This is a genomic window from Cyclobacterium qasimii M12-11B, from assembly GCF_000427295.1.
GTDB classification, from domain to species: Bacteria; Bacteroidota; Bacteroidia; order Cytophagales; family Cyclobacteriaceae; genus Cyclobacterium; species Cyclobacterium qasimii.
Genome location: NZ_ATNM01000035.1, coordinates 57,672 through 101,519, shown reverse-complemented (window position 1 = coordinate 101,519; position 43,848 = coordinate 57,672). Strand labels below are relative to the sequence as shown.

Annotated in this window: 37 protein-coding genes and 1 pseudogene (1 of these 38 cut by a window edge); 4 read left to right on the top strand and 34 right to left on the bottom strand. The window is 38.0% G+C overall.

What is annotated here, in order from left to right; genetic code table 11:
• Positions 1-493: 493 nt before the first annotated feature.
• The 15 genes and pseudogenes from ADICYQ_RS03815 to ADICYQ_RS03740 all read right to left on the bottom strand — a co-directional run bounded on the left by ADICYQ_RS03815 (position 494) and on the right by ADICYQ_RS03740 (position 18,275).
• A complete protein-coding gene (locus ADICYQ_RS03815) occupies positions 494-1,570 on the bottom strand; it encodes a sialidase family protein (protein ID WP_020891728.1) in 1,077 nt (358 codons plus the stop codon).
• Positions 1,571-1,808: 238 nt separating this feature from the next.
• Positions 1,809-2,093 (bottom strand): hypothetical protein, encoded by a 285-nt coding sequence (locus ADICYQ_RS03810; protein ID WP_020891727.1) that lies wholly within the window; start codon positions 2,091-2,093, stop codon positions 1,809-1,811.
• A 103-nt stretch (positions 2,094-2,196) separates the two neighbouring features.
• A complete protein-coding gene (locus tag ADICYQ_RS03805) occupies positions 2,197-3,012 on the bottom strand; it encodes an alpha/beta hydrolase family protein (RefSeq protein ID WP_040414371.1) in 816 nt (271 codons plus the stop codon).
• 131 nt (positions 3,013-3,143) lie between these two features.
• The gene (locus tag ADICYQ_RS03800; RefSeq protein ID WP_152520454.1) at positions 3,144-4,319 is read right to left on the bottom strand and encodes an exo-alpha-sialidase; all 1,176 of its coding nucleotides are present in this window, start codon (positions 4,317-4,319) and stop codon (positions 3,144-3,146) included.
• 154 nt (positions 4,320-4,473) lie between these two features.
• Entirely contained in the window at positions 4,474-5,256 is a 783-nt protein-coding gene (locus ADICYQ_RS03795; protein WP_020891723.1) for an HpcH/HpaI aldolase family protein, read from the bottom strand.
• A 5-nt stretch (positions 5,257-5,261) separates the two neighbouring features.
• Positions 5,262-5,450 carry a hypothetical protein gene (locus ADICYQ_RS03790; protein ID WP_020891722.1) on the bottom strand — a complete coding sequence of 63 codons (189 nt, stop codon included), beginning with the start codon at positions 5,448-5,450 and terminating at the stop codon, positions 5,262-5,264.
• Between the two features lie 115 nt (positions 5,451-5,565).
• Complete coding sequence (locus ADICYQ_RS03785; RefSeq protein WP_040414370.1) at positions 5,566-7,641, bottom strand: sodium:solute symporter family transporter; 2,076 nt, start codon at positions 7,639-7,641, stop codon at positions 5,566-5,568.
• A gap of 228 nt (positions 7,642-7,869) precedes the next feature.
• Positions 7,870-8,352: a RagB/SusD family nutrient uptake outer membrane protein gene (locus ADICYQ_RS03780; protein WP_020891720.1), complete on the bottom strand. Its 483-nt coding sequence runs from the start codon at positions 8,350-8,352 to the stop codon at positions 7,870-7,872.
• 98 nt (positions 8,353-8,450) lie between these two features.
• Complete coding sequence (locus tag ADICYQ_RS03775; RefSeq protein ID WP_051160111.1) at positions 8,451-9,350, bottom strand: RagB/SusD family nutrient uptake outer membrane protein; 900 nt, start codon at positions 9,348-9,350, stop codon at positions 8,451-8,453.
• A gap of 12 nt (positions 9,351-9,362) precedes the next feature.
• A complete protein-coding gene (locus tag ADICYQ_RS03770; RefSeq protein WP_051160110.1) occupies positions 9,363-12,752 on the bottom strand; it encodes a SusC/RagA family TonB-linked outer membrane protein in 3,390 nt (1,129 codons plus the stop codon).
• A 146-nt stretch (positions 12,753-12,898) separates the two neighbouring features.
• The gene (locus ADICYQ_RS03765; RefSeq protein WP_020891716.1) at positions 12,899-13,900 is read right to left on the bottom strand and encodes a FecR family protein; all 1,002 of its coding nucleotides are present in this window, start codon (positions 13,898-13,900) and stop codon (positions 12,899-12,901) included.
• Positions 13,901-14,026: 126 nt separating this feature from the next.
• A complete protein-coding gene (locus ADICYQ_RS03760; RefSeq protein ID WP_020891715.1) occupies positions 14,027-14,635 on the bottom strand; it encodes an RNA polymerase sigma factor in 609 nt (202 codons plus the stop codon).
• Positions 14,636-14,866: 231 nt separating this feature from the next.
• A pseudogene (locus tag ADICYQ_RS30055) lies at positions 14,867-15,153 on the bottom strand (alpha-L-rhamnosidase C-terminal domain-containing protein).
• 141 nt (positions 15,154-15,294) lie between these two features.
• Entirely contained in the window at positions 15,295-15,753 is a 459-nt protein-coding gene (locus ADICYQ_RS03750; RefSeq protein ID WP_040414368.1) for a hypothetical protein, read from the bottom strand.
• 590 nt (positions 15,754-16,343) lie between these two features.
• On the bottom strand, positions 16,344-18,275 hold the full coding sequence (locus ADICYQ_RS03740; protein WP_020891711.1) for a methyltransferase domain-containing protein: 1,932 nt from the start codon (positions 18,273-18,275) through the stop codon (positions 16,344-16,346).
• 967 nt (positions 18,276-19,242) lie between these two features.
• Here ADICYQ_RS03740 and ADICYQ_RS03725 point away from each other — a divergent pair.
• From ADICYQ_RS03725 to ADICYQ_RS03710, 4 genes are all read left to right on the top strand, one after another.
• Positions 19,243-19,821, top strand: a complete 579-nt coding sequence (locus ADICYQ_RS03725) for a FecR family protein (protein WP_040414360.1) — start codon at positions 19,243-19,245, stop codon at positions 19,819-19,821.
• Between the two features lie 141 nt (positions 19,822-19,962).
• Positions 19,963-23,487 carry a SusC/RagA family TonB-linked outer membrane protein gene (locus ADICYQ_RS03720; RefSeq protein ID WP_051160109.1) on the top strand — a complete coding sequence of 1,175 codons (3,525 nt, stop codon included), beginning with the start codon at positions 19,963-19,965 and terminating at the stop codon, positions 23,485-23,487.
• A gap of 19 nt (positions 23,488-23,506) precedes the next feature.
• A complete protein-coding gene (locus ADICYQ_RS03715) occupies positions 23,507-25,117 on the top strand; it encodes a RagB/SusD family nutrient uptake outer membrane protein (protein ID WP_161625572.1) in 1,611 nt (536 codons plus the stop codon).
• Between the two features lie 36 nt (positions 25,118-25,153).
• Positions 25,154-25,597 (top strand): hypothetical protein, encoded by a 444-nt coding sequence (locus ADICYQ_RS03710; RefSeq protein ID WP_146948619.1) that lies wholly within the window; start codon positions 25,154-25,156, stop codon positions 25,595-25,597.
• A 631-nt stretch (positions 25,598-26,228) separates the two neighbouring features.
• Here ADICYQ_RS03710 and ADICYQ_RS27575 read toward each other — a convergent pair.
• The 19 genes from ADICYQ_RS27575 to ADICYQ_RS03615 all read right to left on the bottom strand — a co-directional run.
• Complete coding sequence (locus tag ADICYQ_RS27575; protein ID WP_020891704.1) at positions 26,229-26,381, bottom strand: hypothetical protein; 153 nt, start codon at positions 26,379-26,381, stop codon at positions 26,229-26,231.
• Positions 26,382-26,610: 229 nt separating this feature from the next.
• Positions 26,611-26,937, bottom strand: coding sequence for a helix-turn-helix domain-containing protein (locus ADICYQ_RS26565; protein WP_020891702.1), 327 nt, complete (start codon positions 26,935-26,937; stop codon positions 26,611-26,613).
• Positions 26,938-27,118: 181 nt separating this feature from the next.
• Positions 27,119-28,189 carry a PKD domain-containing protein gene (locus ADICYQ_RS03700; RefSeq protein ID WP_020891701.1) on the bottom strand — a complete coding sequence of 357 codons (1,071 nt, stop codon included), beginning with the start codon at positions 28,187-28,189 and terminating at the stop codon, positions 27,119-27,121.
• Between the two features lie 261 nt (positions 28,190-28,450).
• Complete coding sequence (locus tag ADICYQ_RS03695; RefSeq protein ID WP_020891700.1) at positions 28,451-30,235, bottom strand: DUF8769 domain-containing protein; 1,785 nt, start codon at positions 30,233-30,235, stop codon at positions 28,451-28,453.
• 184 nt (positions 30,236-30,419) lie between these two features.
• Entirely contained in the window at positions 30,420-31,802 is a 1,383-nt protein-coding gene (locus ADICYQ_RS03690; protein WP_081652283.1) for a RagB/SusD family nutrient uptake outer membrane protein, read from the bottom strand.
• A gap of 12 nt (positions 31,803-31,814) precedes the next feature.
• Positions 31,815-33,698 (bottom strand): SusC/RagA family TonB-linked outer membrane protein, encoded by a 1,884-nt coding sequence (locus ADICYQ_RS29245; RefSeq protein ID WP_051160108.1) that lies wholly within the window; start codon positions 33,696-33,698, stop codon positions 31,815-31,817.
• Positions 33,647-35,257, bottom strand: coding sequence for a SusC/RagA family TonB-linked outer membrane protein (locus ADICYQ_RS29240; RefSeq protein ID WP_051160107.1), 1,611 nt, complete (start codon positions 35,255-35,257; stop codon positions 33,647-33,649). Before ADICYQ_RS29240 ends, ADICYQ_RS29245 begins: the two co-directional genes overlap by 52 nt.
• 388 nt (positions 35,258-35,645) lie before the next feature.
• Positions 35,646-36,209 (bottom strand): sigma-70 family RNA polymerase sigma factor, encoded by a 564-nt coding sequence (locus ADICYQ_RS25740; RefSeq protein WP_020891696.1) that lies wholly within the window; start codon positions 36,207-36,209, stop codon positions 35,646-35,648.
• Between the two features lie 619 nt (positions 36,210-36,828).
• On the bottom strand, positions 36,829-37,125 hold the full coding sequence (locus ADICYQ_RS03670) for a type II toxin-antitoxin system RelE/ParE family toxin (RefSeq protein ID WP_020891695.1): 297 nt from the start codon (positions 37,123-37,125) through the stop codon (positions 36,829-36,831).
• The gene (locus ADICYQ_RS03665) at positions 37,110-37,343 is read right to left on the bottom strand and encodes a hypothetical protein (protein WP_020891694.1); all 234 of its coding nucleotides are present in this window, start codon (positions 37,341-37,343) and stop codon (positions 37,110-37,112) included. Before ADICYQ_RS03665 ends, ADICYQ_RS03670 begins: the two co-directional genes overlap by 16 nt.
• Positions 37,344-37,677: 334 nt before the next feature.
• Positions 37,678-38,052, bottom strand: a complete 375-nt coding sequence (locus ADICYQ_RS29510; RefSeq protein WP_316929258.1) for a Fic family protein — start codon at positions 38,050-38,052, stop codon at positions 37,678-37,680.
• Positions 38,015-38,800: a Fic family protein gene (locus ADICYQ_RS03660; RefSeq protein WP_020891690.1), complete on the bottom strand. Its 786-nt coding sequence runs from the start codon at positions 38,798-38,800 to the stop codon at positions 38,015-38,017. Before ADICYQ_RS03660 ends, ADICYQ_RS29510 begins: the two co-directional genes overlap by 38 nt.
• Before the next feature lie 746 nt (positions 38,801-39,546).
• On the bottom strand, positions 39,547-39,975 hold the full coding sequence (locus ADICYQ_RS03650; protein WP_020891689.1) for a hypothetical protein: 429 nt from the start codon (positions 39,973-39,975) through the stop codon (positions 39,547-39,549).
• A gap of 807 nt (positions 39,976-40,782) precedes the next feature.
• On the bottom strand, positions 40,783-41,232 hold the full coding sequence (locus ADICYQ_RS03640) for a hypothetical protein (protein ID WP_020891686.1): 450 nt from the start codon (positions 41,230-41,232) through the stop codon (positions 40,783-40,785).
• A 161-nt stretch (positions 41,233-41,393) separates the two neighbouring features.
• A complete protein-coding gene (locus ADICYQ_RS03635; RefSeq protein WP_020891685.1) occupies positions 41,394-41,684 on the bottom strand; it encodes a helix-turn-helix domain-containing protein in 291 nt (96 codons plus the stop codon).
• On the bottom strand, positions 41,681-42,049 hold the full coding sequence (locus ADICYQ_RS03630; RefSeq protein ID WP_020891684.1) for a type II toxin-antitoxin system RelE/ParE family toxin: 369 nt from the start codon (positions 42,047-42,049) through the stop codon (positions 41,681-41,683). Before ADICYQ_RS03630 ends, ADICYQ_RS03635 begins: the two co-directional genes overlap by 4 nt.
• A 228-nt stretch (positions 42,050-42,277) precedes the next feature.
• On the bottom strand, positions 42,278-42,985 hold the full coding sequence (locus ADICYQ_RS03625) for a hypothetical protein (protein ID WP_152520453.1): 708 nt from the start codon (positions 42,983-42,985) through the stop codon (positions 42,278-42,280).
• A 143-nt stretch (positions 42,986-43,128) separates the two neighbouring features.
• A complete protein-coding gene (locus tag ADICYQ_RS03620; protein ID WP_040414353.1) occupies positions 43,129-43,461 on the bottom strand; it encodes a hypothetical protein in 333 nt (110 codons plus the stop codon).
• Positions 43,462-43,830: 369 nt separating this feature from the next.
• A protein-coding gene (locus ADICYQ_RS03615) for a hypothetical protein (RefSeq protein WP_020891680.1) crosses the window boundary here: on the bottom strand, positions 43,831-43,848 show its 3' end. 315 nt of this gene lie beyond the right edge of the window; only the last 18 of its 333 coding nucleotides appear in the window; its start codon lies beyond the right edge, outside the window; the stop codon is at positions 43,831-43,833.

The window sequence follows — 43,848 nt, the reverse complement described above, 5'->3', positions numbered from 1 at the left end:
ATTCGTCATTCCGAGACTTTGCAGGGGCTTTGCCTAGAGAAAAATGAAGGAATCTCCAACGTAATGAGATTGCCACACCCTTTTCCTACGCAACACCTCCCCAAAAAAGAGTTCGCAATGACGAAATGATATATGGCTAATTCGGTACACTTCGACAAGCTCAGTGACCGAAAAACGTCATTCCAAGACATTGCTAGGGCTTGGTGTAGAAAAAATCGAACAAATCCCCAGCATTATGAGATTGTTACACCCTTATCCTCCACAACACCTTCCTAAAACAGGCTTCGCAATAGCGACACAGCAACTTATATCGGATTCGTCAATATTAATAGGCGCGCTGGCCGAGCCAAAACTACGAGGCGGGGTTGGAAGTTGTGGGAGAAAGATTAGTTTTGGCTACACTTTTCACCCCATCACTACATCACCAAATCACTACATCACCCTATCACCCCATCACAAGATCACTACATCTCCAACTCACCACATCTCCACTCTACTTAATCTCATCCCATAGAAATTCATACCGCTCAATATTAGGGAAAGCCTTATTGGCTCCTTTGTAGTTGATCATATTAAAAAAAGTTTTGCCTTCTTTTTCCTGAAAATAAGGGGCCGCATAGTAGCCATCTGTGATGTGCGCACGTTCGCTATTGTCCAAAATGAACCATTTTTCTACGGCTAAAGATTTCGGGTTGATCTTGAACAGTCCCAATTCCATCCTTCTCCCCTCTCCTTCCATGGTTCTCCAATTCCTACCCAATAAATACAGATTTCCATCTCTTGAAAAAAGCCGTGGTCGGCCAATATGCGATTCTATAAATCCATGTGCTGAACTTAAATTGTTCTCCTTGATTACCTTAAATTCAGCGTCTGTAAAATAAATTCTTTGGTTATGCCCATATTCTCTGGTGGTCACCATAAATCCATCTTCCCATGGAATAAATGCACTTTCATTGATTTTATGCCCACCAAATTCTTCGGTTAAGTTGCGAACCAAACTCCATGATTTACCATTATTCTTAGACTGAATCACATCCACAGACCATTCGCCTCCTGGCCTATAACCAAAGCCCATCACCAACATATAAGTAATTTTGTCCTTAACAATAAAGTCAAATGCATAGCCATATTCCCGTCCATTTACCATTGGTGCCAGTTCGGTTTTTGAAGCCTCAAAACCATCCTTTGTCTTCCTTACACTTACCTGTCTCAGCCCTGTACGATAATTGTCATTGTCATGCCCGGAATGTTGAGAATCGATATAGAGCTTTATAGATCCATCTGGAAACTTAACCCATTCCCCCATTTGATGTATTAGCCCGGGGTCACTCGCTAGGTTTTTTCGTTCTATGATGACATTATTTTTGGTGTCGAAATGCATCATATCCAAACGAGCTTCCTTCCCTCCACCATGTTGTGTTCCTCTTTTAAAGGACACCAATACTTCGTCCGGATTCAATCTTAAAATAGCTGGGAAAGCCAAATAATTGTCTTCTTCAAATTCATTTGAAGAAACCAAAATTTGCGTTGTCTTGTATTTTGGGATTATAGCGTCTTGTCCATTTGCCATAAAAATGGCTATAAAAAAACAGCTAGGCTATTGGTTAAAGTTTTAAGATTTATCATTATTTCTTATAAGGTTTGGTCAAAACGCAACAAGTAGGCTGGTTTTGAGGTTATTGTTTTTTCTTATTGTATTTTATTCAATCTTAATGTTATCGACATGAATGGTTCCTGTCGCCAATGCACGTATAATGAGTTTTGTTTTCAATTGATAAGGGAATTCGGCAATAGGGATTTCTTGGAACCTAAATCATGTTTCTTGGCGTATGACTGGACTTTGGACAAAAAAACATTTGATCAATATTTTTTTCCTTAGCCAACTGCACAAATTGCTTTATATCAGCAGGCCCCATGACATAAATATTATAATCCCAGGTTAAAACAATAGGTAATGGGTCCTCCTTTTCAGGATAGTTCACGCCAGTAAAATCTCCTTGCCCCAAGGCTTTTACCAAAGGAGAAACGAATAGCATTATTGATATCCCTATCAAGATTGTTTTTACCAAGCCAAAACAATTTCTAAACTTCATTTTTTAAATTATTTGAATATGGATTGAAAATGATGTTTTCCGGCATGATAAATATTTAACCGCAAAATTTAATATAGCCGCTCAATTAGCTAATAATATCCTTTCATTCTGTCAAGAAAGCCTTAATCAAAGGGTTTTTGTACACTTTCCAATTTGAAGTACTGTGGCCACCCTTGACCAGCTTTAGCTTTACGGAACCACCTAGTTCATTGACCTCTCTATTTAATTTCAATGAATGGTTCTTGAAAGGTACTGCCTGATCTTTTCTACCATGAAAAATCAACATGGGCACATTTATTAATTTTTCAGGTGAATTTGCGGGATTGATATTTTCAAAATCTTCTTTTGATTGCCAAATAAAATTTGAAGACTTTCTTTGCGAATAAGCCTGCTCTAAATCATAGACAGGGAAAGTGCCAATGACCCGGTCAATTTTCTCCGGGTATTCAGCTATCATTCTAAACATTTGAAGCCCTCCGGCTGAAGTGCCCCATAAAACCCATTTTTCTTTAACCCTATAATTTGAGCTTATGTACCGGTATACCTCCATCAAATTTTCCAGCCCTTGGTCTGTTCCCCAGGTATCATTTCCATTAGAGATGACAACAAATAAGTAGCCATTATCGATGGCCATATTCCTTTGGTGCACATAAAAAGGCACGCTTTGTTCATTTCCAGGAGCATAACTCATCGCATTCCTACCGTTTCCATGTATTGCCATTAAAACCGGAAATGGGGCTTCATTCACTTTTTCATTCCTCTCAGGCAAGGAGATGTAAACCTTTCGATTAGAAATCTCAATTACAGTATCTTTCGGAAATGTAATTGCATAGGAACTGGTATAATTTATAAAAATTAGAAAGCAGGTCACCCAGGACAATGGACGAGACAATTGAAGCAAGTTTCTGATTACAAACATTAATCTTTTTGATTTAGGCTAATATCCCCCCCTTTTCTATCGATTATTAGAAATGGTTGTATTTAAATATCCATGAATCCCCATTAATGGACGAATTTTAACAGTTGCATCCATGGCTAAGAGAAATTTCATCAGGTTTTAAAATACTTATTAGGCTGATTCCAATTAATTTTAGCTACCCACACACTGCCATCGCTTCCATAATTTTTTACTTCTAGATTTGAAGTAGGGGTTTTTACCTTTCCTGAAAACTGCATCCACTCCGCCACTGTCACCCAGGTTTCGTTAGGACTTACATTTGTCACCCCAAAATTTCCTAATCTGGCTCCTCTTTCTTCAACAATAATCCGCTCTGTATCCCAAATAACACATAGCTTGTCCGGGTCTACCTGAGCCATAAATAAGGGCGCACGGTGGCGAAAAACATGGTCATTATCTGCCCCCTTTCTGGTATAAACAAGAAACAAGCCTTCACTATGAGTTACCCAATGTTGTTGAGTATTGTAGTTTCCCAAGTCTGATCCATCGTCAAACTTCCAGGAAACAATCGGTTCAAAATTCAAACCATCCTGACTTTTGCTTACATACCCATTGTGGTCGTTTCGCATGGTTAGGTAATATTTGCCTTTGAATTTTGTCAAAGAGGGCTCCTGTAAACCTCGGGAATTGTCTTCAATACTAATTTCCTGACCATGCATTTGGTAAATGAGGTTTTCTCCATTAAAACTACACCGCAAAACAGCTACACGATCAGATCGCTTCCTCCCATTCGGATGGGGATTAAAATAGATAGGCAATAAAATGGTCCCATCGCTTTCATCATACCTTTGTACTGAACCTGCTCCCGCAAAATAAAACTGCTCCCCACCAGGCATTTGGAGTTTCTTCCAATTGCCCCATTTGTCATTTTTCTCATCGTATACAGCATAGGAGGTATGTCTTGGACGGGGAACCATTACCTTCCATTCAGGAGTATACACCACCGTATGGCCTATGCCTAATAGTTTTCTAGAGGAAGAATGAAAAGCTGGCCAAAAATCACTCGCTGCTACGGGATGTTCTTTCCCTTCAATTGTTTCAAAACGAGGGTTTAACGGAGGTAATGCTATAGGTTCAGAATAGGACTTCCCTAAATCATCCGTATGAAAACCATACATACCCTTGAACACATCACTTCCTGATATATCGTGGGTATTCATCGTAAACAAAACCTTTGGTTTACCCTTTTTCCCTCTCTTAGGTATTATTCCTGCGCGAGGATGAACCCAGCACTTTTTTACCATCATATAATTTGGTCGGTATATCATGTTTAAGCTGGTATTTCAATTTTCTTCCTTTTCTGTAAGTTTGAAAATTTAGTCCTCCTAGTCCAGGAATCACCATTAGCGAAATACCCTTAGAGACAGAAGATTTTAAGAATTGCCTACGCTTTATCATGACATTCAATTAATTCGAGATTTTTTATGAAAAATTGATTCCCAAAGGTTTAAATTCATCTTTAATTTCAGTCAGTCGCTTACGGAATAAACTCAAATCACTCGAATAGGTAATAAACATTGCTCCCATGTCCAACAATTTCTTGGCATGTTCAGATGAAAAGGCGGGTGTACCCCATAATTTACCGGCACTCTTGGCTGAGTCAGCAACTTTTCCCACCGCATCCCAATATCTTGAATCATTGAACTTCCCGGGGAATCCACCCTGAAGACTAAAGTCTCCCGGGCCAAAGAAAAGCAAGTCGACCCCTTCTACTTCAGCGATTTCCTGCGCAGCACCAAGCCCTTCCTGGTCCTCAATTTGAATTACCAAAAAGGTTCCTTTATTGGATGTTACCAGGTATTCAGACAATGGAGTCAAACCATAATGGGCATCCGGACCTGCGGCATCTAATCCTCTCTCACCCATCGGAGGAAACTTAATGCTTTTCACTGCTAGTTTTGCCTCCTTTACCGTACGGCACCTCGGATACATTATCCCATTGGCTCCTGCTTCCATCAACCTGGCCATTTGATTGTACTCACCATTTCCTGGTCTTATCATAAGGTCGGAAGAACCAACTCGTGCCGCCCTCATCAAACCATTAACCGTTTCTATAGAATGAGAGTGATGCTCCATGTCAACCCAGATGACATCCATCCCCATTAAACTTGTAAGTTCGAAAACGGAAGGATCAGTTAAATGAAGCGTTATCCCCAAAACCGGTTGACCCGCTTCCCACTTCGCTAAACATTTGCTACTTTTCATATCTTTTATTCTTTTTTATTAATCAAACTTATGGTACATGCGACAAGCGCTCCCGCAAAAAAGGAGAAAGGTAAAACCCACAGCACCGTAATTCCCATCACGCCATAAAATGAAATTCCTACAGCAACAATAATGGCCACTATACCCCCCAAAAATGTCCCTTTTTCAGTGGCAAAAGGAACAAACAAAGCCATAAAAACAATACAAATAAAGGGGCAACAAAAAGGTGGGTCACCTTAATTACAATATCAAACAAGTTCCCTTGTACACTCCCTACAAAAAAGCTCAATCCGATTACAATTAATCCAGTTAAGTAGGAAAGAATTTTAATCTGTTGCAATGAGCTTTTGAAGGAAACTTCTTTTTCCTTTTAAAAAATCGATTGAAAATATCTTCAGATATCACGGTTGAGACGGAGTTTAAGCCCGAGGAAAGACTTGACATGGCCGCTGCAAGCAAACCTGCAATCACCAAACCTGATATACCTACTGGTAATCCCAACAATATAAACCTTGGAAACAAGGTGTCTGACTGTTCACTAAAGGATTGACCATCGGCTAAAAAATGTTGGTTCTTAGAGAAAAAAGCAAACATTGCAAGTCCCAAAAGACCTAGTAAACATTTAGCCAATAAATTGGTATATAATGAAACTTTTAAAGATTTTCTGGCTGCCTTAATGTCTCTGGTGGACAAATACCTTTGAATGGCCATTTGGTCGGAACCTGTGGTACAAATATACCAGGCAAATAACATAACAACTGCATTCCCTATGGTGGTCCTTTCTTGGGTATCAAAACCAAATTGAATAGGCTTCCAGTAGGCCGGCCATTCCGTAGGGAACCATGAGCTTACTGATCCAAAATGCATGCTTACAATCAAAATACTCAGAAATGCACCTCCCAGAAACACTACTGTTTGAACCACATCGGTTACCACAACTGCTTTTAGGCCGCCCATTGAAGTATAGACAATGGTTATAAGCATTAATAAAATACTGACCAAAGGGACATAGCTTGGGTCTATAGGAACTACCGTAAGAAAAGTTACATCAATGGTGACATAAATAATAGTAGCCATCCAAAGAAACCTTAAGGAAAGGAACATAAAGATGGCCAACATCCTAATGCTTAAACCCAGTTTCAATTCCAATATTTCATAGGCACTCGTCACTTTCATTGCCATTATTCTAGGGATCAACCACCAGCCGGCAACAAAATAAACGATTGGAAAGCCTAACATTCCAGCGAAAATAACCGGCCCATATTTGATCATTTCCCCCGGATAGGACAAATAACTCACTGTACTAAGTAAAGTAGCGAAGAGCGAAATGCCGATAGACACGGAATTCATCTTCCTACCTCCCAATAAATAGTCTTCCTTGGTCTTATTGACTTTTGAGTAGAAATACCCAATACCCAACATCAGGGCCCCATACAAGGAAATTACAAGCCAATCAATCCAGGAAAGTTTAGCCTCCACCCTTCGTTCAATCCGCAGCAAGGCATAGGCAGCCGTAACTTTAAGATCAATGAGTTGATTATAGGATGGGTTATCCTTATCAGGATTTAAATTGGCCATTCTCTCCAATAAATCCAGATCAAGATTATTCCCTTTCTCGCCCAGGGTATAGGCATATTCTCTTTGATAAATTAGATTGTCCTCTCCCACTTTTGACATTCGATTCTTTATCTTTTCCATTCTAGGAACTGATAAAGAATCCTTTGGGGTTGTAATCCAACTTAGAGAAGTCAAATAAACTTGAAAATCAGAAATTTCAGTTTGGCTTAATGCCAAATCTGTTATTTGATCCCAATCTGAGGCACTGATCACTTTTACCTTTCTTAATGCATAAGCAGCCAACTTTCTAGCCCTATCAGAATATTCCTCCCCTTTTAAAATTTCCATCAAATCCGCTATGCTTTGCTTTTTTCTGGACTCGGATGAATAGGCATAGGCCCATGTGTTAAATACATGTAAAATTTCATCATTCGTCTGTACCTCAATATTGGGAGATTTTTCAAGCTTCGCCAGTGCTTCGGCAGCATGAATTCTATCTTGTGAAAGGCTGTCTTGATAGACTGCCCTAATTTTATCTATCCAAACCTTTTTAAAATCATCATTCCCACCAGATTGAGCCAACACCCTCCATATTCCAATTCTATAATAGGGTTCATTGCCAAATTTTAATTCTTCTTTTTTGAAAACACTATCCACTCCTATCTGATAGTCAAGCGCTAACAGGTACTCTGCCGCATGAATTTTTTCCCACTTCAAATCACTATATAATACAGATTGGAGTTGTTCGATGGCGTGTTCTCTTAATTTAGTAGAAACCTCCCCTTTGGAATTTGTCTGGTCACTACAAGAAATAAGAGGTGAAACCAAAAAATAAATCCGTAAAGTAAGTTTCTCATATTTTTTATTTTATGCGGCAATTGTAGTTGGGATTAACCTGTAATAGACTAGGTTTTGAAATTACTAAACACAAATTTTCAATGCCATCTGGAGATTAAAATTTAGCCCTGCTAATTTGAAACCTCCAAATGGCCTGATGAATTATCCTTTAAACCCCTCACAACAAAAACTGGGACAGGTATCAAGTATGCTTCTGCTTTATTGAAAACCAGGATTTTGAGTAATAATTGGGTTGGTTTGAATTACTCTTGAAGGAATTGGATAAAGGTATTTCTCCTTGGTTACATTCCCATCAAGTCCATATTCCATCAAAAAATTCTTCATTACTGTTAAACCCTGATCAGTTCTAACCAAATCGTGCCATCTCTGGTGTTCAAAAGCAAATTCAAATCTTCTCTCATTCAATACCCAGTTTCTAAAAGACCCTTGATCGGGCACATCATTGGCTGCTTTAGGATCCAAACCGGCTCTTTCTCGTACTTGATTTAAAATTTCAAAAGCTTTCCCATTTGGAGTATAAGCAATCTCATTTAGTACTTCTGCATACATCATCAGTACATCTGTATACCGAATGACAGGCCAATTAATATCCCAGTTATTCTGTGGACCGGAATTCCCTGAAACAAACTTTTTAGAAAAGGGAGTATAAAACATTACCCCATCGTTTTGAAGCCACTGCATTTGAACGGTGTGGGCAAGTCTTACATCACCCTCTTCAAAACTATTAATGAAATCCTGAGAGACAATTGGGCTTAGTGGAGATCCTCCTGAGGAAACGCCTAAAACAGGGTCATTTCGGTCAATATTATTAGCCGCCTGAATTCTAGGAATAGGATTACCTTCTCCTTGAGCGTCTGAATTAAATTGAACCCAAAAACGTACTGTTTTCCATTGTCATTGGCGATATTAAACACATCTGAATATTGAGGGAAAAATTCAAATTGCCCTGAATTAATGACTTCCTCAAGTAGAACCTTTGCTTTCTCCCATTCCCCCGAGTTCAAAGGATACCCACTCTTGGTTAAATACACTTTGCCCAAAAGGGCCTTAGCGGCCAAAGAGGTTATCCTTCCTACATCCTGTGATGAGTAAGTCTGAGGTAAAGTGGCTGCTGCCTCCTCTAGGTCAGCAATTATGGCTGCGTAAACCTCATCTATGGAATTCCTCTCGTATTGAAGTGATTCTGTAATGGAAAGTGGTTTTGTAACTATCGGAACTCCTCCAAAATACCTTACAAGGTCAAAATAAAACAGTGCCCTTATCACTTTGGTTTCTGCTTTCATTTGCTCTTTTAACTGATCATCTTCAAAACTCACCCCTTCAATCTTTTCAAGGAAAATATTACAGCGGTATATAGATTCGAATAAATCCGACCAGGCAGGGTAAAGCTGTGTGTTCTCAGGCGATTCGTTAAAATGGATAATTGAGTGAAAATTATACAAGAGTGATTGCTGAAAGGTATTGTCGGAGCGTTGCTCTTTCATCAACATGGCATAGACACTTGTTTGCGTGGATTGAAGTCCATCATAAACGCCCATCAAAGCTTGATTTAATTCCTGCTCACTATTATAAAACCCTTCTACACTTCTATTAGAAATAGGGGCCAAATTGAGAAAATCTTCTGAACATGAAAATAGAAATGCCAGGGAAATGAATGCATATTTATATATAAATTTCATTTTTCTTAAATTTTAAAATGTAATGTTTAAACCCAAAACAAGCGATTTGGCCAATGGATAAGTATTTGTAGCATCAATACCAGGAACCAACAGGCTGTTGTCCCTTACCCCGGTTTGCGGGTTACCAAAATAGTTGTCTTTGGTGAATACATTTTCAGCACTCAAATAAACTCTTAACCCTGAGATTGCACCTCTAAAATTCCCTAAGAAAACATCCGGAGCATTATAGCCTAGAGATACATTTCTAATTCTCCAGAAACTGCCATCAAACAGCCAAAACGTTGAGGGCGTAGTCAAGTTTGAAGTAACCGCAGCCCTTGGGGTTATACCATCTCCTGGGTTTTCTGCTGAAACATACCTGTCTCTCCAATATCCTAGTACATTCCCTACATGGGAACGTCCTGCACCACCCTGACTTTCATTGAGCAAATTGTTTCCTGATTCTCCATAAGCCATTACACTTAAATCGAAATTTTTATATTGGATGGTTTGAGTCAAACCCCAGGTAAAATCAGGTTGGTTTTTCCCAACAATTTGTTTGTCATCATCAGTAATTATACCATCCTCGTTGGTATCTACATATTTTAAGTCACCCACATTTTGGGTTTTCGACTTAGGACTAGAATTCAATTCTTCTTCAGTCATGAAAACTCCAGCTACAGGAATAAGGAAATAACTTCCAATTGGAGATCCTATTTGAGTGATCGTAACAGAGGTACCTCTGGCAAATCCGGGAATTGGCGCTCCTTCTGGACCTAATTCCAAGACCTTATTTCTATTGAAGGATAAATTCCCATCTATTCTCCATGAAAAATCACTGGTATTGATAACCCTGGCACCCAGTTCAAACTCTAACCCTTTGTTTTCTACCTTACCTATATTTTGCAAGGTGCTACTAAATCCTGAAATAACTGGAATAGGAACATTCAAGAGTAAGTCACGGGTTATGCTTCTATAGACATCCACACCTAATGTGAATCTGTTTTCCAGAAAGCCAATATCAACACCTAAATTTAAAGTGTTGTTTTTTTCCCAGCTTAACTCCGGATTACTAAAAGATGAAGGGCTCAAACCTCCTACAAGGCTACCCGTTCCATCTCCCAACACATAATTTGTTTGCGAAAGAGATCCTATGTATCCATAGTTAGGAATATTGTAATTTCCAGTTGCGCCATAACTGGCCCTTAATTTCAAATTATTCAGTACGTTGACACTTTTCATGAAATTTTCTTCCGATACTCTCCACCCCATTGAAACAGATGGAAACCAACCCCATTTGTTATTGCCTCCAAATCTGGAAGATCCATCTCTTCGGATACTTGCTGTAACTAAATAGCGGTCATTTAAACTGTAGGTAGCACGTGAAAAATAGGACAAAAGGCTGTGTTCACTAGCTGTAGATTGGGCGGCTATAAGTTCTGTACCCGCATTTAGCGTTTTAACCAAGTCATCCGGAAATCCCCTTACTTCACTAAAAGTATTTTCATTACGGAATTTCTGAGCAGAAAACCCAGCTATTGCGGTAAAATCATGGTTTTCATTTCCGATAGAATAACTCAATAATGTTTCGTTCAATAAATTGGTATTCAATGAAGTAGCAGCTTGAGCGTAGCTTCCATTGTCTCTATTAACATTATTGGTCTTATAAAAGCTATTGTTTCCTGTTGAGTAATCGGCAGATGTAGCGTTTCTTAAACTTAGGTTTTTTATGATTTCCAACTCTGCATAAAAGCTTCCGATCGTTCTGAATCTTTTGGTTTCATCATCCGTTTCCTCCAACCAAGCCAATGGATTGACCAGAATATCTGTTCTTGTATATGGCTCTCCACCAGTGTTAACTGTACCCAAATGAGGTTCAACTATAGGTGCTAAAAATTTGGCTCTGGAAATCGGTCCACCCACATCTTCTGCATCAGCTTCATTTTGGATGGAAAAACTTGGACTTATGTTTAAACCAACTTTCACCCTCTCATGAATTTTGGTTTCTACATTTACTTTAAATGAATACCTGTTATAATCTGTATGCTTTATAACTCCCTCTTGCTGAAAGACGTCTGCATAGACATTATAGGTTGTGTTATCTGTACCTCCCGAAATTGACAATTGGGAATTATGAATTGGTGCAGTTCTTGAAATTAAAGCTTGCCAATCTGTATCCGGGAAACTTCCAGGGTTTGAAATCCATTCCGGATTTATTCTGCTTCCTCCTGGTCTGTCATCATAGGGAACGTTAGGATCCCCACCATTCAATAAATAAGTATTGTTCCTTTCCTCTACAGCAAAATCTATCCACTCATCCCTGTTTAATACATCATAAGTTTTTGCAACCTGTTGGAAACCATACCTTGTTTTGATAGAAACAACAGGAGCTCCAGAAGTCCCTTTCTTTGTAGTTATGATTACTACCCCATTGGCTCCTCTTGACCCATAAATAGCAGAAGCAGCTGCATCTTTCAAAACTTCTATACTTTCAATATTGCCAACAGCAATATTATCCAAATCACCAGAAATAGGCACACCATCCACGACATACAATGGTTCTGACCCTGCAGTAATCGAGCCTGTACCTCTCACTTTAATGCTTAAAGGCCTACCCGGTTGACCTGAAACTTCCTGAACCCTAACTCCGGCCAATGCACCTATTAATGCCTGGTCAACTCGGGTAATGGTTCCTGTTCTGTCCTCAAGTTTTTCTCCGGAAAGTTTGGCTACAGCCGTAGTCAAATCCCTGCTTTTCTGGGTACCATAACCCACGACCACCACTTCATCCAAAGAGGATTGATCTTCTGACAAGGTGATAAATAAGCTGCTTTGATTTCCTACAGTTACTCTTTGTGACTCGTAACCGATAAATGAAACCAGAAGTACCGCACCTTCGTCTACATCCAGGCTGAAATTTCCATCTATATCCGTCGCTGTCCCTGAACTTGTCCCAACAACCAATACTGTGGCTCCTGGTATCCCTTCACCATTTTCATCCTTCACCGTACCAGAGATAGGTTTCATTTCCATTATGGAAATACTTTTTACCTCAGATTCAGTACGCTTGATTACATCAATTGTATTGTTTATCTGACGGAAACTTAGTTTTAACTGTTTGCCAGCGACAATAAGGCTCTCTTCTACAGTTCCTTTCTGTTGATCGAAACGTATAATCTGGGACTTGTCAAGCCTTTGATTATCAAATGCAAACTTAAAAGGAGTTTTTCTTTCTACTTCTTTAAAGAACTGCCCTATACTTAATGAAGGGGCAGATAGCCGAATGGTAACTTCTTCAATGCTTTTATACTGGCCTTTTGCTTGTATAACACTGGTGAAGTTCACCACCAACATTTGGAAAACTAAGCCGTACAAGAAGCCTTTGGACAACATCATAATTGTCTGAAGTAATTTTTTTTTCATATTTTTGAATGTTTATTGGAATTAATTTCAATATGCACGGTCTATTGATGGATCCATTCCCCAATGTTCTTCATCATTAGACCTCTCACAGCCGGTTGGATTTATCCAACCGGTTTTTTTATGGTGGTCTCTTGTGTATTCTATTTTTAAAATTTGATTGTAACATTTTTTCCTTTTATATCAAATTCAAAATTTTGCACATAGCCCATACTCTTCAACACATTCTCCAGGCTTTGATTACGGTATTCACTTGAAAATTCCCAGGTTACTTTTGTGGGATTTTGCATGTTTATCTTTACCCCATACCAATTTTCCAGTATTTCCACAACCTCATCTAGGCTCGATTTTTCAAACAATAAGATTCCGTCTTTCCATGATGAAATAGTATGCGTATCAAACTTCCGTATGCTTTTTTCACCTGTAATAGGATCTCTATGCAATTCTTCTCCAGGTCTAAGAATAAAATCTTCACTTGTGGAAACATTCTCAACCTTAACCTTACCCGTTACCAATGAAATCTTTATCCCTAAATCACCCTTTTCCTTAATATTGAAGGAAGTACCTAAAGCAGTGGTCACCAATCCCTGAGCGACAACCCTAAAAGGTCTTAAGCTATCCTTCTCCACTTCAATAAATGCTTCTCCTTTTAAAATCACCCTTCTCTCTGTAGCTCCAAATTTATCCGGAAAAGAAAATTCACTGTTGCTGTTCAACCAAACCCTTGAGCCATCCGCCAGGGTTAACTGTAATTTCTCGCCTGAAACGGTCCTCTTGTGATGCATTACCACATTTTCAACAGGGCTTTCTACTATGTCTTTGTTAAAAACTCCAGAGATCCATACCAAGGCAAGTCCAATCAAAAACACAGCTGCTAGATTAATAATCCATCGGTAATTCTTCTTTTCTCTTGGATGGTCCGCAGGTTTTATGGTTAAAAGCTTTTGTCTAATAGCATCTTTCATCCCCGCCGGGGCCTTGTATTCCTGGTAGTTGGTACGCAATAAAATTTCTCGGGCCAGCTTTAGTTCTCTTAAATTTGCAGAATTGGCATCCATCCATTTAGACCAATAATCATTCAAATGATCATTTGGGTGCCTTACCCAGGCAATAAACTCTGGGTCAATTAAAAATTCCTCTTTGGTCTTCATCAAAATTGTACTGGCTTTATATGCAAATACAAAGCACCTCCAAAAGAACACCTAAAAATTTTACGTTTTTTTGAAATATCTAATTAATAGAAAGAAACGGCTAACAAATTAAACTTCACTATTGCCCTATTTAAGCTTTTCTCGTAAAAAGCCCAAAGCCTTGTACATTAGATTCCGAGTAGTTTTGACACTGTCCAATCCCATAATTTCCTGGACCTGCGCGTAACTAAATCCTTCGTAAAAAAAATAATATATGATTTCTTTTTTTCTGGGACTAAGCTTGGCAATAGCACTATTCAACTCCTCAATCTTCTCCATACCCATTTGTTGATCAATCAACTGTTGTTCATGGGAAATCGTGAAATCAAAATCCTGACCTATGTCAAGGCTTTCCCTTCTGTGTTCCCATTTGGAAAACTGACGCTGAAGTTTTCGGTTAAGGCATTTAAGTAAATAAAACTTAATATTGTCAGTAGGGCCTATTTTATGACGTAGACGCCTGAGATCAAAGAAGACCTCCTGAATACCATCCTTGGTTTGGGATTCATCCTTAGATAAACGCATGCCATAAGCAAATAGGCTATCAAAAAATTGCTCATATATCTGAATAAAGGCAGCATCACCACCTTTTCTGAATTCATCCCATAACATCCCATTCGCAACAATTATTGTAGCGTCTGTATTTTTGATTTCAGAAATATCACTTGAAAAGGGATCAAGTTTATAATTAGGCATTTTTGGATTTATTATGACCAATCCTCAAAAAAGGGATTATTACAACTCAGGCTTCCTAATTATAGTTATTAAATATGGATTGGCATAATTTTCTTTTGCAATAATTACCAATTACCCTCAATCATAGATTGATATTCTAAATAGTCATCTCCAATCTTTTACCGTCCAACATCAAATTGTATATTCCACTAGGCAAATCTACCGAATATATAAATACTCCTTTGTCATCAACTATTTTTTCAAAACTTTTTCTTTTAGGTTAAAAAAACAGGAAGCTTTCTCTCCTTCTCCAGGCAACCTTATTTCAGCCATGGTATTGGCAGGTATGGTGATTGTCCATTCTACTCCTTCCTCGCTTCGTTTCCAATGACTTTTATCGTTCCATAAGGAGAGAAAATTCCTGCTTCTACCCATTCAATATCTGAAGGAAAAGAAAGGGCAATAATAAACTTTTTATATCCTAGATTTTCATCAATGGAGCAGATTCCACCAATCCCTTTAAAAAAGCTAAGTGGCATGCTAAAGGGATTCAGTTTGGAGACGGCGGCCATTCGGAGACGTTCGCTTCCAACCTACCCCTAGCTTCCTAAAAATTCTGGTTTTTCTATTTACTCGAAACCACCCGCTGAATCTGAGGTAATATTATATCTCGTTGTTTTTCAATAACTTCTATTTACAAACCAATTATTCAATGCTTCTTGATAATTTTTTATTGTATGACCATCAAATTCGTTTGATTCTTGTTGGAGAAAATTTCCAACCTTTTTTTGAATTGCTTCATGGCTGAAATCATTAATTATTTCTATTTTGTTTTCAGATTTAATCAGGAGATAAATATCTCCATGGCTTGTAATTCTACCAAATCTATAGATTCCGTTTTGATTAAGGTTATTTGGATTAAAAATATCAATAACATAAACGCTTTGAAATATATTCAACATTCGTTCATCAACCTCAGATTTTGTTAATTCCCCTTTTTTTATCAGATAATTTAAAATTTCAGATGAGAATTTCTTGTCTATCCTAAAAGCATCTACCAATTCGTAGTTCAAAGTGTCTTGAGCTTTAAGATGGGAAATCGAAATAATTAATGCTATTAGAAAAAACAATTTTTTCATGGCTCTATCTCTTGTCTGTCTTTTTCTGTAATACAATTATTTCTATGAATCAATTCATGCTACTTTATTAAGGTAATCGAGAACCTTCTTAGTAAGGAGGTATAACGGATTTCAGCTTCGACACCGCGGGTATTCGAAGACCTTCGCTTCCTGATAATTTCATCGAGATTAAATATTCGTGTCTAGCAAATATTTCATCTACTACAATTTCAAGTCCTTTGTTCTGAACGTTCTGCTTCCACTAATATCCTTGTTAATTTCTTCGGCAAGCTTTTCTGATGCAAATCCCCCGAAAGAACTGAAAAAATCTTTTCATTAAAGCTTCTGGCTTTCTTAATAGTTTTCGTAAGCCGTTGGAGCAATTCTAATTTACCTACAGCACTTAAACTTTCAGAAAGCACCGAATAGGTTTTCCACAATATGGCGTTCCGCGTGTGTCATGGCCTATTTTTTAATAAAAAACGAAATCACCTTTTCAAACTGATTTTTCTATAAGTAGGTTTCTCTTAAACTTATGTGTAAGGTATAGTATATGCGTAGTTGCTGAAGATAGGAAGCAATTACGCATATACAATGTACAGGCTGGCAATTTATGATTCAGTTTGACTATATCGCAATTCTACGGCACTTAAAATCGCTGCAAGCATTTGTGAATAATCCATCCCCCCAAAATCACTCATTTTAGCCAAATGACCATCCCAACACCATCCTGGATTGGGATTTACTTCCAAAATTTTAGGTTCTCCATTCGCATTCAATCGCCAATCGAATCGGCAATAATCTCTGCAATTTAGTCTTTCAAAAAGCTTAAGGCTATGGTTTATCAATACTTCTTCGGTGGATGCAGGAATAGAAGCTGGGATGGATTTTAAGGTTTTCATATACGGAGAGTCTGTCAACCATTTGGCTTCATAGCCACAAATTTTAGGCAGTCCTTCCGGCAATTCAGAAAAATCCTCCTCAATTATTGGGAGAACTCTGTAATTTTGCCTATTTCCTATAATTCCAACAGACAATTCGGCCCCAGTCAAAAATTCTTCTACTAATATTGGTTTAGAAGATCCAAATTGTGACCTTATTCTAAGAATAGCATCCGCCAATTCTTCAATTGTATAAGCCACGTTTTTTTGAGTAATTCCGAAGCTGGAATCACCAAAATTAGGTTTTGCAATGACGGGAAATGGAATGTTGAGTTCAAATAAATTTTCCTCTGCAGTTATCATAAATGCATCTGCAACAGGTACGCCTATTTCAGTGGCAATTCCCCTGATGAGAGACTTATCATAACAATAGGCCAATGTTTGAGGATTAGAACCCGAATAGGGTAATTTATTAATCTCCAAAAGTGCTGGCACGTGCAATTCTTTAACCGCATCATTATCAAAGCCTTCATCACAGAGATTAAATACAAAATCCACTTTCCCTTGCAATTTTTGCAAATCAGCAACCAAGGTCTTATGGTTATTGAGATAGCTAAATTTGTAATTGTCCAATTTGCTCAATGCAACTTTAAGTTTGTCAATTGTATCAAAATCATCAGAGTCAAAAATAGCGTCTGGTTTAATTACATCATTGAGTGTAGGATCACCCATAATGACGACAACATTTTTAACTGCCTTTTTAATCTTTTTTGGTGTCCATTCTTTTATCGCTTTAGCGGTCAGGATAAACCTGTTTTCCATCATTCCCAGATCCTGATTACGCAAAGAATCTGAACTAATGTTTCCATGAAAATCAACTTCTTTAAAGTTTACATTTTTAAGTAGTCCAATTAAATCTTCTTTGGTATATAATCTTTCTGCATAAAATTGGTCAACTATTACACCTTTTTCTGTGTGGGTTATCACCTCTCTGGAAATTAACCTCTGATTATCCGCAGCCATTGATCTTTCCCTACATACAAAATGTTTTTTATCTATCCATTCCCAGCTCCTTGGGGTGAAATTTTTTCTTAAAAATTCTCCATCGGGAATTTCCATCAAAAGCATTCCACCCGGTTTTAATACTCTGAATATCTCATTTAGAATTTTTGTATCATCATCAAGTGTCTCAAAATATCCAAAACTATTACCAAGATTGGTTACATAATCAAACGTATCTGTAGGATATGGCAATTTTCTTGCATCTCCTTCTTTAAAATTAATAGATAACCCTTTTTTCTTGGATATGTTTTTGGCTCTTTGGATTAAATACCGAGAACGGTCCAATCCATGGAGATTATAATTCTTTCGGCTTTGTAGTTCTATTAAATGTCTTCCTTGTCCACATGCCAAGTCCAAAAGAGTTTCTCCTTCTTTTATGTTAATTATTTTCTGGAATAGGTCAACTTCTTTTTTAGTAATTTTATCATCTTCCACCACATCTGCATCCGTTTTTAGATACATAGCATTGAAAATTCGTTTCCACCAATCGGGTTGTAAATGTTGCTCAAGGTTTGATACAGGTCCAGCCTTCTTATTTGGAACCATTTTTTTGTCAACCTTTTCATTAGAGCCTTGCCCTTTCGGGCTTTTTTCTTTCATCGTTCTGTTAAATTTGTTAATAATTAAATTTTTGCTTTAGTTGTTTTTGTGCTTGCCGATAACAGTTTTGGGTTTGGCTAAATGACGGATTTTCAGCATAAAAGTTCAATAGAATTTTTTCAGTTGACCCTCGCACAAATATTCCATCAAAACACTTCAGCAGCCATATTGTCAAACCGTTATTTACAGCTTTTCTTTCGATCATTAGGCGTCACTATTCTGTTAGCAATTGTCAAGCCGTTTTTAATTGTACCTCCCATTCCCATATGCTCAGTTTCAAGTTTATAAGGTCTGTTTGAAATTGCTTGTCGGCCTGCATTGGCCTAAAAATTTCCAGAATATAGGCTTGGTATTCCTCTCTTGGCGGTAAATGGTAAAAACAGCCCAAAACTCGGGTATAAACCACCAGAAAAGTGACCATAATCACTTATAAAAATCGAAAAAAACAACCTATAACGACCTACTTTTTTAATCCCCAAGCGCTAAAAAACAAAAGAGGAAAAACCATTCCTAATAGTAGGCCAAATTTCCGATAAGATGATCTGGTCCCTGAGCCTGTGGTCCCTGAGCCTGCCGAAGGGCCGAAGGGTTAAAGCCGTTAAATATAATTGGTTATTGTACACAGGCATTCTTTAATAATTCATTCTTAATATTTTCAATTACAACTTTTCTTTAAAATCGAATTGCAAAAATGGCTCGTGAGACCCTTTGAGAACCACAGAAAAACTCCTAATAATATAATACAGGCGTTTTTTTTCAAAATTTAACCTAAACACCTTCAAAATTTAACCTAAACACTTTCAGAAATGACTCAAAACCCGATATATTTAATCTGACTTTTAATTAGGACAGCATTTTGTTCAAATTTGTTTATGTTACTTTAAATTTGTTAATTAATAACCATTTTAAAATAAACTATTAATAATTAAATACTAATGCCCGATTAATGCATCTGCTCAATAAATATATGGGCAACACCAGTTTGCCATTAGAAAAAGATGAGCTTTTTGAAATGCTCAGTGATCCTTATTATAAAGATACTCTGAAGCAAAAAATGCAAGAGTCGTGGCATCTCCCTAGGGCTGATGTAGATTCTAGCTTGCTCTCCAGTAGTGATTGGTATCGAAAAACCAATGAAAGAAAGGTTGCTCATCTAAATGTTTCAAAATCAACTACGACAAATAGGAAGTGGTTTTGGGCTGTGGGATCCTTTATTTTCTACGCTTGCTTGACATCCTTATTTTTTCTTTCAAGAGAAACTGAACAGCTCAACCAAAAAGACTTAACATCCTTTTCATCTGCTATTGTTGAAAGAAAATACATGGTTCTTCCGGACAGTAATGAAACCTGGTTGAACTCCGCTTCGACGATAAGATTTCTCGGGGATTTTTTGACACGATCAGTACCCCTTACTAGAGAAGCTTTTTTTGAATTGAGACGTAACACCCTGAGATTGGGGGAAGACTTAGATCAGGTCCTTGAAGCGTCGACAAAACTCAATGGTATTTTCTCAAGGGAGGAAAATAACAACATCTATTTTATTTGAACTAAATATCTGTAAAAAAAGAACATAGCCTATGTGAAATCCAGAAAATAAAAAAGCTGCCCCGGTTGCATCCGAAGCAGCTCTGCCTAATGAAAGGCATCGAATCAGTCAATATCAATTAACTTAACCCAAATCAAAACTATGAAATTTTATTTATCTAGGACCTATCGTGTCCTGTTTGAAAATCATGGACTTTATCCCTTGAATTGTCAAGCATTGGCAATTCCTTTTAAAACGCTTGGAGTCGGCTTTTTAGTATTTCTTTTTATGATTACTACTACTAAGGCCAGCAATCAATTACCGGATCTTGAGGATGTTTCTGTCAGTATAGAACTAAAAGGTGAGCCAATGTTGACTGCCTTCAAAAAGATAGAGGAAAGCACTTCTTACAAGTTCTCTTATGAGTTGGATCAAATCAAGAAGCATCAAAATCTATCGTTAGGTAAGTCTAAGAGAACCCTCAAAACTACGCTGGATTTACTTCTGGAAAATACAGATTTACAATATGTAAGAAATGAAAACAGTATTGTAATTACCCCAAAGGTAAATCAACCGCAAAAAGTACAACAATCTAGCTCCACTGCTCCCGTAAGGCTTATTTCAGTTAGCGGAAAAGTTACTTCTGATACGGATCCTCAGGGTATCCCTGGAGTGAATGTACGAGTTGTCGGCACTCAAACCGGAACTGTCACTGATTTAGATGGTCTTTATGAGCTAAATGTAGCCGATGGAAATGCAGTATTGGACTTTACATTTATAGGATTCGAATCCGTACGTGAAACAGTAGGCACTAGAACAGTCATCAATGTTAACCTGATTGAAAATATCAGCGGGCTCGATGAAGTAGTGGTAATAGGATACGGTACGCAACGAAGAAGTGACGTAACAGGCTCTGTTTCCAGTGTATCAACAAAGGAACTTGTAGATAGACCAGTTGTTAATATTGGACAAGCTCTTCAAAACAAAGTGTCAGGTGTTCAAGTAGTTAAGCAAGGTGCTGGGTATCCAGGCTCCAATCCAATCATTCGTATCAGAGGTACAAACTCCATTAATTCAAACAGTGATCCGCTCTTTGTAGTCGATGGAATTATTGGGGTTAGCAATGCCTTGAGAAACATTAACCCACAGGATATTTTATCAATGGATATTCTGAAAGATGCTTCCGCCACCGCGATCTATGGTACCCGAGGAGCAAATGGGGTAATCATAATCACCACCAAGCGTGGGGAAGTTGGTGAAGTAAAAGTTAATTATAATGGTTCTGCAACATTGGGAACCATGCAGAGAAATAATCATACTGTTACTACAGACCAATTTTTCTACCTATATGAGCAGGCGTTTAACAACACCCCTAAGTATGGTACTCTGGATAAGTCAAAGGATTTCAGAGGCGGTGAGAATGGGGGTACTGGCGCTTCATGGTCTGAAATGCCGCATTTGTTTGAGCAGGTTCCCCAGGGAGGTTATTTTATGGATCTGCTTGGGAATGACGGAAATTATTACAAACCTAGGTATTACTCAAACTGGGAGGACATCGCTTTTGATAATTCCTTTTCGCAAGACCATTATATTGATGTGAGTGGTGGGTCTGAAAATGCAAAGTACTCATTTGCCCTGGGACATACTGATCAGGATGGTCTTCTGATGCAATCTTACTACAAGCGTACAAATGCCCGGTTTACAACGGATATCGAATTGAATAAATGGCTGGGCGTAAGCACAAATATTTTGTATTCAAGGGCGAAAAATACAAGAGGAGATGATCAACTCAGAACCATTTCAGAGACATGGCCAATTTTGCCTACCAAATATCCAGATGATCCTGCATTTGGTATATATGCAGGTAACTATAGTACTGGCAGAGATTTTCCTGTTGGAGAGAATTGGAGCAATATTGTATACACAACAGGTCAGAGAGATGGATACTATCTTAACCAACAGTTGACTGGAGGTATCGTACTTAACGCTCAAATTACTGAGGATTTAAGTTTTAAGGCAAATTTTGCTATAGATAACAGGAGTGAAGACAGTAGATGGTCTAACGGGGACTTCCAGGGAACAAGGAATTCAGATGCCAGAGGAAGCAATCAAAGGTGGTTTTATTGGCAAAATGAAAACTACTTTAATTACAATAAAGTAATTGACGAGCATTCATTTTCTGGTGTACTAGGACTTTCTTGGCAGGAAACTCAAACTGATTGGGTAGAAGCGCAGGCTTCTAATTTTCCATCAAATTTTTACAGTTACAATAATTTAAATGCAGGCGCAAATACACCGCAAGTCTATTCTTCAAATCAAAGAAGTGCACTGAATTCGTACTTTGCACGTGTCAACTATGCTTATGATGGCAAATACATGTTGACAGCAACCGGACGTATGGATGGATCTTCAAAGTTCGGACCTAACAATAAATATACCTTCTTTCCATCTATTGGGTTAGGCTGGACAATTTCCAATGAAGAATTTTTGATAAGTAACAGTGTAGTTTCTAATCTTAAAATTCGGGCCAGTGCCGGGCAGACGGGTAATCAGGAGATTGGAAGTTTTGTAACCCAAAGGTATATCAACACAGCAAATGTGATGTTTGGAAATGGCTTACAATCAGGTTTCTATCCAGGATCTACAGGTAATCCCGACTTAAAATGGGAAACAACTTTTCAGTATGACATTGGAATTGACCTTAGCTTGTTCAAGGACAGGGTCAGTATCGTAGCTGACTATTACCATAAAACGACGAGCGACATGTTGTTTAATCTTCCATTACCAAATTCAAGCGCACCCGGTAGTGCTTTTGTAAACTTAGGAGAAGTACAAAACAGAGGGGTAGAAATCGGATTGGGAACCACCAATATTCAAAGGCCTAATTTCTCATGGGATTCACGTCTGACACTGTCTGCCAATCGAAATGAGATTTTGAAACTTGGTCCCTCAGATGCCGACGTTTTCGTTGATGCCGGTGCAGGTAACGCTACTTCAGTATATAGAGTTGGCGAATCAATAGGTTCTTTCTTCGGACTTAACCGTATGGGTGTATATAGCACACAGGAAGCTGCTTTGGCTGCACGCTATGGTAGGGTGCCTGGTGACTTGAAGTTTGAAGATGTAAATCAGGACGGAAAAATCGAGTTGATTTCTGATGGTAATATTATTGGTAATTCTTATCCTGATGTTTACGGTGGATTGATCAATTCTATCACTTATGGGAAATTTGATGCCAACATAACGATACAATTTGTTGGTGGAGTGGACAAAGCCATTGTGCATGAGTCTGCTGAAGACCGTCAATTTGTATCAGGCATGGTAAACAGAGTGCTTAATGCTTGGCGTCCAGACCATCAGGAGAACACCATGGTAGCTCAGGTAAAAGCGGGAAATGCTGGTGCACGGTACGATTCTTTTACTGATACCCACGAAATCTATAATGCAGCATTTATCAGAGGACAAGCAGCTTCGATAGGCTACACATTTTCTGATTTGGCAGGTATTAGTAGTTTACGGGTTTATTACTCAATGGAAAACTTCTTCCTATTAACTGCAATTGAGTTGGAAGGATATGATCCTGAAGGTAGTTCGCTGGATAAAGGGCGATCTAATATTCAGAATATTGATAAATATCAATATCCTAATCCTACAAACTTCATTTTAGGGGTTAATGTTAATTTCTAATTTAAAAAGAGTTAATAATATGAAATACAATAAAAATAATATCGTGATAAGACCCGCAATTTTTTTAATGGTATTCCTTATTACCCTAAGTAGTTGCGAGGACTTTTTGGAGGAAGTACCGACTAATCAGCTTACCTCTCAAGCGGATTTGACGTCTAGAGAATACGGAGAACCTTTAGCAATTGGCGCTTACAGAATGCTATCTTCCTGGACCGGTGGTGCCAGGGATTGGGGGAATATTTTGCCCAACACCTTAGAGTTCCCTACAGGTGGCGCATTTACAAGTGAACCACATGCCCAATTCGATAAATATGCTACGAATCAGGTAACAGGTAACCTATTGGATAATTTCAATAATCAGTGGTCAAATTGGTATGCTGGGGTTCAGGATGCTAACCTTGCGCTGGATTTGCTCCCTTCTGTAGATCTATCGGAAGCAATATTGGCTCAATATCAAGGAGAAGTACGTGCCTTACGCGCCTTCTATTATTTCAATATCGTTCGGTACTGGGGTGATGCGGTGATGATTACCGCTCCTCTTGCCAATGTAAATGAAGCAGAAATGCCTCGTACCAGTCTCAAGCAAATATACGATGAGGTAATTATTCCTGATCTTGAATTTGCACTAAATGCTGTTCCAGCTGGTAAATCCAACGATGGACGTGTAACACAGGATGTTGTCAGAGCGATTTTAGCTGATGTATACCTTACCGTTTCCGGATATCCCTACCAGGAAGTAGAGACTAATCCTGCTAAAGATTGGTGTGGGGAGGGATCTTGGTCTATGCAGGAGTATCCTGTGAGTGGTGGTACTGCTAAGGCATTTTTGCAAAAAGCGAAAGTACAGCTTGATGCGCTATACGGTAGTTATGCATTGGGAACTTATGATGACTTGCATGATCCGGCCATGAACAATAATGGAGAAGCCATATTTCAAGTACAGTATTCTATCCAACCCGGTTATAACAATGGCATATTGCAACCTTCTTTACCATTATTGACTAAAATCTCGAAATCTGATGAGAACGGTTCATTTGTTCCAGCTAAGCATTATTATGATTCATATGCTGCTAATGATGAACGTGCTATGGAGAGAGGGATGTTTTTTACTTGGGATACGAACATTGATGATCCAACTGACATTATTCAATTTTCGCCTCCTCACTTATTCAAATACTACGATGTAGCAGCAGTAAAATCAGTGAATGGATCCGGACTGAATTGGTCACATTACAGATATGCTGATATATTACTAATGCTAACAGAAGTAAATTGGGCATTGGGTGAAAGTGCCACAGAAATAGAGAAAGGGATAAATGAAGTAAGGCTAAGGGCCGGTTTAGCACCTCTAAGTGGCGCAACGCTTACCCTGAAAGATATACTTAGTGAACGTGCCTGGGAGTTGGTATTTGAAAACAAAATGCTTTGGGATCAGCGACGTACGAGAAGGTGCATCGTTTATGGCGATGAAGAAATCTCAGGCATTAATAACTTCGTTGGTTACCAACCTAAAATATTCAACTTTGCTTTTACTCCTCAGCATTTGTTATCTCCTATACCAGGAGATGAAATGAACAACAATGGGCAAATTCAGCAGAATTTTGGGTATTTACCAACACAAACAAAGTAGTCTCGAGGCATTCATTTAATCAAAAATTGAATAAATATGAAAACTAAAAATATATTATCGATATCATTAATAGTATCGTTTGTATTAATGATGGGTTGTACCGAGCAACCCTATTTTGACATCCCTTTGGATGCAAATGGTGAGGTGATCATTACTGATATTTCTGAAGTCACCTCAAATGGTGTAACGGCGGCAGATTCTGATTTCACCATTAATGCCTATTTTCCAAATGCAAAATCAGGAGATGTGATGAAAGCAGAGGTATTAAAAAACCAGGTGCCTTCATGGGATCCTGATGGAGCATTACAGTTATTGCCTTTAGACGGGTCTTTAAAAGAGGTGACGGTTGGCAGCGATTTGACTGCTACCGTAACCTACTCAAAGTCTGAAGCTGGTTTGAATAATGTAGGCGATGCAGTTACGATTGTATTTTCAGGAGCTACAGATTCAGGGATCATTTCGATCACTCTTCAACCCTAGTTAATTAAAACGATTTATGTTTTAAGTAACTGAGTACGCCCTTTGAAAAATCGGGGCCATTGGTCGAAGACAATATGATGGTAAAGCTGGTGATTATTATCTCATCAGCTTATGCTTGAATAAGTAAATCATAGCAATTAATTCCAAACATTTAGAACATCATGTGAGGGAAAAGCTAATGATACCAGGTAACTTACCTATGAGATCCTGCCAAAAAATGGCAGGATCTTTTTTTAATTTTGTCCCGTCCTAATTCTAGTATTCGATAAAGTGTAACCGCACATGTTTGGGTTGTGGCGGATTTTAATGCACCATGATTTTTGGTTTAGCACTTTAATTTTAAACGCTAAAAAATTGAATATCAACACAAACCGTAATTAACTATACATTCTGTTATGCGGTCGTACTTCTACATTTATCAGGGTTGTCTCGATGTTGGCGTTGTAATCTTTTTATTGTTGTTTTTCCCTTTGTAGTCAGCGATAAATTTACTGATTCGTTTTCTGTCTATGGGCTATTAAAGGCTCACTTTCTATAATAAAGTCAACATCCTTTGGTTCTTTTATATACCCCATTGTATTTTAAAGTATTTTTCAACTAATAATTTTGAAAAATGTGTTGTGCATGGTGCTTATTCCGGTTTTATTTTCACGATTTTATCTCCTTCCATTATCACAAGCTCGCTGTTTTTTGTTTTCTTGAATTCAAGAAGACGTTCATAGACTTTCTCAAGTCCTTTTACAATCTTATCTTTTAATTCAATTTGTTTATCTTTTTGAGTCATAAAACTTTTTCAATTGTTTAAATTTTTCAATATCGATTATTTCTAAATCGTCTGTTCCCATCTTGTCAGCGATTAATTGGTGTTTTCCAAAAGAATAATAGAGTAATGGTATATGAAGCGGCTGTTTTTCCAACACCATTACATCCAGAGATTATGGAAACGGATTTTTATGCATTATTCACAACGTTTTGAAGCTACAAAAAGTTGGTGATTTAGGAGAACTAAATTATTAGCTAAATAAGGTCCTGCTTTCAGATTTTTGAATAAAAGTAAGTAGCATGATATATAGGTTAAAGATAAAAATTTTCAAGTAAGCATTTTTCGCCTGCTTGCTTTTAGGTGATTTTGAACTCGCTTTTATTCTATTTTCAATAAATTTTTCACCTATTCCTAATTCTAATATTCGATAAAGGGTTGAAAGTTGAATATCACTTTTTCCATTCTCAATTATGGAAATAAAGCTTTTTTTAGTCCCTGTTTTGGTGGCAAGTTGTTCTTGCGTCATTTTTAAAAGTCTTCGCTCTTTTTTGATAAGTTCACCAATGGCAAAAGGCATTCTTTTTTCTTCCCCAACTTAACCGCACCTTTTCAGGAAGTCGACAATATCTTTTCTTCTTGATTCACTATCTCCTGCCTTATAAGAGCAATAGCCGTGCTTCAAAATAGTATTTACCTTATCATTACTTCCCAGTACTTCGTATGCTTAGATTTACCGGCAGGCCCTTCTACAGTTAAGGTCACCACTTTGTGAATTCCTTTTCTTTGAATTGATAGATCGGATGTTGTTCATTCGAGTAATTTCCATCCCCAAAATCCCATTCCCATTTCAAAATCTCACCTTGTGATTCATCTCTGAAGGATACACGCTTCTTTTCCATATCTATCACTTCAAAGGACCATTCTGCCTTGATCATATCCTTTAATTCACTTTCTATTGGCATCAATTTAAACTTGCGCAGGTAGCTTGCGTCTTTCACCATGCGGGTATCATGGGATAAATTGAAATGCCCCTCTCTTTCCCCTCCGTCAAAATCTAATACCGACCAGGAAAGCCCAATGCTTTCCCCCTGAATGAGTTCCGATTCAATGGCCTTTTGAGGGCCTTCAAAAGGGGCATAATCATAGGGCGTAACCCAAAATTCCAAAACGAGCTTTCCTTCCTCCCCAGGTTCAAAGTTGTAATCATAAGCATAATTTGATTGAGGAAAATCACCTATCCAATGTTGGTTGCCCCAAATCAAAACCCATGCGTTATTAACAGGCGGGGTATAGATATGGTAATTTTGAGCGTGGACACCACTGAAAGTAAAATGGTTTTCTAAATAGGCCTCCGTTTGGCTATCCCACTTCAGGTCTTCTTTAGTATAAGCTGGGTTATAAATAAAAGGACCACCGGAAAGGTCGCCATCAACCACTATTTCAAAAATATCATTGAGGTACCCCTTATTACTAAACCTACCAAAATCCCAAAAATCATCAGTAGCTTCATACAAAAAGTACAGCCTGTTCAAACCCTCTACCCAACCTACCTTTACGCTTACATCCAAATCACTGGTATGATCAATTGCGTTCCCAAATCCATCCTCTGTATCTTTCAACATTTCATTGCCATATTCATACGAATTGGGTACTATTTCCCAATCATCCGATTTTCCATCTATACGTGGTATCTGATTTTTAGGGAACTGAAAGATTTTGAATACTTTTTCAGTTCCGGAGGTCTCATTCGCGGATTCATTTTGCGCCTTCACTGAAGAAGTACAAAAAACAGCGAATATGGTAAAAAGACAAATTTTCAGATTGGTCATTTATCGAACAAACATTTAGAATGCATAAGAATATTTATTATTATTTGGTAACCCGTCAAATTCAGAATAAACCTGATTGTGTTTATGGCCTGGTCTTCTCTCAGCAATGTACTCACAGGCATTGCTAGGTTGCCTTCCAGTTTTCAGTTAACCCATCAATTTTTTTAAAGATAGGTTTCTGCTTAGTCAATATTTGCATAGGGTTGAGCTATTTCTTTTAAACCCGGTCCTAAGATTTTTTATCAACTTGATGGCAACTCATTAAATGAATGTATTCTCCGGGGATTGAGGTTTTACAGGGGTTTCAAGTTTAAGTCCTTTCCACTCGATATTTAATACTCCATCAGTTTCAGAGATTTTAACATCTCTATTCTCCTGGCGATCACCTACCGTATTAACTTCAAATATAAACCCCGCAAAACCTTTATCGATTTTAGTTAAATCAAATTCCTTCTCAACTCCCGAATAAAAGACAAGATCAATCCAACAGTTTTTATCATCACCACCTTTTTCCCAGCGACCGGTAAATGCGTCAAATTGGGCATTATATAGCTGCATATTCAAAACCAACTGATCAAGGTTAATTGTAATCAAGTCATTTACTGACTTTGGTAATACAAGTTTATCCTGCTCATTCATATTACCAAACTCGAAACGTAGCCGAAGATCTTTAGCAATGAACTTCCCTTCTTTTAACCGGTCTATACTAATATGTTTATCTCCACCGTTGGAAATAAAGTTGATACCTGCAAGAACTTTATTTCGTTCCTGCTCACTGTAAAAAGTGGAAGAACTGAAATCATAATTATCATGCAGAAACCTAACCTGTAAGTATTTCGGTTTTTGAACCTCTCCCCAATACAATAAAAATGGACGTCGCTGATTCCAAAGACTTGATCTGTTTGCCGTAGAAAGTGCATATTCATCAGTAAGGTAACTTGTACCAATGGTTTGAGGATTCTCTTTCTCGAAGACATCTTTTTCTGTACGCGGGTATTCAGGAGAAAGAAAATAGGGCATCAAATACGATGGGATTTGATGTTTGATCTTTACATTGTTGCGTTTTTGTTCAATTCCTATATCTATTTGTCCATTTGACCCTTCTTTTAATATTGAATAAAAAGTTGGCTGAACCAAAGTACTGTATGAACGGCTATGAGGACCAGCCCATTGACCCGTGGGCTTATGATAATGTCTAGCAATGATTTCCCAACCGATGGAATACAATGAGTCAACTTGTTGTTTGGCAGTGGGCTCAATAATGTGTGATTTCATTCGAAACAATTCATCTAGAGCTACTATCGTGTATGCAGGACTGTTGTACTCCGAATACCCTCCTTTGTCAAGCGTATAATCATAGAATCGTTTCAGTCTTCCACTGGCATATTCCCTCATTTCCGGAAGATCAAACAGATTTGAAGCCATATAGGTAACATAAGCCCCCATGATAGCGATATTGGTATAACCAGGCCGCATATTTCGTTCTTGGATTGATTTGGCTGCCAGAATCAGCGCGTCTTTGATTTTGGGTTTTAGGTCACTGGGAATCCTATCCTGATGACCCATCCAAACGTCAAGAAGACTTACAGCGTTGAAATCGGCCCAGTTAAAATCAATAGGAGATTTTTTGGTTGAAAGTGGCTCTTCCAGATAATAGGGCCATACACCAACTGATTTGGAAGTAGTATCCTGATCCTGCAATGTGATTGTCTTTTCAATAATATTAAAAGCCCGATCAGTGTATTGGTCATCAGACAAATCCAATAATAAAGCGGCATAATAGAATGAGCCCCGAACCTCATGAAATACGCCACTATCTGCATCGGTGTGGTAATTATATCCGCTCAGCGTCTTTGTAATCATATTCTCTTTAGGATCGAATTTTTCGTGAAGTCCGTCCAGTTTTTCCTCCACAATCTTTCTCTCCTCGGGAGTTAATCGGACACTTTCGTATTTGATATAGCTGTTGTCATTAACCTCGTTAGTGCATGACTGGACTATTGACATGACAAAGACAATTAGCAAAACCCTAGTAATATGCTTCATGATGATTTTTTTTTATTATGATAAAGCTATTATTCTTTAAATTAATTTAATAAACTGTTAATGAGAAAAAACCATAAACCCGAACATATAAAGCAAATAAGGTGGACATAATCCACCTCATTTGTTTATGAGATCAATATCAGATCACTAGTAATTCACTTAATAGAAGCTGAGGCGGTTAATATTAGTAACCTTCATTTTGTTTCAGGATATCAGATCCTACCTTGTCAATCTCCTGCAATGGGACTGGAACATAGTTGTAAGTTTCATCAAAATTATAGACTCCACCCATGGCATTTACATATTCTACAAGCTTATCCTGCCTTTTAAGGTCAGAATACCTATGTCCCTCAAATGCCAGTTCGGCCCTTCTTTCTGCTAAAATAGCTGTAATAAAAGCATCAAGGGTAGGAACATCTGCAAGAGTCAGAGAGGCTAAACCAGCTCTATTTCTTGTCTCGTTCATCAGATCCAACGACTGTTGTTGGGTTGAATTTGCGTTCATGGTAATAGCTTCAGCATATAGCAGTTGAACATCTGCGAATCTGAGCACAACCAGATCTCCAACAAACCTAAATTCATTTAAGTCATATCCAAAGTCATATTTTCTATTCTCCTCTTTCAATTGATTAGGCGTAAAACCCAATGTCTCATCCCTTCTGATATCACCAGCTTCAAATGATTCGTAATAACCTGGCTTATATAAGAAATTACCCTGTAAACCCGGTGTGTTTTCCATATATAAAAACTGCTGCGCCCAGTTGTTGGCTGGAGCAACAGGGCTCAATAGGACTGAAAGCATGTATTCCTGAGAACTTTTCTCAGCATCCATGGTCCACAGGTTATTCCAATTGGTCTCAAGGGCAGCCCCACTATTATTGAAAACATCTGCTAAAGCGGTTTCTGCCTGACCCCATTTCTGCTGTTGCATAAGGGCTTTTGCCAGATAGGCTTCAGCATCAAACTTATCCACCCTTCCTATTTCAACTGAAGGGTCGAGTAATGAGACAGCCTGAGTGAAGTCAGATTCCACTAAAGCCCAGATTTCAGCTTCAGTAGATCGTCCGAGACTATAGGATTCATCAACATCTAGTGGTTCTGTAACACTTGGTACACCTCCAAACCATAAGTTCAAAGTGTAGTAAGCAATTCCTCTAAAGAAGTAGGCCTGACCTTTTATTCTATCCCTGGCTGCATCATCCATATCTACTTGATCAACTCTTTCCAGGATGATGTTAGCAGGATAGATTAATTCTGTATAGAGATCCCAAAACATACTAGTTGTATTCGGACCGAACTGATTTTCCGCAAGTTCGAGATACCAATATTGAATATTCGTCAAATTATCTCCACGGTATTCTTCCAGCATCTGTAATTCAATCACCGCACCTTTAAATTCGGAATATAAACCTACTACCGCTGTTTCAAAGTCAGCCTGATTGGAATAGAACTGACCCACTGTACCATTGCTTTTTGGGGGCAGGTCTAGAAATTCCTCACTGCATGCCCCCATACAGATTGCAAAAAGTAATAGAACTGTCTTATATATATTATTTAATTTCATCATGATAAGTACAATTTAAAATGTGAGATTTAAACCAACTGCAAAAGTTCTTGGTAGAGGCAAAGTTCCGAAATCATAACCCCAACTTCCGCTTGCGCTGGCCTCAGTTTGGTTGGCACCTCTGTTTGCTGCGCCTGGAGCAAACACTCCTTCTGTATTATAACCCACATAATCAGTTTTTAGGAAAAGATTATCAGCTGAGACGTAAACTCTCAATCGGGAGACCCTTATTTTTGATAATAAGGTTTCTGGTAAATTGTAGCCAAGTGTGATGTTTTTAATTCTCCACCAGTCTGCATCATAAAGCCATGCATCCTGTTCTTCATCTGTCCCATTGGTACCGGTCGTAGAAGAGATTTTTGGTGTAATCCCATCACCTGGATTGGCCTCTGAGCGCCACCTGTTTGCCCATCTGGCCATTAAGTTATTATCAGTAGCACTTGCCCTGTCATAATACCTGGCCTGAGCATTATAAATTTGATGTCCCCCGGAGCCATTGATAAAAATACTAAAGTCGAAATCTTTGTACCTCAGATTATTGGTAAAACCAAATTGCCACTTGGGCATTGGCTGACCTACGATCCTTCTGTCATCCTCATCGACGTCCCCATCACCATCCTGATCCTTAAAGCGTACGTCTCCCACCTCTTCATTCTTAAAAATAGGCCCGGCTTCTACCTCTGCCTCGTTTTGGAAAATACCATCTGTTTCCCACATGTAAAAACTTCCAATTGCCTCCCCTACTCCGGTGTAACTGACTCGAGAATACCACTCACCATCTATGATCGGAGCATCATTTTGACCCATTTTCAGTACTTCATTCTTATTAAATGAATAATTAAAAGTAGTACTCCACTCAAAATCAGAGGTAGTAATATTTCTAGTATTTAATTCAATCTCTATTCCTCTATTACTAACATCACCAACATTTAATATAGTGGACGAAAATCCTGTTGTTAGTGGTAACGGGGTTGATAAAAGGAGATCATCAGTTAGCGCTTCATAGGCATCAATAGATAAATTGATCCTATCGCTAAGAAATCCTAGGTCAATCCCAATATTAGTTGTTGCTGTTTTTTCCCAGGTTAAATCTCTATTTTCAAAACCACCTGGTGTCAAACCGCTGACAAGTACTTCACCTGACCCCAGTACAGCATTGGCATTTGCCAGTGTAGCATAATGCCGATAGTTTCCAATTCGGTTATTACCTGTCTTACCATAGCTTGCTCGTAACTTTAGATTACTAAAGATTGAATTATCTCTCAAAAAGGCTTCATTAGCAATATTCCATGCTGCTGAAACAGATGGGAATAAGCCCCATTTATTATTAGAACCGAATCTCGAACTACCATCTCTTCGGATGCTCGCTGTGAATAAATAACGAGAGTCATATCCATAAGTAGTCCTTGCAAACGTGGAAATAAGTGACCATTCATTTATACCCTCGTTCCAGCTCGATATCTCGGTTGCATTATTCAAAGTGAGGGAAAGATCATTGGGAAAGCCCCTACCTGATAATGATGAGAATTCGGTGTAGTCTTTCTGACTACTATATCCCAATAACCCTGTAATTGAATGTTTACCAATTTGTTTGATGTAGTTGAGTGTTGATTCCAACGTCCAATTATTCTGAAATTCATTTGAAATTGCTGCACCTGAATTTCCACCCCCAAGTATCATATCTCTTCTTTCTGAAAACTTAAGAGAATTGTATCTATAGTATCCGGCCATCTTGAGGACCAAGCCTTCAATTAAATTAAAATCGATGTGCGTATTAACTAGTGCCTGTGGTCTGGTAAATTCCTGACTTAGATTGTTAAGCTGATAGATACTACTTGAAGCATTACCTAACCCATACTCAAATGAATAATCATTCCTAAATGTAAAACCATCATCCAAAAATAAAAATCTGAGGCGTCTACAAGAGCACCATGCCTCAATGAAGTGTTTATATTTCTATCTTTTCCTTCGGAATTGGCATCAATCTGAGTAGAAGTGCTTCCTGCAATATTTAACCCAATGGTGATCAGATCTGTCACTTTAGATTCAACGTTTGTCCTTATAGAGAACCTTTCAAAGGATGTTCCGACAGCAATACCTTCCTGATCCAGGTAATCTAACGACATGAAATAAGTTGTTTTATCATTACCACCTGAAAGGGAAATATTGTGGTTTTGAATAGATGCAGTACGGAACAAATGATCCTGAATATTATAATTAGGGACATCCCCTGTCAGCCAGTTGGGGTCAATCCTCATATTGGCGGGTCTGCTTGCATTCGGTTCATTTGGATCACCACCTGTTGATTCCCATCGCCAAGCCCTCCATTCTGCCAAAAGCTCAGCATGTTCAGGCCCTGAAACAAAATCAACTAATTTTTCAGGTTCCTGTATACCGTATCTCATGTTATATGAAATATTTGTTTTGCCAGACTTGCCTTTTTTGGTCGTTATTATTACCACACCATTAGATGCCCGAGAACCATAAATGGCAGCTGCTGCAGCATCTTTCAGTACCTCCACACTCTCGGCATCACTCATGTTAATATTGGCAATTATGTTGGCATCTTCGATGGGCATGCCATCAACCACCCATAGCGGTTGATTGCCCTCGGTAATTGAGCTGGTGCCACGAATCCTTATAACAGGCGCTGCTCCGGGTAAGCCACTGGTTTGCTGGACAGATACCCCGGCAAGTTTGCCCTGTAAGGCCTCGTCAATCCTTGAAGTGAAACGGTTCTCAATATCCTTACCGCTCACCTGTGAAATAGCTGAGGTTAAATCCCTTTTATTAACTGTACCATAGCCTACTACCACCACTTCGTCCAATGAAGAAATATCAGCTTGTAAACTAACGTCAATCTTAGTCCTGTTATCCACAGAGACCCGCATCGCCTCAAACCCTATATAAGAAAAAATTAATGTCGCTCCATCTGGAACAGTAATGTTATAATTGCCATCCAAATCCGTTACAGTACCTGCGGCGGTTCCTGCTACAGTAACAGATGCCCCCGGTAATGGCTCACCGTTTTCATCGGTTACCGTACCGCTTACCTGCCCCCAGTCCGCCTCCTCAATGCTCCTAACCTCTGCCGGTTCATTCAGGGCCACATGAATGATGTGGTTCATTTTCCGAAAACTAAGGCTTGATTGTTGACCCACATCTTTTAGCCGGTCTTCGACCGTTCCTGTTTTGTACTTAAATTGGATTATCTCAGATTTATCCAACTCCTTGTTTTCGTATGAAAACTTAAAAGGTGTTTCTCTTTCTACCTCGATGAAAAATTGTTGCACACTCAGCTCAGAAGCTGATAAACGAATGGATACTTCTTCTTTACCCTTGTATACGCCCTTTGCCTGCATGATACTGGCAAAGTTGACCAACATCATTTGTAATAGTAAGCCATACAAAAAGCCTTTCGACAATCTGAGTATTGCCTTTAGTAATTTATTTTTCATAATTTTGGGTTTTTATTGGAAATTAATTTTAATAAGACTGGTATACGGATGGCCTCATTCCTAAATGTTCACCATCTTTAGACAAGTCCTTTGCCGGTTGGTTTTACCAGCCTGCTACTTTAGGGGTCATGTAGGTATACCATAGATTTAAAATTTTAATTGAAACATCTTTTCGTGTATGCTTTATTTAAATTCCTTAATGTATGTCATGCTTCTTAATACCTACTCCAAAGTCTTCTCCTGAAAACTGCCAAACCAGATCGTTTCATTCGCAATCAATTCCAGTGTAGTTCCGGTAAAAGCGTGCGACAGCCACTAGGCCCAACGAAAGGTGAAGAATGGCTGCAATGCAGTCAAATTGCCCCATGGATTGCCAACTGAAAGAAGGTTACTTTTTCAATCTTCTCTTTCGGCTCTGATTCCAGAAGCAGTTGCTGCAGGTTATCTTTTGAGAGGACTTTAAGCCCCTGGTATTCCATATACCGAACCCTAGTAAAATTTCTCTGGACTTCTTAAACTCCTCAGTCTTCTCCATTCCCATTTGTTGATCAATCAACTGCTGTTGATGTAAAATTGTAAAATCAAAATCCTGACTGGTTTCGAGGCTTTCCCTAATGTGTTCCCATTTGGAAAAATAATTCTGAAGTTTCCGTTTAAGGCAGTTAAGTAAATAAAACTTAATATTGACAGTAGAGCCTATTTTATGTCTTAGGCGCCGGAGGTCAAAGAAGACTTCCTGATTCCCGTCTTTGGTCTGGGATTCATTTTGAAATAAGCGATTGCTACAAGCATATAGACAATCAAAAAATTGCTCATAAATTTGAATAAATGCAACGTCAGCACCATTTCTGAAATTATCCCATAAAAAAATATCCTTTAACAACTTGGAAGACTCCAACTTATTAATATCAAGTATTTCACTTGAGAAATGATCAAGTTTATATTGAGACATTTTTGGGTTTATTGGTGCTTAATTCCTAAATATAAGGATTTTTTAAACATTCACTATTTTAAATTAAAATTATTACATATAATATAGTATAATTTCATTTTCATGTACGATACCGCAAATTTTAGAAATATTGGAACCTTGAGAACCCAGCAGAATGAACTTAGCTGTCCACTACCCTTACCTTAAAATCTCCTCCAGGCAAAACTGATGAATAAAGAAGAGTTTCTTTCTCGCCAACTACTTTTTCGAAAGACATTACCATTTGCTTAAAAAAATAAGGAGGCCTTACCGCCCTCTCACGGGAACCTCAACTCAGTAATGGTAAAAACCACCCAAAAATTCCGCTTAAACCATCAGAAAAGTTGCCTTAATAATCTAAAAAAACAAAAGAGGGAAAATCATTCCTTATAGTAACCCTAATTCTCGATACGATGATCTGCCCCCTGAGCACGGCCCCTGAGCGGAGTCTAAGGGTGGCGAAGGGTCGAAGGGGACTAGGTTGTCCCAGGATTTTCCCGAAAATCGTGATCAAAACGCTCCACATCTTTAGCTACATTTCTCGAAGCTACTATGAGTTCTCGTTTATCCAAGGTGAGGTTATGAGCTGTCTCTACACAATTTACCGTAGCTCTAATTTGTCAGGGTTTTGTCTTGGATCCCAAACTGTTAGTATATTTATTATTTCTCCGTCTACCTCGTAGAAGATTAAATAATCTCGGACTAATTTCTGACGAACATTTTCAATGTCCGTTGACCGACCCATTTCTGGAAAAGTGGCAATCAACTCTGTGGCGTCCTCAAACAAATCAATTAATTTTTCACTAAAGGATTCTGATTTGTTTCGGTTAGTCCAATACGCTATAATTTCTTTGAATTCCCTTTCGGCTAGAGGAGACCATTTTATTTTTTTAGCCATTTACGCACATTTTTGAAAACTTCTTCAGAATCAATTCCTTCTCCTTTTTCGATTTGTTTTCTGGCTTCAGCTATTTCAGCTTTTTGTTTTTCATTTGTCACATAAACCGGATCGTCAAAGTCAACCTTAAGAAGCCTATAAATTTCATCAATGATATCCTTGTCATGGATTGATTTAATTTTTTCGATAAGCCTATTTTTATGTTCGTCAGTTACCATATTCTAAGATACTTGTTTTTTTGTAATAAGTTGGAGAATATTCACTAGTGTAGGGCTTGCTCAGTAGAGTAGCGCCTGATAGCCTACTTTATTAATACCTCTAAAAATAATAAGAAGATAATTATCAGCAACCCCTTCATCAAACAGTATCCTGTAAAATACAGAACAAGCTATCAAGTTTTCCATCCTACGGCTTGCCGATAGCCTTCTTTATTTGCTTTTCACATGAATCTACCAAGCATAGGTATAATCCCTCTATAACCACGCCACCCCTATGACTCCGGTAGACCATGGCACTTCACATTGCTGATAATCTGACGCTCAACATTGTAGCTTAATTGTTGGTAGCTGGCATTTCTACCAATTCGTAATTGGTACTTCTTCCACCACTTGGATCTTTGTGTAATATATTTTTCTTAATCAAATCTTGAATATCTCTTAAGGCAGTATCTTGAGAGCATTTACAAATCTTGCCCCATTTTGTGGTGGTAAGTTTTCCTGTAAATCCGTTAAATAATCTATTAATCATTTTTTGCTGACGTTCATTTAAAATGGTTGCAGCATGCATTTTCCAAAATTCAGCTTTCTGAAGTACCTTTTGAAGTACAACATAAGTTGCCTTTATTGCCTCCTGCAAACATGCTAAAAACCACAAAATCCATTCTGTTATTTCAGAATTTCCTTTCTGTGTTCTTTCTAAAAACGCCATAGTATTGTTTCCGCTCAACCCTAATTTGGGCCGACATGCTATAAAATCTTTTAACGCTATTGTCTGAGCGAGCCAATATCATTTCAGTAATTGCCCTCGTTATTCTACCATTTCCATCTTCAAATGGGTGTATGGTAACAAACCATAAATGTGCAATTGCCGCTTTAAGAACAGGGTCAACTTCTATTTCATTTTCAATCCAATCTAGAAGTTTCTCCATTTCATAGTCTATCCGCTCTGCAGCTGGAGCTTCAAAATGGACCTTTTCCTTACCCAATGGTCCCGCCACAACTTGCATAGAACCTTTAGTGTCTTTTCTCCAATCCGCTACCGTTATTTTAAATAGGTTACTCCAACCAGTTGGGAAAAGTGCTGAATGCCATCCAAATAATCGTTCTTTTGTGAGAGGCAAATCATATCGCTGCGTTGCATCCAACATCATTTCTACAATGCCATCAATATGCCTTTCCGATTCGATTGCACCTGCAATGTCAATTCCAAGTCTACGTGCAATGGAAGAACGCACTTGTTCTGTTTCTAGGATTTCTCCTTCGATTTCAGATGACTTTACAATTTCTAGTGTTAGGGTATTCAGAATTGCTTCATTCTGTAAATCAAAACCAAGCGATTCCATCCGTCCCAACAGTTTTCCTTGTAAGTGTCTGGTTTCACTTAATTTCAAAAGCACTTTCTTGCTATCCCAAGTAAAATCAGTCCAATTATCTCTGTTATGAATGTATAAAGCCATATCTCCGCAAATTATGCGGTTAATATACCCCCTATTCTCCGCAATTCATATATTCTCCGCAATTTTTGCTCCAAATAAGCATGCAATACTCCGCACTGTCCTGCTTTTTTTGATTGTTGGGTAGAGTAGCCCCTGATAGCCTACATTATTACTACCTATTAAGATAATAATAAGAAGCAGACTACCCGCGTCCCTTTCTTCAAACCGTATCCTGTTAAACAAAGGAAATTTTCCCCTCATACGACTAACCGATAGCCTTATTTATATGCTTTTCAAATAAATCTTCCAAGCATAGAGATAATCCATCTATAACCACCCCACCCCAATACCTCCGGTGGACCATGGCACTTCACATTGCTGTTAATCCATGAAATAATCAAGAGTTTCCCGAAAAATCGGAATCGAAACGCTCCTATCTACAGTTACACTTCTCGAAGCTACTCTGGGTTCACGCTTATGTATTATAGCTTGCACATTTGAGCATTCGTAGCTCAAGCAGAAACCTAACCCTTCCGAGTTTAACTGTCAATAGCCCTTCTAAATAAACAGCAAATTATTTAGGTAGGATTTAACCCTTCTGAATTACCACAGCTTCGTGGCACAATAACGGCACACATAAGAATAGTAGCCGACTGCGTGGCACTTTTCTGTCAAGTTATAGAAAATTTTAATCGGCTACACCCCCTGAATTCACTACTTTCTCAGCTAATATTTTTAAACATTGTTGTGGGTAGTTAATAGTTCATTTAGTTTCTTAAAATATTCTTTTTATTGAATTCAAAATCCTTAAAATCAGAATAATCCCAAAAATTCGCAGAATTTTTGCCTAGATGAATTTGTTCAAATCCAGTCCAAATCACGGTATCTTGTTTTTCAATTACTTTAATCATAAAAGTCCAACAGCCTCGTGAACCACAGTCACAATCAAGTATATCTGATTTATCTTCCTTTGAATTTTCTTCGTCCTCGGAATTTGTCAAGTTTGCAAAAAGAACTTTTGGGTCAAGTCCGTCATAAGCTCCTGCAATATTTTCACTACCTTTTTCCACAAATCGCAGTTCATAGTCTTTTAATGAATCAATCAGGTTTCTGCCGTCAATAATTATTTGTGTCGAAAATATTGTGAAATTATCATTAACCAGGTCTTTTCTTATTTCAAAATTTAGCTTATTCATATCAAGTTTTGATTTCTATCCATACTCCGTTTGAAATCTTTCAAATTTGCCCCATTCAGGATTTCCAATTTCTCGCCCTTTCACTCTTACTGGCGCTATCCAATCGTATTGGCAATTTTCCAAAGGCTGTGGTATTTCTTGCCAATCATTTTGATTAACACCCTATTCTTGTGAAGCTTCAATTGCATATTCAACCTTCTCAAACCAATTGTTCCAAATTGCAGGTGAATCAGATTCCTTATAGGATCCAAACAGATATACTCCAACTTCAGAATCGGAAATCATTAAACTTTTCACGTCTGAGTCTGGTTGTTTTATTTATTATCAGTCTCATTTTAATTGCCCACAACAACTGTATATATCTATTTAGCCTTCGAGTTGAGTAATGACCTATGCCCCCAACCGCCTCGGCATATTATTCATCAAATTAAGTGTTTCGGTCAAAGAATCTAAGGGAAAGACCACCTTTCTAATGAAAATGGCTATAAAATGACTTTCCAGTTAGATCTCTTTGAGTTGCATAAAGGTTTAGAAGCAAAACAGTAAGGATCAAATAGCTTAATGGGAAAGGTATTTTAAAATGGTAAAAATAGCCTAAAACTCGCAATTAAGCCATCAGAAAAGTTGCCTTAATCATCTGAAAAAACAAAAGAGGGAAAACCATTCCCATACTAACCCTAATTCCCGATACGATGAGCTGGACCTTGAGTATGGTCCCTGAGCACGGCCCCTGAGCGGAGTCGAAGGGTGCCGAAGGGTCGAAGGGCCAGCCGTCAGAATACTTGGTAATTGGCATGCGTTCACTTTTCATTGATATAAGAAGTCATTGAGTTCACCAGTTTCAGGGTTATAGAGAATGAATCTCTCATAACCACTTAAGTTTCCTGTTGGTGGGATATAGATCGGCTCCATAAATTCAACTGTATCATATTTCAGAATCGAATCAACCCTAGCATTACCTTGCATAACAAGGGCTCTTGAGACAAAATTCTGATAGTGGCCTATATCAAATTTCCATGGTATCGAGTCAGTTTGATATCCCATTAGATAAAGGCTGTCAAGAGGAGCATTCTTTGCCCTTAAATGTCCAATAATTAAATCGAGTGCATCACTGAGCTCAGTTTCTTGAGTCTCGAATTCGATTAATAATGGCGTATCAATCTCAAGTTCTAAGACGTTAGATTTTTGTTCCGATGTGCTAGTTGCGCAGGAATGTAGCGTTAAGGCAAGAGCAAGTATTGTAATTTTGTTCATCATTGCAGATAATGCACCACAACGGGGTTCAACTTTGAGCCGGAGGGCATTTGGAAGCGATCCCTTCCAAACTATCCCTAACCTTCTAAAGCTATTGATTTTGCTATTTAATCGGAATCGTCCGCTGTATCCATGGTGAGGTTATATCGCGTATTTTTTTGTTGTCAAACTTCAATAGTAATTTTGACTTTTCCTCCCAATCCTTTTTCTACTATGTCGAAGAGCGTTTTTAGAGTGAGGTTGCTTCCGTTATTTTCAACTCTTGAAATATAGGTTCTTTTCTTATCTACTAATTCTGCCAGTTGTTCCTGGGTCAAATTCTTATCCTCTCTGGCTTTCTTCAATAATACACCGATTTTAAAGGATTCAAAATCTCTATCAAGTTCATCTCTTCTGGGTGTGCCTTTCATTCCATACACATCCTCTTTTATGTCTTTCCAGCTTTTCGTATTCATGGTTTCGTCCTTTTCTTATTTTCTGATTCTTTTTCGGAAAAGTATTGGTCCATCAACCTACTCGCTTTTTCAATTTCCTTGGGAGGTGTTTTTTGTGATTTCTTTTGAAAGCCATTTAATAAAACAACAAGCTTGCCTTCGTCAAAAAAACAAAATACCCTCCAAATATTTGAACCCAACTGAATACGGGCTTCAAATAACCCTTTCTTGGTCTTGATAGGTTTTAAGTAAGTTTTAGGTACTCTTTCCAGGGTTTCAATAGCCTCAATCACCTTGTAGATTTTATTTTGAACTTTTTCCGTTTGTTTTCTCAGAAATTTCTCAAAATGGTCTTGGTAGGCTATGACTTCCCTTACTTTATCCATAGACGTAAATGTAACTTAAAAGTTACTATTTTCAAAATTTAAAATTTGTTGATGAGTAACCCCTATCGGCATATTATTATTTGTTAAATTAAGTATTTCGTCTCGATACAATAATCTTAACCCTGAACCTGTGGTCCCTGAGCACGGCCCCTGAGCGGAGTCGAAGGGTGCCGAAGGGTCGAAGGGCCAACCGTCAGAATGCTTGGTTATTGTGGCACCTTATTCCTTTCATTCTCTATCTTTTATTGCTTGTAAATTTTTGAAAAAGTCAGAATATAGGTCGTCTTCCAAAAGCCGGGTCTGAACTTTTTTTAACTGTTCTATTAATGGGTCAGGTATATTATATCTTGCTCCTAAACTTCTACGTCTTTCTGTTTCAGTGAAATTTTGATATTCTTGCCAATGTATTTCTGGTGTATTAACCAAATCAATCATTTCTTTTAGAACTTCAAGAAGCTCCTTTGTTTCCTTAGCGTTCTGGTCAAAATAGCTTAGTTGTTTTAAAATGTCAATAGGTAATGCATACCGCCAATTTTCAATTGCGTTTCTTTTGTAATAATACCTACCACCTTCCTTGTAATTTCTGATTATTATTTTTTGAAGAATTATCGTGTCCAATGTAACAGGCCTGTCGCCAAAAAATGCCTTTTTAACACTTTCAACCTGTTTGACAGAACTTTCTGTAACCTGTTTTTTCAAAATTTCAACAGTCTGCTCACTATAGTCAATTCCATATTTTTCCTTGGCAATCCTTATTTCTTGGTCGATATAATTGTAATCCCTTTCAAACCTTTGATGGTATGCAAGATTGAGTTTTTCTTGACTTACTGTAGTCGTTAATTGTAGTACGAATGCAGTCAGCATACAGAGAAGGAACGTTGAAAAAATCCATCTTCCTGCTTGGTAAACAAGCCTAACCGTAAACCAACTTTGCATAAATACGACGATTGGTATCAAAACAAAAAGTATCCAATATTCTTCATAAAGATTTAAATGGTTGTCGTAACCTGGGGTGCCAAATAAAACTATAGGTAGGATTGAACCAAAACGAGATATTATCATCAGAATGACCCAGATTATTAATAAAGCATTCGTTCCGGAAAGCTGTTTGTAAATTCTGTCCTTTCTTCGATTTTGTTTTTATTCAGCATCCAAATCCATATTGTGATTGAAAGTCCCAATACAGAAGAAAGGAATGAGAAGAAATAATTGAAAAATAGAAGTTCATTTTCTTCTAAAATCAGCAAGTCAGCTTGCAAACTTGTTAATAAACGAAGAACTTCTCTTGAATGATTTAAAAACAATGAAATTGAAGTCGTTGAAATCAGTCCTGCAAGAACTCCAATCCAAAATCTCTGTGGACCGATATTCCGAATGGATATTTCCCTCTTTCTAAATCGAATGTTTGTCATTTAGCTCGGTCTTTCTATAATGTGCCATAATGGGATTCAACCTGGGAAGGTGGGCATTTGGAAACGTTGGCTCCCAACTTACTCCTAGCTCATTAAAATTCTGATTTTTCTATTTAATCGGAACCGCCCGCTGTATCCATGGTGATGTTAGACTCAGTTCTTTATCAGGTTTACTATCAGTTTAATCATCAAATCCCTTTGCTCAGGTAAACTTTGCGCTACTGCAAATGCTACCAATGTGCTTTCATTATTGTTTCTAATTCCTCTTTCATCCAAATAATAACCCTTCTACTCAAACAACTATATGAACAGGAATGAAACCACCTTTTTCCATATAGATATATAATGTTATTTGATGAAAATATTAATTCAATGCTTCAAAAAACC

What these genes read in the sequence shown, in the direction of transcription:
- ADICYQ_RS03670 (WP_020891695.1), bottom strand. Translation starts at nt 37,125, where the DNA reads ATGGCTAAAAAAATAAAATGGTCTCCTCTAGCCGAAAGGGAATTCAAA.
- ADICYQ_RS03795 (WP_020891723.1), bottom strand. Translation starts at nt 5,256, where the DNA reads ATGAAAAGTAGCAAATGTTTAGCGAAGTGGGAAGCGGGTCAACCGGTT.
- ADICYQ_RS03720 (WP_051160109.1), top strand. Translation starts at nt 19,963, where the DNA reads ATGAAATTTTATTTATCTAGGACCTATCGTGTCCTGTTTGAAAATCAT.
- ADICYQ_RS03780 (WP_020891720.1), bottom strand. Translation starts at nt 8,352, where the DNA reads ATGCAGTGGCTTCAAAACGATGGGGTAATGTTTTATACTCCCTTTTCT.
- ADICYQ_RS03810 (WP_020891727.1), bottom strand. Translation starts at nt 2,093, where the DNA reads ATGAAGTTTAGAAATTGTTTTGGCTTGGTAAAAACAATCTTGATAGGG.
- ADICYQ_RS25740 (WP_020891696.1), bottom strand. Translation starts at nt 36,209, where the DNA reads ATGTCTCAATATAAACTTGATCATTTCTCAAGTGAAATACTTGATATT.
- ADICYQ_RS03715 (WP_161625572.1), top strand. Translation starts at nt 23,507, where the DNA reads ATGAAATACAATAAAAATAATATCGTGATAAGACCCGCAATTTTTTTA.
- ADICYQ_RS03725 (WP_040414360.1), top strand. Translation starts at nt 19,243, where the DNA reads ATGGGCAACACCAGTTTGCCATTAGAAAAAGATGAGCTTTTTGAAATG.
- ADICYQ_RS03790 (WP_020891722.1), bottom strand. Translation starts at nt 5,450, where the DNA reads ATGGCTTTGTTTGTTCCTTTTGCCACTGAAAAAGGGACATTTTTGGGG.
- ADICYQ_RS29510 (WP_316929258.1), bottom strand. Translation starts at nt 38,052, where the DNA reads ATGGCGTTTTTAGAAAGAACACAGAAAGGAAATTCTGAAATAACAGAA.
- ADICYQ_RS03650 (WP_020891689.1), bottom strand. Translation starts at nt 39,975, where the DNA reads ATGAATAAGCTAAATTTTGAAATAAGAAAAGACCTGGTTAATGATAAT.
- ADICYQ_RS03710 (WP_146948619.1), top strand. Translation starts at nt 25,154, where the DNA reads ATGAAAACTAAAAATATATTATCGATATCATTAATAGTATCGTTTGTA.
- ADICYQ_RS03805 (WP_040414371.1), bottom strand. Translation starts at nt 3,012, where the DNA reads ATGTTTGTAATCAGAAACTTGCTTCAATTGTCTCGTCCATTGTCCTGG.
- ADICYQ_RS03765 (WP_020891716.1), bottom strand. Translation starts at nt 13,900, where the DNA reads ATGAAGACCAAAGAGGAATTTTTAATTGACCCAGAGTTTATTGCCTGG.
- ADICYQ_RS03625 (WP_152520453.1), bottom strand. Translation starts at nt 42,985, where the DNA reads ATGCAAAGTTGGTTTACGGTTAGGCTTGTTTACCAAGCAGGAAGATGG.
- ADICYQ_RS03740 (WP_020891711.1), bottom strand. Translation starts at nt 18,275, where the DNA reads ATGAAAGAAAAAAGCCCGAAAGGGCAAGGCTCTAATGAAAAGGTTGAC.
- ADICYQ_RS03695 (WP_020891700.1), bottom strand. Translation starts at nt 30,235, where the DNA reads ATGAAGCATATTACTAGGGTTTTGCTAATTGTCTTTGTCATGTCAATA.
- ADICYQ_RS03660 (WP_020891690.1), bottom strand. Translation starts at nt 38,800, where the DNA reads ATGGCTTTATACATTCATAACAGAGATAATTGGACTGATTTTACTTGG.
- ADICYQ_RS03620 (WP_040414353.1), bottom strand. Translation starts at nt 43,461, where the DNA reads ATGACAAACATTCGATTTAGAAAGAGGGAAATATCCATTCGGAATATC.
- ADICYQ_RS03750 (WP_040414368.1), bottom strand. Translation starts at nt 15,753, where the DNA reads ATGAAAAAATTGTTTTTTCTAATAGCATTAATTATTTCGATTTCCCAT.
- ADICYQ_RS03690 (WP_081652283.1), bottom strand. Translation starts at nt 31,802, where the DNA reads ATGATGAAATTAAATAATATATATAAGACAGTTCTATTACTTTTTGCA.
- ADICYQ_RS03665 (WP_020891694.1), bottom strand. Translation starts at nt 37,343, where the DNA reads ATGGTAACTGACGAACATAAAAATAGGCTTATCGAAAAAATTAAATCA.
- ADICYQ_RS03800 (WP_152520454.1), bottom strand. Translation starts at nt 4,319, where the DNA reads ATGATATACCGACCAAATTATATGATGGTAAAAAAGTGCTGGGTTCAT.
- ADICYQ_RS03815 (WP_020891728.1), bottom strand. Translation starts at nt 1,570, where the DNA reads ATGGCAAATGGACAAGACGCTATAATCCCAAAATACAAGACAACGCAA.
- ADICYQ_RS26565 (WP_020891702.1), bottom strand. Translation starts at nt 26,937, where the DNA reads ATGCCTTTTGCCATTGGTGAACTTATCAAAAAAGAGCGAAGACTTTTA.
- ADICYQ_RS03770 (WP_051160110.1), bottom strand. Translation starts at nt 12,752, where the DNA reads ATGAAAAAAAAATTACTTCAGACAATTATGATGTTGTCCAAAGGCTTC.
- ADICYQ_RS03635 (WP_020891685.1), bottom strand. Translation starts at nt 41,684, where the DNA reads ATGAATACGAAAAGCTGGAAAGACATAAAAGAGGATGTGTATGGAATG.
- ADICYQ_RS03640 (WP_020891686.1), bottom strand. Translation starts at nt 41,232, where the DNA reads ATGATGAACAAAATTACAATACTTGCTCTTGCCTTAACGCTACATTCC.
- ADICYQ_RS27575 (WP_020891704.1), bottom strand. Translation starts at nt 26,381, where the DNA reads ATGACTCAAAAAGATAAACAAATTGAATTAAAAGATAAGATTGTAAAA.
- ADICYQ_RS03630 (WP_020891684.1), bottom strand. Translation starts at nt 42,049, where the DNA reads ATGGATAAAGTAAGGGAAGTCATAGCCTACCAAGACCATTTTGAGAAA.
- ADICYQ_RS03700 (WP_020891701.1), bottom strand. Translation starts at nt 28,189, where the DNA reads ATGACCAATCTGAAAATTTGTCTTTTTACCATATTCGCTGTTTTTTGT.
- ADICYQ_RS29240 (WP_051160107.1), bottom strand. Translation starts at nt 35,257, where the DNA reads ATGAAAAATAAATTACTAAAGGCAATACTCAGATTGTCGAAAGGCTTT.
- ADICYQ_RS03775 (WP_051160111.1), bottom strand. Translation starts at nt 9,350, where the DNA reads ATGAAATTTATATATAAATATGCATTCATTTCCCTGGCATTTCTATTT.
- ADICYQ_RS03760 (WP_020891715.1), bottom strand. Translation starts at nt 14,635, where the DNA reads ATGCCTAATTATAAACTTGATCCCTTTTCAAGTGATATTTCTGAAATC.